Origin of the sequence: Streptomyces sp. NPDC014656, assembly GCF_043084305.1 — a bacterium.
Classification (GTDB): domain Bacteria; phylum Actinomycetota; class Actinomycetes; order Streptomycetales; family Streptomycetaceae; genus Streptomyces.
In genome coordinates, this window is the sequence record NZ_JBIBZN010000002.1 from 665,159 (window position 1) to 720,876 (window position 55,718).

A 55,718-nucleotide genomic window follows, 5' to 3' on the forward strand; every position below is an offset into this window, starting at 1 on the left:
GAGCAGGGCGAGGGCGGCGATGCGGCCGGGGTGGCGGACGGCGAACTCCAGGGCGACCTCGCCGCCGAAGGAGGAGCCGACGAGCACGGCCCGCTCGGCGCCGAGGTGGTCGAGGAGGTCGCGGACGTCGTCGGCGTGGACGTGCGGGGCGTCGACGGGGGTCTCGCCGAAGCCGCGGAGGTCGCAGCGGACGACCCGGTGTCCGGCGTCGGCGAGGGCCTGGAACTGGCCGTCCCACATCCGGCGGTCGCAGACCCCGGAGTGCAGCAGGACGACGGTCTGGGGGCCGGTTCCGGCCGTGTCATGAGAGAGCGTCACGCCCGTGACTCTAGACGCCCCCGACGGGACGGGCCACACCTTTCACCCCCGGACTTGAACACGTTCAAGAGGGGGTCTACAGTCATGTCCGCCAGCAATTGAACGCGTTCAAGGGAGCGTGGGGCATGGACCTCACAGTCATCGCGTACATCGTCTACCTGCTGATCAGCGTGGCCCTGACCATCTGGGTCGCCCGCACCCTCAGCCGCAACGGCAGGATCTTCCTCGCCGACGTGCTGCACGGGAACGAGAAGCTCGCGGACGCCGTCAACCACCTCCTGGTGGTCGGCTTCTACCTCGTCAACTTCGGCTTCGTCGCCCTCTACCTGCGCCAGGACGAGACCGTCCTCGACGCCCGGGAGCTCTTCGAGGCCCTCTCCGTCAAGCTCGGCGTCGTCCTGCTCGTCCTCGGCGTGATGCACCTCGGCAACGTCTACGTCCTCAACAAGATCCGCCGCCGCGGCGCCCTGGAGCACGAGCAGGTCCCGCCGGTCGCCCCGCAGGGCTGGACCGGCGGCCCCGGGAACGGCCCCTGGGCCCCGCCCGCCCCGCAGGCCTGACCCGGAGCCCGCCATGACGACCGCCACCGCCCGCCCGGGCGCCCCCGTCCGGCGCCTGACCGTGCTGTACGACGCGGACTGCCCGCTCTGCGCGCACCTGCGGAACTGGCTGCTGCGCCAGCGGCAGCTCGTCCCGCTCGACCTCGTGCCGGCCGGCTCGCCGCGGGCCCGGGAGCTCTTCCCCGACCTCGACCACGCCGCCACCCTGCGGGAGATCACCGCGGTCGGGGACCGGGGCCAGGTCTACACCGCCTCGGCCGCCTGGATCGTCTGCCTCTGGGCCCTGGCCGACCACCGGCCCCGGGCCCACTGGCTCGCCACCCCCGCGGGACGGCCCTTCGCCCGCGCCGCCGTCCTCGCCGCCGCGCGGTGGCGCGAGGCGCTCAAGGGTCCCGGCGGCGGGGAGGACGGCTGCGCGGACGGGCACTGCGGGGTGCCCGGTCCGCCCGGCTAGGCTCGGCTCCGTGAAGGACGCGAAGGAAGAGAAGAAGGCCCCGAAGGCCCCGAAGGCCACGGCCGCCAAGGCTCCGGACGCCACGGCCCCGGACGCCACGGCCCCGAAGGCCCCCAAGAGCGAGCAGACCCGGACGCTCATCCTGGAGACCGCCCTGCGGCTCTTCCGGGAGCGGGGCTACGACAAGACCACCATGCGGGCGATCGCCCAGGAGGCCGGGGTCTCGGTCGGGAACGCCTACTACTACTTCGCGTCCAAGGAGCACCTGGTCCAGGGCTTCTACGACCGGATCGCCGAGGAGCACCAGGCGGCCGTCGAGTCGGTCCTGGAGGGCGGCGAGAAGGAACTGGTCGCCCGCATCAGGGGCGTCCTGCTCGCCTGGCTCGACATCGCGGAGCCGTACCACGAGTTCGCGGCCCAGTTCTTCAAGAACGCGGCCGACCCCGACAGCCCGCTCTCGCCGTTCTCACCCGAGTCGGAGGGGCCGCGCGAGGCGGCGATCGAGGTGCACCGCCGGGTGATCTCCGGCGCCTCGGTGAAGATCGACCCCGAGCTGTCGGAGGCGCTGCCCCAGCTGCTGTGGCTCCAGCAGATGGGGCTCGTCCTCTTCTGGGTCTACGACCGCTCCGAGGGCGCCGCCAACAGCCGACGCCTGGTGGAGCGGCTGTCGCCGGTGACCGCGCGGGCGGTCTCGCTCTCCCGCTTCCGCGTGCTGCGCCCGCTGGTCAAGGAGACGCACGAGCTGCTCGCGGACTTCATGCCGACGGCGGCCGGCATGGCGGCGTCGGGGCGGCCCCGCAGGACCGCCCCGCAGAAGGGCTGACCGCTCCGGGCGGATCGGGCCCGGCGGCTCAGATCCAGGAGAGCTCCCACAGGCGCCAGATGCCGGTGCCGTCGGAGAGGTTCTGCGAGCCGCCGACGGCCTCGGTGGCGAGGACGTAGTCGTTCTTCTGCCAGAGCGGGACCAGCGGCACGTCCTGGGCGACCTCGTCCTGGATCGCCTTGAAGTCGCGGGTGGTCCGGGAGCGGTCGCTGTACTGCTGGGTGTCGGTGATCAGCTTGTCGACGGTCTTGCTGGAGTAGCCGCTGGAGAGGGCGTTGCCGGTGCCGACGAGCGGGGCGGTGAAGCTGTCCGAGTCGGGGAAGTCGGGGAGCCAGCCGACGGTGTACGCGTCGTAGGCGCCGCTCGTGTAGCCCTTCTGGAAGGTCTGCCAGTCGGCCTCCACGACCTTCACCGAGAAGAGGCCGGTCGCCTCCAGCTGCTTCTTGATCTCGGCGGTCTCCGCCTTGTACGTGGCGTCCTGGCGGTAGCCGAAGGTGAACTCGACCGGCGTCTGCACGCCGGCGTCCTTGAGCAGCTTCTTCGCCTTCGCCTGGTCCGGCGCCGGGTAGCGGTCGTAGAAGGCCGTGCTGTGGCCGACGAAGCCCTGCGGGATCAGCGAGTACAACGGCTCGACCGTGCCCTTGTAGGCGCCGGTGGTGATGGTCGGACGGTCGAGGACGGCCGCGACCGCCTGGCGCACCGCCTTGGTCCCCATCGGCGAGTCGGCCCGGGTGTTGAAGACGATGTTGCGGATCTCGGCGCTCTCCGCCTCGGTCAGACGCGTGCCGCCGTTGGTGTCCAGGTTCTCCACGAAGGACGGCGGGAGCTGCCGGTGCGTCACCTGGACCTCGCCGGACTTCCAGGCGTTCGCCAGGTCCTCGGACTGCTTGTAGTACTTCACCAGGACCGGCTTCCCGGTCTTGGGGAGCGCGCCGCGGTACTTCGGGTTGGGCTCCAGGAGGGCGCTCCGGCCCGGCTTGTACTCCTTGAGGACGTACGGGCCGGTGCCGTCGACCGCGTGGTCCTGGCGGAGGGTGTCGTCCTGGTAGCGCTCGCGGTCGACGATCGAGCCGGCGCCGGTGGCCAGCTTGAGCGGGAAGGTGGCGTCCCGGCCGCTGAGGTTGAAGGTGACGGTGAGGCCGTCGGCCGTCACGTTCTTCAGGGTGGGGAAGAGCGGCGCGGGGCCGACCTCGGCCTTGATCTTCAGCATCCGGTCGAAGGAGTACTTGACGTCCTCGGCCGTCACCTTGCGCCCGCTGGAGAAGGCGAGGTCGCCGCGGAGCGTGCACTGGTAGGTGGTGAGCTTGTCGCCCACGAACTTGCAGCTCTCGGCGGCGTCCGGGGTCGGGGTGGTGAAGCCCGGCTTGAAGGTGAGCAGCGACTGGTAGACGTTGCTGTACAGCGCCCAGGAGCCCGCGTCGTACGCGCCGGCCGGGTCGAGCGACGTGACCTCGTCGGTGGTGCCCACCGGGACGGGGTCGGTACGGCCCTCGTCGGAGGGCAGGAGTTGCCAGCCCCCCACCCCCGCGGCCACCAGTACTCCACAAGTGATGAGGATCCGGAGACGGACCGTCGACCGCATTGCCGTGCTTCCTTTTTTCGTGCAGAAACCCCAAAGGGCGACGACCCCCGAATCGTCGCGTTTGCGCCACCCAATCACACGGGTTTCACATCGGGAAGAGGAAACCTTCACACAGCATGCATATGTCCGGGAAATGCGAATTTAAGTCGATGAGCAGCACGTATCGACCCCGGCGCAGGGAGTGACCCTCTCCGATTAGGCCTGTTTCGAGGCGAGTTGGACGAGGGTGATGTCGGACGGGGCACCGACCCGGACCGGCGGCCCCCACGCGCCGGCGCCCCGGGAGACGTACAGCTGGGTGTCGCCGTACCGCTCCAGTCCGGCCACGGTCGGATTGGCGAGCCCGGCGAGGAGATTGCCCGGCCAGAGCTGGCCGCCGTGGGTGTGGCCGGAGAGCTGGAGGTCGACCCCGTGGGCGACGGCGTCGTCGATGACGACGGGCTGGTGGGCGAGGAGGACGGCCGCTCTGGACCGGTCGCGGTCGCCGAGCGCCCGGGCGAAGTCGGGGCCCCGCCCCTCGCTCTCGCCGGCCACGTCGTCCACGCCGGCGAGGTCGAAGCCGGCGGCGATCTCCAGCCGCTCGTTGCGCAGCGGGCGCAGGCCGAGCTCGCGGACGTGGTCGACCCAGGCGTCGGCGCCCGAGAAGTACTCGTGGTTGCCGGTGACGAAGAAGGAGCCGTGCCGGGCGCGCAGCCCCGCGAGGGGTTCGGCGGCGGGCCCGAGGTTCTCCACGGTGCCGTCGACGAGGTCGCCGACGACGGCGATCAGATCGGGCTGGGTGGCGTTGATCGCGTCGACGATCCGCCGCGAGTGGGCGCGGCCGAGGATCGGTCCGAGGTGGATGTCGGAGACGACCGCGATCCGGTACCCGTGCGCGGCCCGGGGCAGCTTGGCCAGCGGCACGGTCACCCGCTTCACCTTCGGCCCCCGGAGCACCCCGTACGCCCCGTTCGCCACCGTCCCGAGGGCGGCGGCCGCGGCGGCCCCGCCGACCACCCGCGAGACGAACAGCCGCCGCGACACGTCGGAGGCGGCGGGCGCCCCGACGACGGCGGGCGCCTCGGCGTCGGCCCCGGGCGCCGCGGCGGGCTTCGCGGCGGGCTCGGTGGCGGGCTCCGCGACGGGCTCGGCGCCGGACTCCGCCGTCCGCTCCGGTACGGGAACGGGCGCGGGTGCCGGCACGGATGCGGGCACGGGCGCGGACGCGGGCGGGGCCGGGGCGGCCGGTGCCGTGGCGGCCCGCCGCGCGAGCCACCGCGACAGCAGCGGCCGCACGGCCTCCCCCACGGCCAGCGCCAGCACCAGGTACAGCAGCACCGCGAGCCACAGGAAGCCGGGCCAGGCCACGACCTGCTGGAACAGGAAGGGCGCCCCCGCCCGCCCGGAGGCGAGCGCGGCGACCGAGAGCAGCGGCAGCACGATCACGGCGGCGGTCCCGGCGCGCCGCGCCGGCCCACCGGCCGCGGTGAGGTCCCGGACCAGCCGGCGCCACACGTACCAGTGGACCGCGCCGAGCAGCGCGAGAGCCACGACCAGGAAGGGCAGGAAGGCGAACACGCCCGGAACCTCACTTGTGTCGGTCGAACGGGACGGCGGCGAAGGGCTGCGGAACCCCCGCCGCCGGACCGGGGGGAACGCGTCGGATACTGGCAGAGCCGACCCGCTCACCCCCCGGAAGGGCACCCGTGAAACTCAACCGGCCCACGTCTTGGTTCCTGCTCGCGTTCGGCGTCTGGTCCTGGGTGATCTGGATCACCTTCGCGCGCAACCTCTTCAAGGACGCGAGCGGACTCGCCTTCGACGACGCGGGCGGTCCGACGGCCTATCTGTGGGTCCACCTCGCCCTGGCGGTCACGTCCTTCCTCCTGGGCACGGCGGTGGGGGTGATCGGCCTGCGCGGCGTGCGGGCGAACGCGCGCGGGGAGAGCTCCGCGGTCTGACGCCGCGGACCGCCCTCTGCCGGACCCCGACCGCCTCCGACCGCCCCGGCCACCCCCGGTCGGCCCGCCGCGAGACCCGCGTCCGGGTGGACGGCCGGGTGTGAAGGGGGGCGCGGGGTTCGGATCGGCGGGGCGGGCATGTACGTTCTCGATCGTGTCTGCTTCGAAGAGGATCGCTTGTGCGGTCATTGCCGCACTGTTGATGCCGCTCGCGCTGGGGGCCGGACCCGCCTTCGCGGACGAGCCCGTGAAGCCGGGGGCGACCGGGAAGGCGCCGGAGAAGAAGGAGGAGCAGCCGAAGCCGCCGGCGAACATGTCGTCGGTGGGCGGGGTGCTGCTCGGGCTGCCGGGCACCCAGGTGAAGCTGGGGGCCGGGGCGCCGGTGCTGCCGAAGGAGCTGTCGGCGCGGTCGTGGATCGTCGCGGACGCGGAGAGCGGCGCGGTGCTCGCCTCGCACAACGCGCACTGGCGGCTGGCGCCCGCCTCCACGCTGAAGATGCTGTTCGCGGACACCCTGCTGCCGAAGTTCCCGAACCGGAACCAGGTCCACCTGGTGACCGGCGAGGACCTGGCCGGGATCGGCGAGGGGTCGAGCCTCGTCGGGATAAAGGAGAAGCAGAGCTACACGGTCCGGGACCTGTGGCTGGGGGTCTTCCTGCGGTCCGGGAACGACGCGGTGCACGTCCTGACGCGGATGAACCAGGGGCTCGACAAGACCGTCGCCGAGATGAACGCGCACGCGGCCGAACTCCAGGCGCTGGACACGCGCGTGAAGACGCCGGACGGCTACGACGCCCCGGGGCAGGTCTCGTCGGCGTACGACCTGACACTGATCGCCCGCAACGGCATGCAGAAGCCGGAGTTCCGGGAGTACGCGGCGACCCCGCGCGCGGCCTTCCCCGGGGAGGCGAAGCCGGGCAAGAAGCGCGAGAGCTTCGAGATCCAGAACACCAACCGGCTGCTGACCGGCGACTTCGGCATCGCCCCGTACCAGGGCATCGCCGGGGTGAAGAACGGCAACACCACGCACGCGGGCGCCACCTTCACGGGGGTCGCCGAGCGGAACGGCCGGGTGCTGCTGGTGACGGTGATGAACCCCTCCTCGAAGGAGCAGCACGCGGTCTACAAGGAGGCCGCGCGGCTGCTCGACTGGGGTTTCGCGGCGTCCGGGAAGGTGACGCCGGTGGGTGAGCTGGTGGCGCCGAAGAACGCGGTTCCGGTGGCGCGGCCGTCGGGCGGCACGGAGTCGGGGGCCGCGCCGGCGCCCGGCAGGGAGCACCCGGAGTCGAGCGCTCCGGCCGTCGCGGCCTCCGCCGGGGGGAGCTCGGGCGGGGTCGGGATCGCGCTGGCCGTCGCGGGCGGGGTGCTGGTGCTGCTCGCGGCCGCGGTCTTCCTGGTCAACCGTCGCTGGCCGGCGGCGGAACGCTCCCGTTCCCGTTCCCGGGCCGCCGATCCGGATCCGGACGTGAATCCTTAGCGTCCACGGCCGTCCACGCGGAGCAGAACAGCAGGAGTTTCGCGGTGAAGTTGATCCAGAGGAGCAGGGCCACGGGCACGCCGAAGGCCCCGTACATCGACTTCGCCGCGACCTCGCGCATGTAGCCGCCGAGCAGCAGCTTGAGGAGTTCGAAGCCGGCCGCGCCGATCAGGGCGGCCACGACGAGGCGGCGGCGCGGCGGGTCGACGCCGGGCAGCGGCTTCAGGACGTAGAGCAGGATCAGGAAGTCGGCGGCCATCGCCACGACGACGGCGGCGCCCTGGAGCAGGACGCCGCCCGCCCCGCCGCCGGAGATGCCGAGCCGGTCGGCGCTCCAGCCGACGGCCGTGGAGCCGAGCCAGGAGGCGGCGAGCGAGCAGAGGGCGACGCCGCCGAGGCCGCAGAGGACGACGGCGTCCTTGCCCTTGCGCGTCACGGGGTTGCCCTCGTCGGCGTCGTCGAGGCGCCAGACCGCCCGCAGGCAGTCCCGCATCGAGCCGACCCAGCTGACGCCGGTGAAGAGCAGCAGGGCGCCGGCGACGAGCCCGACGGTGCCGGCGTTGTCGACGAGGCCGCCGATGTCGAGCTGGTCGGAGATGCCGGGGACCTGGTCGGAGAGCTTCTCCTCGATCCGGTCGAGCTGGTCGTCGGTGAGCAGCGCGGCGCCGATCGCGGCGGCGACCGTGATCAGCGGGAAGAGGGCGAGGAAGGAGAGGAAGGTGATGGCGGCCGCGAGCCGGCTCCAGTGGACCTCGTCGAGCCGCTCGTAGGAGCGCCAGGCGTGCGTCCTCATCAGCCGGGCGGCCCAGGGGCCGATGACGGGGAGCTTGGTCAGCCAGTCCATGGCACCGAGCATCCCCCGCCGGCGGGCGGGGCGCGGGGACCGACACCGCACGACAGGAACCCCAATACCGGCATAAGCGACATACGCGGCGATACCGTCACTCCATGGCTGTCGAACCCCTCGTCCTGGACGACGACTTCGTGCCTCTCACGGGCGCCGGGCGCACCGCGCCCTCGCTCGCGCTGCTCGCCCGGCCCCGCTCGGCCGCCGAGGCCGCCGGGGCGGTCCTCGGCCGGGGGCCGCGCGGCGCCGTCGCCCGCGGCCTCGGCCGGTCCTGCGGCGACGCCGCCCAGAACGCGGGCGGCACCGTCCTGGACCTGACCGCGCTCGACCGGATCCGCGGCCTCGACGCGGCGGCGGGCCTGGTGGTCTGCGAGGCGGGGACCGAACTGGGCGCCCTCGCCCGGGTCCTGCTGCCGTACGGCCTCCACCCCCGGACGGGCGCGGGCGGCTGGACGGCCGGCGGGGCGGTCGCCTCGGGGTACGGCGACGGCGTCGAGGCGATCGAACTCCTCGGCGCCGACGGGGAGTCCAGGGCGCTGCGGCGCGGCGCCCCGCTCTTCGGGGCGACCGTCGGCGGGCTCGGCCTCACCGGGGTGGTCCTCTCGGTGACGCTGGCCCTGCGGCCGGTCGAGACGGCTTTCCTGCGGGAGCGGACCGCCCGTTTCCGCGACGCCGACGCGCTGCTGGCCCACTGGACGGGGCCCGGCGCGCCCCGGGAGCCGTACGCGCGGGCCCGGGTCGAGCTGACCGGCCGGGGCCGCGCCGTCCTCACGACCGCCGCCCCCGTCCCGTACGCGGGTCTCCCCCGGGGCCACCGGGCGCGCCGCGCTCCGCTGGCCCCGCCGTCCTTCCTGGACGGCGTGCGGGCCCCGGGCGGGCTGCGGCCGCTGCCGGGGCTGGCACGCGCGCGCGTGGCGGGGCCGTACGGCTCCGCGGCGGGCCCGTACGGCTTCGTGGCCGGGGCCTTCGTGCGGTACCGGTGCGCGGTCCCCGAGGGGCGGGAGGAGGTGCTGCGCGGGCTGCTCGCACTGCTCGCCCACCGGCGCTCGCCCGCCCGGGCCGCCCGGCACGCGCGCGTGGAGCGGGTGCACGCCGACGGGGCCGGTCCGCTGGCGTTCCCGGTGCGCGGCTGGTCCCTCGCCTTCGACGCGCCGGCGGGGGCGCCCGGGCTCGGGCGGTTCCTCGACGGGCTCGACGAGCGGGTGGCGGCGGCCGGCGGGCGGGTCTGCCTCGCCGAGGACGCCCGGCTGCGGCCCGCCCTGCTGCCCGTGATGTATCCGCGGCTCGACGCCTTCCGGGGGCTGCTGGCCGCGCTCGACCCCCGGTCCGTGTTCCGCTCGGACCTCTCCCGCCGGCTCGGCCTGCAGAAGTGATCAGAAGTGATCAGGAGTGATGTCGTGAAGGACGCCTTCGGTGCCCCCCAGTCCCTGCTGCTGCTCGGCGGCACGTCCGCCATCGGGCTCGCCACCGCCCGCCGGCTGATCGCCCGCCGCACCCGGACGGTGTGGCTGGCCGGCCGCCCCTCCCCCGAGCTGACCGCCGCGGCGGAGTCGCTGCGCGCGCTGGGGGCGGAGGTGCGCGTGGTCCCCTTCGACGCGCTGGACACGGACGCGCACGCGGAGCGGCTCGGACGGGTCTTCGCCGAGGGCGACGTCGATCTGGTGCTGCTGGCCTTCGGGGTCCTCGGCGACCAGGCGCGGGACGAGTCCGATCCGGCCGCGGCGGTGCGGGTCGCGCAGACCAACTACACGGGCGCCGTGTCGGCGGCGCTGGTGTGCGCGGGCGCGCTCCAGGCCCAGGGGCACGGTTCGCTGGTGGTGCTGTCGTCGGTGGCGGGCGAGCGGGGGCGCCGCGCCGACTTCATCTACGGCTCGTCGAAGGCGGGGCTCGACGTCTTCGCGCAGGGGCTGGGGGACGCGCTGCACGGGACGGGCGTGCACGTGATGGTGGTGCGGCCGGGCGCCGTGCGCTCCGCGCGGACGGCCGGACGGCCGGAGGCGCCGCTGTCGACCACCCCGGAGGCGGTGGCGGGCGCGATCGAGCTGGGGCTGCGACGCCGCTCGGAGACGGTGTGGGTGCCGGGCCCGCTGCGGCTGGTGGCCTCGGCGCTGCGGCACGTGCCCCGGCCGCTGCACCGGCGGCTGCCGGTGTGAGCACCGCCGGGGCGGGCCGTACGGGCGCCGCGCCCGTCGCTCAGGAGGAGCGGACCGGGCTGCCGCCCTGGGAGGGGACGGCCGGGACCGGACGGCCGCTGCCGAACTCGTAGTCGTACAGCTTCCGCCAGACGCCGTCCGCGCCCTGCTCGTAGAGGGCGAAGGAGGAGCAGGTCCAGGCGGCCTCGTAGCCGGCCAGTTCCTCGTAGGCCCGGTCCATCGCCTCCTCGGTGATGCCGTGGGCGACGGTGACGTGCGGGTGGTACGGGAACTGCAGCTCGCGGACGAGCGGGCCGGCCTCCTCCCGGAGGCGGGCCTGGAGCCGGTCACAGCCGGTGACGCCCTCGGCGAGGGTGACGAAGACCACCGGGGAGAGCGGGCGGAAGGTGCCGGTGCCGCTGAGCCGGATCCCGAAGGGGAGCCAGTCGGCGGCGACGCCGGCGAGGTGCGCCTCGATCTCCGGCAGCCGGCCCCGGTCGACCTCGGTGGGCGGGACGAGGGTGACGTGGGTGGGGATGGCGTGCGCGGCGGGGTCGCCGAAGCCCGCGCGCCGCTCCTGGAGCAGGCTGCCGTGAGGCTCCGGGACCGCGATCGAAACGCCGAGCGTTACGGTCCCCACGTCGTTCTCCTCCGTCGTTCTGATCGGTTCGTCGTGCGGTGGTGCAGCCGCCAGTGTGCGGCCTGCACCACCCTCATGGCCAGGGTCCTCGGACCCTGCTCCGCGTCAGTGCTTCGCGGGCAGGAAGCCGATCCTGTCGTAGGTCTGCGCCAGGGTCTCGGCGGCGACCGCCCGGGCCTTCTCCGCGCCCTTGGCCAGGACCGAGTCCAGCGTCTCCGGGTCGTCCAGGTATTCCTGGGTGCGGGTCCGGAAGGGGGTGACGAATTCCACCATGACCTCGGCGAGGTCGGTCTTGAGGGCGCCGTACATCTTGCCCTCGTAGCTCTTCTCCAGGTCCGCGATGCTCGTGTCCGTGAGGGTGGCCATGATCGCGAGGAGGTTGGAGACGCCGGGCTTGTTCTCCGGGTCGAAGCGGATCACCGTGTCGGTGTCGGTGACGGCGCTCTTGACCTTCTTGGCGGTGACCTTCGGGTCGTCCAGGAGGTTGACGAGGCCCTTCGGCGTGGACGCCGACTTGCTCATCTTGATCGTCGGGTCCTGGAGGTCGTAGATCTTCCCGGTCTCCTTGACGATGTACGGCGCCGGGACCGTGAAGGTGTCGCCGAAGCGGCCGTTGAAGCGCTCCGCGAGGTCGCGGGTGAGCTCGATGTGCTGGCGCTGGTCCTCGCCGACCGGGACGTGGGTGGCCTGGTAGAGGAGGATGTCCGCGACCTGGAGGATCGGGTAGGTGAAGAGGCCGACCGTGGCGCGGTCGGCGCCCTGCTTGGCGGACTTGTCCTTGAACTGCGTCATGCGGGACGCCTCGCCGAAGCCGGTGAGGCAGTTCATGACCCAGCCGAGCTGCGCGTGCTCGGGGACGTGGCTCTGGACGAAGAGGGTGCAGCGCTCCGGGTCGAGGCCGGCGGCGAGGAGCTGGGCGGCGGCGAAGCGGGTGTTGGCGCGCAGCGCGGCCGGGTCCTGGGGGACCGTGATGGCGTGCAGGTCGACGACCATGTAGAAGGCGTCGTGGGACTCCTGCAGCGCGACGTACTGCCGGATCGCACCGAGGTAGTTGCCGAGGTGGAACGAGCCCGCGGTGGGCTGGATTCCGGAGAGCGCGCGGGGACGAGCATCAGAGGCCATGCACATCATTCTCTCAGGTGCGGGAACCGATCCCCGACTTCCGGTGTACCAGGATCGTGAGGACACGGGAGGGGGGCTCGGCCGTCGTCGACGAGAGCGCCGTGATCGCCCGGGTACGCGCCGGAGAGCCGGAGGCGTACGCGGAGCTGGTCCGCGCGCACACGCCGGTGGCGCTGCGGGCGGCGGTGGCGTGCGGGGCGGGTGCGGAGGCCGAGGACGTGGTGCAGGCGGCCTTCTTCAAGGCGTACCGCTCGCTGGGGAGTTTCCGGGAGGGGGCGTCCTTCCGGCCCTGGCTGCTGAGCATCGTGGCCAATGAGACGAGGAACACACTGCGGACGGCGGGCCGGCAGCGGGCCGTGGCCGGACGGGAGGCGGAGCTGCTCGCGGGCGAGCCGCTGATACCGGAGTCGGCGGACCCGCTGGTGGCGGCGGTGGACGGCGAGCGGCGCCGGCGGCTGCTCGCCGCGCTGGACGGGCTGGCGGAGGAGCACCGGAGCGTGGTGGTGCACCGCTATCTGCTGGAGCTGGACGAGGCGGAGACGGCCGAGGCGCTGGGGTGGCCGCGGGGGACGGTGAAGTCGCGGCTGAGCCGGGCGCTGAAGAAGCTGGGGTCGGCGATGGGGACGGCGGAGGGAGGTGAGGGGCGTGCGTGAGGACGGGGTTTCCGGTGGGCTGCCGGAGGAGCTGAGGGAGCTCGGGCGGTCGCTGCGGGTGCCGGACGTGGACGGGGAGTCGATGGCCGAGCGGGTGCTGGCCCAGCTCCTCGCCGAGCACGTGCCGGTGCCGGAGCCGGAGCCGGAGCCGGAGCGGTGGGGGTGGGCGCGGCGGCGGTGGCGGGCGCTGCTCGCGGCGCTGTCCGGGGTGCTGGTGGTGGCGGTGCTGACGCCGCCGGTGCGGGCGGCGGTGGTGGAGTGGCTGGGCGTCGGCGGGGTCGCGGTGGAGTACGCGCCGGGGGCGCCGCCGGCGGCTCCCGCGGCGGTTCCGGGGTGCCCGGATCCGGTGCCGGTGGCGGAGGCGGCCCGGCTGGCGGGCTTCGCGCCGCTGCTGCCGGAGGGGGCGGCCGGGGCGGTCACGGCGGTGACGGGGCGGGCGCCGAGGGCGGTGGTCGGCGTGTGCTGGCGGACGGCGGAAGGGGCGGTGGTCCGGCTGGACGAGTTCCCGGGCGCGCTGGACCCCGGCTTCGTGAAGGAGGTGCGGGTGGCCCCGGAGCCGGTGGCGCTCGCGGACGGGACGGCGGCGTACTGGTTCGCCGCGCCGCACCGGCTGGTCTTCCCGCTCTCCTCGGTCGACGGCCGGTGGCGGCAGGAGGTGCGGGCGGCGGGGCCGACGCTGCTGTGGGTGCGGCCGTCGGCGGGCCTGACGCTCCGTCTGGAGGGCATACCGGACCGGACGGAGGCGCTGCGGATCGCGGCCTCCGTCCGGTAGCCCGGCCGGTCGCGGGCGGGGTCAGGCGGGCAGGCCCGGGGCCGGGTGGCCGGCCATCCGGCCGGCGACCTCGGCGCGGATCCGGGCGAGGGCGTCCTCGTCCCCGGTCGCGGCGGCGGTGACCGCGCGGTCGATCCAGTCGGCGACCCGGTCCATGTGGGCGGGGGTGAGGCCGCGGGAGGTGAGGGAGGGGGTGCCGATGCGGAGGCCGGAGGGGTCGAAGGGCTTCCGGGGGTCGAAGGGGACGGTGTTGTAGTTGGTGACGATGCCGGCGCGGTCGAGGGCCTTGGCGGCGGTCTTGCCGGGGACCTTCCTGGACGTGAGGTCCATCAGGATCAGGTGGTTGTCGGTGCCGCCGGAGACCAGGTCGAAGCCTCGGGCGAGGAGGGCGTCGGCGAGGGCCTTGGCGTTGGCGACGACGGCGTGGGCGTAGTCGCGGAAGGAGGGCAGGGACGCCTCGCGCAGGGCGACGGCGATGGCGGCGGTGGTCTGGTTGTGCGGGCCGCCCTGGAGGCCGGGGAAGACGGCCTTGTCGAGGGCCTTGGCGTGCTCCTCGGTGGACATCAGCATGGCGCCGCGCGGGCCGCGGAGGGTCTTGTGGGTGGTCGTGGAGATCACGTCCACGTGGCCGGCCGGGGAGGGGTGGGCGCCGCCGGCGACGAGGCCGGCGATGTGGGCGATGTCGGCGACGAGGACGGCGCCGGCCTCGCGGGCGATCTCGCCGAAGGCGGCGAAGTCGATGGTCCGGGGCAGGGCGGTGCCGCCACAGAAGATGATCTTGGGGCGTTCGGCGAGGGCGAGGTCGCGGACCTGGTCGTAGTCGACGCGGCCGGTGTCGTGGCGGACCCCGTACTGGACGCCGCGGAACCAGGAGCCGGTGGCGGAGACGCCCCAGCCGTGGGTGAGGTGGCCGCCCATCGGGAGCGCCATGCCCATGACGGTGTCGCCGGGCTTCGCGAAGGCGAGGTAGACGGCGAGGTTGGCCGGGGAGCCGGAGTAGGGCTGGACGTTGGCGTGGCCCACCCCGAAGAGGGCCTTGGCGCGCTCGACCGCGAGGGTCTCGACCTGGTCGATGACCTGCTGGCCCTCGTAGTAGCGGCGGCCGGGGTAGCCCTCGCTGTACTTGTTCTGGAGGACGGTGCCGGAGGCTTCGAGGACGGCGGCGGAGACGTAGTTCTCGCTGGGGATCAGGCGGAGGGTGTCCGCCTGGAGCCGCTCCTCGGCGCCGACGAGGGCGGCGAGCTCGGGGTCGGCGGCGGCGAGCGCGGGGTGGCCTGTGGTCTGCGGGCGCGTGGTCACGTGTTCCTCCGGGCGTGCGTCGGAACGTCCCGGGGCGGGTGCCGCACGGGACGCGGGCGGTCCCGTGATGCCCAGGCGAGCGGCACCTCGTGTGGTGGGGCGCGCGCGGCTCCCCCGGGGTCGGTTCCCCGTACGCCAGTCGCCGCGCGTGTTCACAGACTAGCGGGCGCGCCGTCGCCGAGGTTTCTTCGTCCGGGATGCGAGCGACGATAAGAAGGGGCCACAACACACCCCGGCCGCAGGACGATCGGAGATCCCGTGTCGAGAACGCAAGACGAGATCGCTGCCTCGGAGGCGCACAGCGCCCACAACTACCACCCCCTGCCCGTCGTCGTCGCCTCCGCGGAGGGGGCCTGGATGACCGATGTCGAGGGGCGCCGTTTCCTGGACATGCTCGCCGGCTACTCGGCGCTGAACTTCGGGCACGGCAACCGCCGGCTGATCGAGGCGGCGAAGGCCCAGCTGGAGCGGGTGACGCTGACCTCGCGGGCCTTCCACCACGACCGGTTCGCCGAGTTCTGCACCAGGCTGGCCGAGCTGTGCGGCAAGGAGACCGTGCTGCCGATGAACACCGGCGCGGAGGCGGTCGAGACGGCCGTGAAGACCGCCAGGAAGTGGGGGTACGAGGTGAAGGGCGTGCCGGACGGGCACGCGAAGATCGTGGTGGCGGGGAACAACTTCCACGGGCGGACGACGACGATCGTGTCGTTCTCCACGGACCACGAGGCCCGGGACCACTACGGGCCGTACACGCCGGGATTCGAGATCGTGCCGTACGGCGATCTGACGGCGCTGGAGGCGGCGGTCACCGAGAACACGGTGGCGGTGCTGCTCGAACCGATCCAGGGCGAGGCGGGCGTGCTGGTGCCGCCGGCCGGCTATCTGCGCGGGGTGCGGGAGCTGACGTCCCGGCGGAACGTGCTGTTCATGGCGGACGAGATCCAGTCGGGCCTGGGCCGGACGGGCCGGACCTTCGCGTGCGAGCACGAGGGCGTCGTCCCGGACGTGTACATCCTGGGCAAGGCGCTCGGCGGCGGCGTGGTGCCGGTGTCGGCGGTGGTCGCGGACGCGGACGTGCTCGGGGTCTTCCGGCCGGGCGAGCACGGTTCGACCTTCGGCGGGAACCCGCTGGCCTGCGCGGTGGCGCTGGAGGTGATCGCGATGCTGCGGACCGGGGAGTACCAGCAGCGGGCGACGGAGCTGGGCGAGCACCTGCACGCGGAGCTGGGGCTGCTGGTGGGCGGAGGCGCGGTGGAGGCGGTGCGGGGCCGGGGCCTGTGGGCGGGCGTGGACATCGCGCCGGAGCGCGGCACGGGCCGGCAGGTGTCGGAGCGGCTCATGGAGCGGGGCGTCCTGGTGAAGGACACCCACGGCTCGACGATCCGCGTCGCGCCGCCGCTGGTGATCTCGAAGGAGGACCTGGACTGGGGCCTGGAGCAGCTGCGGGCGGTGCTCTCGGACTGACGGGGCACGCTTCCGGGGCGGCGGCGGACCCGCGAACGCCGCCCCGCGGGGGTCCGGCCCGAGTCCGCGCCCGTGGTCTCCCGGGTGGAGACCACGGACCCGGTCGTCTTCATCACCCTCGACGACGGCTGGTTCCACGACCCCGCCGCCGCGCGGCTGCTGCTCGGCCGCCGGGTGCCGGCCTCGCTGTTCCTGCTCCCGGGGGCGTACTCGTACGGCCCCGGCCCCTTCCACCGGCTGCTCGGCCAGGGGCGGGCGCGGATCGAGAACCACGCGGTCGGCCACCCGGACCTCACCACGCTGGACGCGGCCGGGCAGAGGGCCGAGGTGTGCGGGGCGCGGGACGCGCGCCCCGCGGAGTTCGGCGACGGGCCGCGGCTGCTGCGCCCGCCGTACGGCGCGTTCGGCGCGACCACCCGGACCGCCGCCCGCGCCTGCGGGGCGAAGGCCGTGGTGACGTGGACGCACGACCTGACCGCCTGGGGCCAGTGGACGCCGCCGGCCCCGGAGCTGAAGGCCGGCGACATCATCCTGCCGCACTTCGACGAGACGCTGGAGCGGGCCCTGGAGCGGGCCCCGGCCCCGGCCGGTGCGGCCGGGCCGGAGCCGGCGCCGCTGCGGGAGTACGTGCCGGAGCAGGCCCTACAGGATGACGTGCGGGAGGAAGCGGGCGTACTCGTCGGTGATCGCGCCCGCCGACTCCCGGATGCCGAGCCCGGCGGCCTCGTCCTCGACGACCCACGCCCCGAGCAGGGTGCGGTTGCCGTCGAAGTCGGGGAGCGGGGCGAGGCCCTGGTAGCAGCAGGGCTCGTCGCGGACGGCCGGCTCGCTGCCGGGTTCGTGCAGGGTGACGCCGGCGCCCTCCCGGCCGAGCAGCGGCTTGGCCGCCCAGCCGGTGGTCGCCGCCAGCTCGCGCGGCCCGTCGAGGTAGGCGGGCAGCAGGTTGGGGTGGCCGGGGTAGAGCTCCCAGAGGATCGCGAGGAGCGCCTTGTTGGAGAGCAGCATCTTCCAGGCGGGCTCGATCCAGCAGGTGGTGCCGGAGCCGCCGCCGTTGTCCAGGGTGGACAGGACGTGCTTGCCGAAGCGGTCGGTGACCAGCCATTCCCACGGGTAGAGCTTGAAGCAGCTGCGGATGAAGCGCAGCTTCTCGTCGACGAAGCGGCGGGAGAGCCGGTCCCAGCCGATCCGCTCGACGGAGAGCGCCTCGGTGGCGAGTCCGGCCTGCTCGGCGGTCTCGCGGAGGTACGCGACCGTCATCAGGTCCTCGCCGAGCTCGTCGGTCTCGGAGTGGGCGAAGTGGACGGGACCGGGCGGCAGCAGCGGCGCCTGCCGCTTCCAGGCGTCGACGAGCCGCTCGTGGAGCGAGTTCCACTGGTCGGCGCCGGGGAAGCGTTCCTCCATCCAGAACCACTGCGGGCTCGCGGCCTCCACCAGGGAGGTCGGGGTGTCGGCGTTGTACTCCAGCATCTTCGCCGGGCCCGTGCCGTCGTAGACGAGGTCGAAGCGGGCGTAGAGGGAGGGGAGTTCGGCGCGCCGGCGCCAGGACTCGGCGACCCGCCCGGCGACCCCGGGGTCGGTGATCCCGAGATCGGCGAAACGATTCCGCTCGACGATGTGCGCGGCTGCCGCGAGGCACATGGCGTGCAGCTCCTCGACGACCTCCTCCAGCGCCTCGACCTCGGGCAGCGTGAAGGAGTAGTACGCGCTCTCGTCCCAGTACGGGCGGAGCGAGCCGTCCGGGTAGCGGGTCAGCGGATAGACGAGCCCCTGCTCCTCGACGATCTCCTGCCAGCCCGGGCGGGGTTCGATGGTGTGCCGTTCCATGGTGCCGGTCCGTCCGTCCGTGGGTCCCGCGTCTCAGCCGCCGCTCGACCCGGAGGACGAGCAGCCGAAGCCGCCGGTCTCGACGGCCTTCCTGTCGAAGCTGCCGCCGGTCACGCGCGCGTCGCGGACGGAGCCGCCGTAGTAGTAGGCGCCGCGGGCGGTCGTGCCGTCGTCATCGTCGTCGTCGCCGGAGCCGCCGGTGTCGCACCGGTAGCCGGGCAGCTCCTCCAGCGTCACCGGGTCCGCGCACCGGCGGTCGGGTTCGGCGCCGCAGGCGGTGATCGTCGCCGCGAGCACGCCCATACCGCCGAGCACCACCGTGCTCGACCTGAGCCTCCGCATGTCCCTCGCCCTCCCCTTCGCGTGGCCGCGCACCTTCGTGTGCGCGTGGCACGTCCGCGCGGCCGTTCGCATGACCGCGGGCCTCGCGACCGCACAGTGTAGGCCGCCGCTTTCCGGCTCCGGCACCTAGAGTCGCTATGTGCTCTTCGGTATGGTTTGCGCGCTCGGCTCGTCCCTGTGCTTCGGCGCCGCGACCGTCTTCCAGGCCGCCGGCGCCCGCGAGGCCGAGCCCGGGACCGGCAGCGGGGTCGACCTCGGGCTGCTCTGGCGGGCGCTGCGGCGGTGGCGGTACCTCGTCGGGCTCGGCCTCGACGGCCTCGGCTTCGCCCTGGAGGTCGTGGCCCTGCGGACGCTCCCCCTGTACGCGGTCGGCGCGGCGCTCGCCGCGAGCCTCGCCGTCACGGCGGCGCTGGCCTCCCGGATGCTCCCGGTGCGCCTCAGCCGGACCGAGTGGGGCGCGGTGGGAGCGGTCTGCCTGGGGCTCGCCATGCTGGCGCTCGCCGCGGGCCGGGAGGGCCACCGGGACGGGCCCGAGGCGCTGCCGTGGGCGCTGCTCGGCGCCGCGGCCGGGGTGCTGCTGCTCGGCGCGGCGGCCGGCCGGCTCCCGGACCGCTCGCGGGCGCTGGTCCTGGGCCTCGGCGCCGGGATCGGCTTCGGGGTGGTCGAGGTGGCGGTGCGGCTCCTGGACGGGGTGGGCCCGGCCGACCCGGCGCTGTGGGCGCTGCTGCTCGGCGGCGCGGCCGCGTTCCTGCTGCTGACCTCGGCCTTCCAGCGGGGCTCGGTGACGACGGCGACGGCGGGCATGGTCCTCGGCGAGACGCTGGGCCCCGCGGCGGCCGGCGTCCTCTGGCTGGGCGACCGGACCCGCGAGGGCCTCGGCTGGCTGGCGGTCACCGGCTTCGCCGTGGCCGTGGCCGCCTCCCTGACCCTGGCCCGCTTCGGCGAGGCCCCGGCCGCGACCCCGGCTCCGGCCGGGGGGCCAGCGGAGCGGACGGCCGCCCCGGACTGACGGACCTCACGCCGGACGGACCGCCGGACACGAGCCGGACGGCCGCGCGGGCCGGGCGCACAGCGGCCTGCCGAGGGTGCCGGTGGCTCCCGTCACCAGGATCGTCTTCGTCGCCGTGGTCGTCTCCGGGCTCCTTCCGGTCGCGGGCGCTCCCCGTGGAGCGCCCCTCACCGGCTTGACCGGCGGGGCCGCGCGGATGTGACGGCCTCAGCCGCCGGATTCCGGGTACGCGGCGAACTGCCGGGACGCGTAGCCGAGCTTGTCCGGGTTCATCACCATCCGCACGTCGGTGACGAGGCTGTCCGCGCCGACCGCCACCGAGGCGACGCCGAGGACCCGCGCGCCGACGTGCAGCACGATCCCGGGCTCGCCGTTGACCTCCACGACGGTGAGCCGGGAGCCCTCCTCCTTGCGGTGGGCGACACCGGCGAGGAAGCGCAGGACGTGGTCGCGGCCCCGGACGGGACGGAGGGCGGACCTGACCTTGCCGCCGCCGTCGCTCCACCAGACGACGTCCGCCGCGAGGACCTTCTCCAGGCCCGCGAGGTCGCCCTCGCGGGAGGCGGCGACGAAGGACTCGACGAACTCCCGGTGCCGGCCGGGCTCGGGCGGGGCGAAGCGGGCGGCGGCCCCGTCGTCCCCGGGCTCGGCCACCCGCCGGGCGGCCCGGCCGTACAGCTGGCGGCAGTTGGCCTCGCCGAGGTCGAGGAGGCCGGCGATCTCCCGGTGCGGGTAGCCGAAGGCCTCGCGGAGCACGTACACGGCGCGCTCGGCCGGGGTGAGCCGCTCCAGGAGGAGCAGCAGGGCCGTGGAGACGTCGTCGCGCCGCTCGGCGGCCTCCAGCGGGCCGGTGCCGGGCACTCCGCTCAGGCCGCCGCCCGCCGTGAGCACCGGCTCCGGCAGCCAGGGCCCGGTGTACCGCTCGCGCGTGGCGCGGGCTGAGGTGAGCCGGCTCAGGCACAGGCGGGTGACGACCTTGGCGAGCCAGGCGCCGGGGTGGACGAGGTCGGTCCGGTCGGCTCCGCTCCAGCGCAGATAGGCGTCCTGGACGGTGTCCTCGGCCTCGGCGGCGGACCCGAGCATCCGGTAGGCGAGCCCGAACAGCCGGGGCCGGTGGGCGGTGAACTCCCGTGCGGCGGCCTCCGCGTCGGTGTCGGGGCGTTCGTCCGGGACGGGGTGCGGCGTCACGGGACCACCCTGCCAGAAGAGCCCTCGCCGGCCCCACCGACCCCCTCGCCGGCCTCACCGACCCCCTCGCCGGCCGTCCGGCCGCCTCCGTCGCCGGTCCCCTCGCCGCCGACCCCCTCCAGGACCCGGCAGAGGGCCTGGAGGGCGGAGGGCCAGGCGCTGTCGGACGGGGTGCCGTAGCCGACGACCAGGCCCTCCAGGGCGGGCGGCGCGGCGGGGTGGCGGAACTGGTCGAGGCCCTGGACGGCCAGGCCGTGCCAGGCGGCGGAGCGGAGGGCCGCGCGCTCGGTGCCGGGCGGCAGCGGCAGCACCGCGTGGAGGCCCGCCGCGATCCCTCCGGGCCGGATCCCGGGGGCGTGCGCGGCGAGCGCGGCGACGAGCTGGTCGCGGCGGCGCCGGTAGCGCAGCCGCATGGCGCGCACGTGCCGGTCGTGCGCCCCCGAGACGAGCCACTCCGCGAAGGCGAGCTGGTCGGGGGTCCCGCACATCCAGTCCACCACCGCCCCCTTGCCGGTGGCGACCTCGTCCACCAGCTCCTCCGGGAGCACCATCCAGGCGATCCGCAGCCCGGGGGCGAGGGACTTGCTCGCGGTGCCGAGGTAGATCACCCGCTCCGGGTCGAGGCCCTGGAGCGCGCCGACGGGCTGCCGGTCGTAGCGGAACTCCCCGTCATAGTCGTCCTCCAGGACGAAGCCGCCGGTCTCCCGCGCCCAGTCGACGGCCGCCGTCCGCCGGTCCGGGGGCAGCGCGCCGCCGAGCGGGAACTGGTGGGCGGCCGTCAGCAGCACCGCGTCCGGGGCGAGGGCGGCCAGCCCGTCGACGCGGGTGCCGCGCGCGTCGAAGGACAGCGGCGGGGTGGCGAGCCCGGCGTCGCGCAGCAGTCCGGCGTGGTGGCCGAGGCCGTACGGCTCCACGGCCGCGGACCGGGCGCCGCGCCGGCGCAGGGCCCGGGCGACCAGCGTCAGGCCGTGCGCGAACCCCGCGCAGATCACGATCCGTTCGGGCCGGGCGTACACGCCCCGGGCGCGGGCCAGGTACTCGGCGAGGACGGTCCGCAGCTCCTCCCGGCCGCGCGGATCGCCGTACCCGAAGGCCGCGTCGGGGGCCGTGGTCAGCGCCCGCCGGTACGCCTTGAGCCACGCGGCGCGCGGGAAGGAGGCGAGGTCCGGGGTGCCGCTCCGGAGGTCGTACGCGGGCGTCCCGGCCCGCCTCCGCGCGGCGCGCGCGCCCGCCCCGCCGGCCGGCCGCCACGGGGTCCCGCCCGGGGCCGGCCCGGCAGGGACGGCCCGGGGAGCCCCGGAGCCGCTCTCCGGTGCCCCGGCCGGCCGGGGACCGGCCCGGAGGGCGACCCGGGTGCCGGAACCCTGGCGCGCGGTGAGCCACCCCTCGGCCACCAGTTCGGCATACGCGTCGGCGACGGTGTTCCGGGCCACCCCGAGGTCCGCCGCCAGCTGCCGCGAGGACGGCAGCCGGGTGCCGGGCGCCAGCCGTCCACCTCGCACGGCCTCCCGCAGGGCGTCCATGAGACCGGCCCTGAGGCGGGAGCCGCGCAGGTCGAGGTGGAGGTCGGCGCCGAAAGTGGCCCAGTCGTTCCGCATGGGAATGGACCATAGCGGCAGGCCATCCGCTGCGTACGGTGGCCGCATGACCACCACCACAGCGCACTCCCCCGCCCAGGAACTCGCCCACGAGCACGCCCCCCGCATGCCCTTCGCCGAGCGCGTCCCCGACTTCTACCGGGCGATGCTCCGGCTGGATCAGGAGGCCGCCAAGGGCGTGGATCCGGTGCTGTACCACCTGATCAAGATCCGCGCCTCGCAGATCAACCACTGCGCCTTCTGCCTCGACATGCACACCAAGGACGCGCTCGCCGAGGGCGAGACCGTGGAGCGGGTCGTGCAGCTCGCCGCCTGGCAGGAGTCCCGCCACTTCTACACGGAGCGCGAGCTGGCCGCCCTCGCCCTCACCGAGGCGGTCACCGTCCTCACCGACGGCTTCGTCCCCGATGAGGTGTACGCGGCGGCGGCCTCGCACTTCGAGGAGGACGAGCTCGCCCGGGTGATCGCGGCGATCGTCGTCATCAACTCCTGGAACCGCATCGCCGTCACGACCCGCATGGTCCCGGGCCACTACACCCCGCGCGCCCACTGACGGGCGGAAAAGGGCGGAGCCCCCGGCCGTACCGAGGTACGGCCGGGGGCTCCGTCACACGCGGGAGCGAGCGGCTCGGACGAGGCCGGCCCGCGCACTGCGGGCGGGCTCGGACGAGGCCCGGCTCGCGGACCGCGTCGCGCACCGTTCCCCGACGCTCCCCTCGCACCGCTCGGCCCCGGGGGGCCTCCCGGGCCTCGGGAAGCTGCGACGGACTCCGTCCGCCGGACGGGTGGGCTCAGATGAGGCCCAGCTCGCGGACCGCGTCGCGCTCCTCGGACAGCTCCTTGACGGAGGCGTCGATGCGGGCGCGGGAGAACTCGTTGATGTCCAGGCCCTGGACGATCTCGTACTTGCCGTCCTTGCAGGTGACGGGGAAGGAGGAGATCAGGCCCTCCGGGACGCCGTAGGAGCCGTCCGACGGGATGCCCATGGAGGTCCAGTCGCCCTCGGCGGTGCCGTTGACCCACGTGTACACGTGGTCGATGGCGGCGTTCGCGGCGGAGGCGGCGGAGGAGGCGCCACGGGCGTCGATGATCGCGGCGCCGCGCTTGGCGACGGTCGGGATGAAGGTGTCGGCCAGCCACGCCTCGTCGTTGACGACGTCGGCGGCGTTCTTGCCGGCGATCTCCGCGTGGAAGATGTCCGGGTACTGGGTCGCGGAGTGGTTGCCCCAGATGGTGAGGCGCTTGATGTCCGTGACCGAGGAGCCGGTCTTCTGGGCCAGCTGCGTCAGCGCGCGGTTGTGGTCCAGGCGGGTCATCGCGGTGAAGCGCTCGGCCGGGACGCCCTTGGCGGCCGACTGGGCGATCAGGGCGTTGGTGTTGGCCGGGTTGCCGACGACGAGGACCTTGATGTCGTCCGCGGCGTGGGCGGCGATGGCCTCGCCCTGCGGCTTGAAGATGCCGCCGTTGGCCGCGAGCAGGTCGCCGCGCTCCATGCCCGGGCCGCGCGGGCGGGCGCCGACGAGGAGGCCGATGTTGGCGCCCTCGAAGCCCTTGTTCGGGTCGTCGAAGATGTCGATGCCCTTGAGCAGCGGGAACGCGCAGTCGTCGAGCTCCATGGCGGTGCCCTCGGCGGCCTTGACGCCCTGCGGGATCTCGAGGAGGCGCAGCTTGACCGGCACGTCCGCGCCGAGCAGGTGGCCGGAGGCGATGCGGAAGAGGAGCGCGTAGCCGATCTGGCCGGCCGCGCCGGTCACGGTGACATTCACGGGAGTGCGGGTCATGACGATCTCCGTAAGACAGCTGGCGGTGGGGTTTCCCTGCCCCTGAGGCTGGATATCGCTCCTTTGATCGATCGATGTCTCGACGTGAAGAGATACCCGGCGGTCAGGCTAACCCTTTTCCTTGGGGATCTGTAGTGACGCCCCCCTCGCCACCCCGCCCCGTCTCACTCTTCCGTGCACCCGTCCTCGCCGCCCGAGAGGGCCGCGCACGCGCGTACGGCATCCGGGGAGGCGACCGGGATCATCGAGGTGTACGCGCCGGAGTCGCCGCCCTCCCTGACGTTCGCGACCTGGATGGCGGTGCCCGCCTGGACGCTGACCTCGTCGCCGGGGGTGCCCCCGCTGATCCGGGCCCAGGCGGCGGCGCAGACCTCGCTGTGCCGGACCTCGACGAGGGCGGCGCCGATCCGGGCGCGGGCGACGGTGGTGGCGAGCGGCCCGCCGCAGCCCATGTCCTCCGGGTCCATCCCGCCGCAGTCGGCGCCGGTGCACCGCACGTCCTCCGGGAGGCTGGGCGTGGGCGCCGGGGCGGTGGTGGAGGGCGGCGGCGCCGGGAGGGCCTCGGGCCGCGCGTCGGGCCCGCCGAGGTCGACGAGGAGGACGGCGGCGGTGACGACGAGCGCGGCGCCCACGATCCCGGCGGCGTAGAGCAGCGGGGACCCCCGACGGCGCTTGCGCGGGACGACACCGGCCGCGGGCGCGGGTGTCGAGGAGGGCGCGGGCGCGGGTGTCGAGGAGGCCGCGGGCGCGGGCGCGGGTGCCGGAGCCGGGGTCGGGGCCGGCGGTACGGGCCGGATGCGCATGGTCCGCTCGGCGGGTACGCCCTCCGGGTCGCGTCCCCCGTCCCCTACGGACTCCGGGAGGCGGCCCTCGCCCCATACGGACTCCGGGAGGCGGGCACCGTCCCTTACCCCCTCAGGGGCGCGCCCCTCGCCCCATACGGACTCCGGGAGGCGGGCACCGTCCCTTACCCCCTCAGGGGCGCGCTCCCCGTCCCGTACGGGCTCCGGGAGGCGGCCCTCGACCGATGCGGACTCCGGAGCGCGCGCCCCGTCCCGTACGGCCGTCGGGGGCGCCGGCGGGCCGTCCGGCACCGCGCGCTCGCGCAGGAGGCGTTTCCAGGCGCGGTCGGCGTGTTCCCACTCGGCGGTGAGGGGGCCGAGGTCGGCGCCGGTGATGTCGGAGAGCGCGACGACGGCGCTCCTCGGCACGGGTCTGCGGGCGCTCAAGTACGCCTCCCAGTCGTCCCGTTCCGGTCCGGTGCGCTCGGCGACCGCGGCGACGCCGAGTCCGCTGCGGTCGATGACCAGCCGCAGCCGTTCCGTGAACGCCCGCACGTCCGGATCGAGTTCGCCGGGCAGCGCCTTCCACGCCGACATGTGCACCCCCTCGTCGAAGTTCCTCGAAGGATGGCAGCTCCGGCGGGTGAGCGGGACCCCGGTCCCGGCGGCCGGATGTACCGGAATGGTCACCTCCGTGCCACAGCGGGCGGCCCGAACTTGCCCTTCGTTGGCGCGTACATGACCCTTGATCACAGACGGCGCCCGCCCTCCCACGGGGGAGAGGGCGGGCGCCGTCGTCTCACGACCGGAAGACGGACCGGACAGACCGGCTCGGATCCGGCCAGGTCAGGTCAGGTCAGGTCACCGTCAGGTGGAGGACGTCCTCCAGGAACGGGATCTTGAGCCAGGGCCTCGGCTGCACCATGAGCGCGAGCAGCACGATCAGCGAGCCCATCACGCCGTACGTGATCATGTCGGTGAAGCGCGAGCGGACCGCGAGCATGCCCACCGAGGGCAGCGCCCGGCGGAGCACCGCGCCCAGCAGCAGCGCGGCCCCCACCAGCATCGTCCCGACCCGGAAGGACTGCGGGAACGAGTCCGTCCCCACCACGAGCAGTCCGAACGCCGCCGTCCCCAGCACGAGGAGCAGCGGCCACTGACGGGCCGGTGCCGGAGCGTCGCCGCCCGCCGCCCGGCCGCCGCCCTCGGGGCGGGCCGTGTCGGTGGTGACGGTCGGCGGCCGGCGCGAGCCCCGCACCCGGCGGAGCTTCGCCACCCGGCCGCGCGGCAGCTCCCGCGGCCCGCCCGGGGCCCCGGGGGAACCCGGGCTCCCCGGCGTCATCTCAGAGCGCCGCGGCCGCGCGCTCCGCGGCCTCGACGACGTTCACGAGCAGCAGCGCGCGGGTCATCGGGCCCACGCCACCGGGGTTCGGGGAGATCCAGGCGGCCACCTCGGCGACGCCGGGGTGGACGTCGCCCATGATCTTGCCCTCGGCGTTGCGCGAGACGCCGACGTCGAGGACGGCCGCGCCCGGCTTCACGTCCTCCGGCTTGATCAGGTGGGGCACGCCGGCGGCGGCCACGATGATGTCGGCGTTCCGCAGGTGCGCCGAGAGGTCGCGGGTGCCGGTGTGGCACTGGGTCACGGTGGCGTTCTCGGAGCGGCGGGTCAGGAGGAGCGGCATGGTGCGGCCGATGGTGACGCCACGGCCGACGACGACGACCTCGGCGCCCTTGATCTCCACGCCGTGGGCGCGCAGCAGGCTGATGACGCCGTTCGGCGTGCAGGGCAGCGGGGCGGGCTCGTTGAGGACGAGCCGGCCGAGGTTGGTCGGGTGCAGGCCGTCGGCGTCCTTCGCCGGGTCCATCAGCTCCAGGACGCGGTTCTCGTCGATGCCCTTCGGCAGCGGCAACTGGACGATGTAACCGGTGCAGGCCGGGTCCTCGTTGAGCTCGCGGACGACCGCCTCGATCTCCTCCTGCGTGGCGGTCGCGGGGAGTTCGCGCTGGATGGAGGCGATGCCGACCTGCGCGCAGTCGCGGTGCTTGCCCGCGACGTACTTCTGGCTGGCCGGGTCGTCGCCGACCAGGAGGGTACCGAGACCGGGCGTGACGCCCTTCTCCTTGAGGGCCGCCACGCGGACGGTCAGGTCGGACTTGATCGCGGCGGCGGTGGCCTTGCCATCGAGAATCTGGGCGCTCATGGGGACATCCTCCCGGATGACCCCCGGCTTCTCCCAATTCGGTCCCGCCCGGGCCCCCCAGGGGACGCCCCCGCGCGGAACGAAGGGTTGCACTTGCACAACTCCGGTGCGTATCGACTGGACAACACCTCGGAGCTACGACGACGATGACCAGCGCAGTGCCGCGGAAAGTGCCGGGGGGAGTCCGCTCACATGCCGTGAAAGTTCCTCCGCGCGGGCCGCGTCGTCCCCGCACGAGAACATTCACGGAGGAAACACCCGATGAGCTTCGGCGACCCGAACAACCCCTACGGCCAGCAGCCGCAGGGCCAGCAGCCGGGCTACGGCTACCCGCAGGCCCCCCAGGGCGTCCCGCAGCAGGGCGGCTACGGCTACCCGGCGGCTCCGGGCGCCTCGCCGTACGGCGCCTACCCGGGCGGCCCGAACAACATCCCGCAGTCGATGCCGGGCCTGCTGACGACGGCGCGGGTGTTCCTGTACCTGATCTCGGCCGTGCAGATCATCGGCGGGCTGTTCTGGCTGTACCTCGGGGCCGTCGCCAGCGACGCCTCGGAGCTGTCCTCCACGTACGGCGAGGACAACCCGTTCGAGTCGATGGCCTCGGCCGCCGCCGGCGTCCTGATCGTCATCGGCCTGGTCTTCCTGGGCCTCGCCACGCTGTCGATCATCCTCGGCGTGAAGTTCGGCAGCGGCGGCCAGGGCGTCCGGATCACGACCATCGTGTACGGCGCGCTCGGCACGCTCTTCGGCGCGTTCTACCTCTTCTTCGCGATCGACACCGGCCTCGCCTCGGCGATGATCTTCCCGCTGATCTGGGTGGTCTTCGGCGTCATCATCACGGTCGCCCCCGCGGTGTCCAGCGGCTCGGCCTGGTTCTCCCGCCCGCGCTACTGATCCGCGCGGCGATACGCCGAAGGGCCCGGCTCCTGTCGAGGAGCCGGGCCCTTCGGCGTACCCGTCACTTCCGCTTGAGCACCGCGAAGCCGTCCGAGCGGTGGACGACCTCGTACGCCGCCTCCGGGTGCAACTGCGAAGCCGTCACCGTCGGGTCCGAGGTCTGGCCGGACCAGCCCCGCAGGTCGAGCGCCAGGTAGTCGGGGGTGGCGCCCTTCGCGGTGCCCACCCAGTAGACCCGGTGGCCGGCGGTGAGGTGCGCCAGCAGCGGCACGTCGGCCTCGACGCTCGCCCCCTCCGGGACCGCCGCGACCGCCGCCCGGGCCTGCTCGGCGCGGACGTCGGCGGCGTACGTCTCGGGCTTCAGCAGCTCGCGCAGCGGGAGGTTCGCGGCGAGGGTGAGCGCCACGGCCGTGGAGGCGGCGACGGCGACCTTCCCGTACGCGGCGAGCCAGGCGCGCGGCGAGGTGCGCACCGCGCGGACCGCGTCGACCAGGGCCAGGAAGACGACCGGCATCAGGACGGCGCTGTAGTGCCAGTGCAGGCCCCAGTGGTTGGCGTCCTGGGAGACGAAGCGCCAGCCGAGGGTGGGCAGCACGAGCAGCACCAGCGGGGAGCGCAGCGCCAGGAAGCCGGTGACCGCGAGGACGTAGAGGACCATCTCCCAGCGCTCGCCGGAGGTGAGGGCGTCGGTGACGATCTGGACGAGCGAGGTCTCGGCGCCCGTGCCGGTCTTCTCGATCTTGGCCCAGTAGTCGTACTGGCCGAGCTTGCTGGCGGCCGGGATGAGCACGAGCACGGTGAGCGCGAAGGCGGCCACGCCGAAGCCCGCGAGGGCGGCGCCGAGCCTGCGCTGCCCCTTGAGGGCGAGGACGACGCCGACCATGGCGACGGTCAGCCCCATGTCCTCCTTGACCAGGACGAGCGGCGCCGACCAGGCGACGGCGGCGGTCCAGCGGCCGAGGAGCAGGGCGCGGCAGGTGAGGGCGAGCAGCGGGACGGCGAAGGCGATCTCGTGAAAGTCGGACTTCACGGCCTCCTGGAGGCCCCAGGAGAGTCCGTAGGCGACCGTGAGGGCGATGCCGGTGGCCCGGCTGCCGAGGACCTGCTGGGCGGTGCGGCCGACGATCACGGCGGAGCCGGCGAAGAGCGCGGCCTGCGCGAAGAGCAGCGAGACCGGCGAGGGCCAGATCCAGTAGAGCGGGGCGAGGAGCGCCGTCACCGGGCTGAAGTGGTCGCCGAGTATCGGGAAGCCGGGGCCCTTGATGTCGACGACGGGGACCTTGAACTCGGCGTAGGAGCGGACGGCCTGCCCGAAGATGCCGAGGTCCCAGGAGGGGGTGCGGAAGTGGTCGTACTGCACCCAGGAGTAGAGGAAGTACGCGGCGGTGAGGGCGACCGCGATCAGCACGTGGGGGAGGTACGGGGCGGGAGCGGTGGCGGTGTCCTCGGCGGGCCGCTCGTCGGCGGGGTCCGCCGGCGGTCTGTTCAGTACGTCCAACACCACGTCTCCACTACTGCCGGCCGGGCCAGGGCCCGTCCATTAGACCAGAGACGGGTACGGGGCCCTCCTGAAGAGGAAGGCCCCGTACCCGCGTCCGTCAGTGGAAGAAGTGGCGGGTGCCGGTGAAGTACATCGTCACGCCGGCCTTCTTCGCGGCTTCGACGACGAGCTCGTCGCGCACCGAGCCGCCGGGCTGGACGACCGCCTTCACGCCGGCCGCGGTGAGGATCTCCAGGCCGTCGGGGAAGGGGAAGAAGGCGTCGGAGGCCGCGTACGAACCCCGGGCGCGCTCCTCGCCGGCCCGCTCGACGGCGAGCTTGGCGGAGTCGACGCGGTTGACCTGGCCCATGCCGACGCCGACGGAGGCGCCGTCCTTGGCGAGGAGGATCGCGTTGGACTTGACCGCGCGGCAGGCCTTCCATGCGAAGGCGAGCTCGGCGAGCTCGGCCTCGGAGAGGGCCTCGCCGGTGGCGAGGGTCCAGTGCGCCGGGTCGTCGCCCTCGGCCTGGAGGCGGTCGGTGACCTGGAGGAGGGCGCCGCCGTCGACGGGCTTGACCTCGACCGGGTTGCTGGGGGCGCCCTCGGCGCGCAGCACGCGGATGTTCTTCTTCTTGGCGAGGACCTCGACGGCCCCGTCCTCGTACGCCGGGGCGACGATGACCTCGGTGAAGATCTCGGCGACCTGCTCGGCCAGCTCGACCGTCACCGGGCGGTTGACGGCGATGACGCCGCCGAAGGCGGACAGCGGGTCGCAGGCGTGGGCCTTGCGGTGGGCCTCGGCGACGTCGGCGCCGACCGCGATGCCGCACGGGTTGGCGTGCTTGATGATCGCGACGCAGGGCTCGGCGTGGTCGTACGCGGCGCGGCGCGCGGCGTCGGTGTCCGTGTAGTTGTTGTAGGACATCTCCTTGCCGTGCAGCTGCTCGGCCTCGGCGAGGCCGCCCGTGCCGTCGACGTACAGCGCGGCGCCCTGGTGCGGGTTCTCGCCGTAGCGCAGGACGTTCTTGCGCGCGTAGGTGGCGCCCAGGAAGTCGGGGAAGCCGCTGTCGTCGGCCGCCGCGTAGTCGTCGGCGAACCAGGAGGCCACGGCCACGTCGTACGCGGCGGTGTGCCGGAATGCCTCGCCGGCGAGCCGCTTGCGGGCGGGCAGGTCGAAGCCGCCCGCCTGGACGGCGGCGAGGACGTCGGCGTACCGCTCGGGGCTGGTGACGATCGCGACCGACGGGTGGTTCTTGGCGGCGGCGCGGACCATCGACGGGCCGCCGATGTCGATCTGCTCGACGCACTCGTCCGGGGTGGCGCCGGAGGCGACGGTCTCGCGGAACGGGTACAGGTTCACGACGACCAGGTCGAAGGGCTCCACGCCCAGCTCGGCGAGCTGCTCGCGGTGCGACTCCAGGCGCAGGTCGGCGAGGATGCCGGCGTGCACGCGCGGGTGCAGCGTCTTGACGCGGCCGTCCAGGCACTCGGGGAAGCCGGTGAGCTCCTCGACCTTGGTGACCGGGACGCCGGCGGCGGCGATCTTCCCGGCGGTGGAGCCGGTGGAGACGAGCTCGACACCGGCCTCGTGCAGACCGCGGGCCAGCTCCTCCAGACCGGTCTTGTCGTAGACGCTGACCAGCGCGCGGCGGATGGGCTTAACGGTGTCCGTGTTCACCGATCTGAACCTTTCGTCCCTCAATGCGGTAGCCGTGCCGGGCGAGACGCCCCACGACGTCGACGAGCAGCGAGCGCTCGACTTCCTTGATGCGCTCGTGCAGAGCGGCTTCATCGTCCGACTCCCGCACCTCGACCACGCCCTGGGCGATGATCGGGCCGGTGTCGACGCCGTCGTCGACGAAGTGGACGGTGCACCCGGTGACCTTCACGCCGTGGGCGAGCGCGTCACGCACCCCGTGGGCACCGGGAAAACTGGGGAGGAGCGCCGGGTGGGTGTTGACGACCCGGCCGCCGAAGCGGGCGAGGAACTCCTTGCCGAGGATCTTCATGAACCCGGCCGAGACGACGAGGTCCGGCTCGTGGGCGGCGGTGGCCTCGGCCAGGGCGCGGTCCCACTCCTCGCGGGTCGCGTGGTCCTTCACCCGGCAGACGAAGGTGGGCAGCCCCGCGCGCTCGGCCCGCTCCAGGCCGACGATGGAATCGCGGTCGGCACCGACGGCGACGATCTCCGCGCCGTAGCCCTCGGGGTCGGCGGCGATGCCGTCGAGCAGGGCTTGCAGGTTGGTACCGGACCCGGAGACCAGGACGACAAGACGGGCGGCAGCCACAGGGTCACTCTTTCCGTGGTGTTTGTGCGGTCCTACGAACGAATCGTGCCCGTCGATACGGGGAACCCTACGAATGGCCCGACCGTCAGCAACGATACCGGCACACCGGGCGGCCCCCACGGGACGGGGGCGGAGCTGGGGGGTAGCGTCAGGGTCCTACGCCGGTCACGCCGCCCGGTGCGACGCGGTCACGACGACAGAGGGAAGACGTCCAGCAGATGCCGGATCGCCAGTCCACGAACGACAACAACCCGTTCGCCCCGCCGCCCGAGGGCAGGCCCGACCAGCCGTGGCAGCCGCGTCGGCCGGACGGCGCGGAGGGCTCGGACGGCCCGGACGGCGAGGGCGCCGAACCGTCGTCGCCGGGGACGGGCTCGTCCGACGGTCGCTGGAGCCCCCGCCAGCCGGGCCGTTCCTCGGACGGTTTCGGGCGCGGACCCGAGCGCGGATCCGAGCGGCAGGGCGGTCAGGGCGGCTCCGGGCCGGAGCGGCCGGGACTGCGCTGGGACCCCACGGACCCGGCCCAGCGGCGCGCGCGGTACGCGGTCCTCGGCGGCATGTGGGCCTTCTTCTTCGCGATCTTCGACATCCCGGAGCTGGCCCTGCTGCTCGGCGCGCTGTCGCTGTACTGGGCGGTCAGCTCGCTGCGCGCCAAGCCGAAGGCACCGGCCGAGGTGTCGCCGGAATCACAGCCCGCGTCCCAGCCCTCGGGACGGCCCTCCGCCGCGCCGAGCGCCCCGAACCCGGCCCGCTCGATGCGGACGGCGGCGATCAGCGGTCTGGTGGCGTCGGCCGTGGCCCTGTCGATCGTCGCCTTCGGCTTCACGATGCAGCTGGCCTACAAGGACTTCTACGAGTGCCGGGACGACGCGCTCACCCACGCGGGCGCCGTGGCCTGCAACGACCTGCTGCCCAAGCCGCTGCGGGACGGGTTCGGAGTGCGCGACTAGCCCGCGCGCCCCTCTCTCCCCCGCGCGCCCCTCTCCCTCCTCGCGCTCCCGCACCCCTCCCGCGCCTCGCGCCCTTCACCCCGCCCCGGTCGTCTCGGACGGCCGGGGCGGCTCCGCGTCCGGGGGGCGGGGCGCGAGGGGCACCGGGGGCGTACCGGGGCTCTCCCAGGACGCGGGGAGGTAGTCGTACGGTACGTAGCCCTCGTCGTCGTCCAGGGAGAAGTCGAAGTCCAGGCCCAGGGGGTCCGGGGCGGCCGGCCCCGGGGCGGGCGCGGTGGCCGCCAGGGAGGGTTCCGGGGTCCTGGACCGCGCTTCCTTCGGCCGCTTCGGCCGCTTCGGGGGCTTCGGGGGCTTGGGCCGCTCGGGCCGCGGCGGGCGGGGCACCCGGCGGCCCCAGGCCCGTACCGCCAGCGCCGTCGGCAGTCCGACGGCCACGCCCCACAGCACCGCCGCCGCGCCCGCCTGCCACCACACCGGGCCGAAGGCGAGCAGCCGGCCCGAGCCCAGCGGGCCGCCCGCCGCGCCCGCCAGGACGGCGACGGCCGCCCCGGACGCCCAGGACGCCCCCAGGGCCGCGAGCGCCGTCTCCCGGCCCCGGCCGGTGCCGGTCGCCCGGCCCACCGAGCGGCCGAGGACCACCGCCGCGACCAGCGGCACGGCCGCGGCGGCCCACTGCGGCCAGCCGCCGCGCCCCTCCGGGGGCAGCGCCGCGAGGAGCGGGAAGGGCGGGACGGCGGGGTCGCCGGCGAACCCCAGCGGGGTCGCGAGGGCGCCCGTGCCGAGGGCGACGCCGGGGCCGAGCCCGTACGCGGCGGCCCACACCGCCGCGTTCGGCAGCAGCGCGAGGACGAGGAGCGCCAGCGCCACCCGACCGGACCATTCCCCCGCGATCGCCTCGTACGAGGCCCGCGCCGCGCCCGCGTGCCAGACCAGCGAGGTGCCGGCCAGGACCGCTCCGCCCGCGAGCAGGGTCACCAGACCGGACGCCGCTCCGCGCAGCGCGGCGGCGGCCTCCTCCCGGCCGGGCAGCGGCCGGCCCAGCGCGGTCCACACGCCGGCGCCGGCCGCGCCGAGCACCACGCCGGGCAGCCACAGGCCCGCGGTGACGAGGTCGGCGGGCAGCGGCCCGCTCTCGCTGTAGACCACGATCACGGCGGCGACCAGCAGGTATCCCCCGGAGACCGCGCCGAGCGCGCCCGCGGGCGAGGGCCGCGGACCGGTCTCGTCGGCCGGGTCGAGGGTGGAGCGGGCGGTCCGGAAGACCAGCCAGGCCGGCAGCACGGCCGGCAGCAGCGGGACGATCCCCAGCGGCGCGGGCAGCCCGCCGAGGGTGTCGGTGCGGACGAGTTCGACGCCGTGGGCGAGCAGCCACAGGCCGGCGGCGAGGTGGAGGGCGCCGCCGGCGCCGCTGTCGGGGAACGGCGAGCTGATCCAGGCGACGATCACCAGGACCGCGAGCGCGCCGGCGCCGAGCCCGGCGGCGACGCCGCCGCGGACGCAGGCGGTGGCGAACGCGGCGGAACGCCCGCCCTGGACCAGGGAGTGCTCGGTCAGGTGGGTCACGGGGCCATGCTGCCAACGACACGCGCTTTCGCGGCGTAACAGGCAAACATCCGTTGTGTCGCTCAATATACGTTTATGTACTTTTCCGCCCAGAGGTGCTCCGCGGGAGGTCGACACCGATGAGCCAGACGAGCCGGGGCGGCGACACCGCGTCCCACTCCACCGCCGCCGCGCTGCCGACTCCGAAGGAACGGCGCCGGCTGCGCGAGGCGCTCTCCCTGAGCGAGGAGCAGGTCGCCGAGGCGATGGGCGTCACGAAGGCCACGGTCAAGGCGTGGGAGACCGGCCGCTCGGCCCCCCGGGGCCGCAAGCGCGAGGCGTACGCCAAGCTGCTCGGCGGCCTGCCCGGGGAGGTCTCCGCGGAGGCCCCCGCGGAGACCGCCGCCGGACCGGCGCCGGCTCCCGGCGCCAACGTGCGGCCCCGGCCCGCCGCGAAACGGGCCGCCAAGCCCCCGAAGGCCCCCGCCCGTCCCGAGGAGCGCCTGAAACCGGCCCCGGACCCCGTCCCGGCCGCGGCCCCCGCCCCCGCTCCCGCTCCCGCTCCCATCCCGGAAGCGGAACCGGAGCCCGAGCCGGAGCAGGCGCCCGCGCCCGAGCCGTCCGGGCTGACGCCCGAGGAGGCGTTCGACGCGCTCTACGGACACGCGGCCCCCGGCCTCGTCCACCAGACGTATCTGCTGACCGGGCGCCGCCGGCTGTCCCGGGAGGCCGTCGAGCACGCCTTCCACCACGCCTGGGAGCACTGGCCCGAGGTGGCCACGGACGCCGACCCGGTCGGCTGGGTGCGGGCGGCGGCGTACGAGTACGCCCTCTCGCCCTGGCACCGGCTGCGCCGCGCCCACAAGCACCCCGACACCCCGCCGACCGAGGCCGGACGGCGGGCGCTGCTCGGGGCGCTGCTCGACCTGCCCGCGCCGTACCGCCGCACCGTCCTGCTCTACGACGGGCTCGGGCTCGACCTGCCCGAGACGGCCGCCGAGACGGAGGCGAGCACGCCGGCCGCCGCCAACCGGCTGCTGTACGCGCACGCGGAGATCGGCAGGAAGGTGCCGGAGCTGGCCGAGCCCGAGGCACTCCAGCGGCGGCTCGCCGCCCTGGTCGCGGAGGCTCCGACGGCGACGCTGCCGGGGGCCCGCGCGGTCCGCGGCGGCAGCGAGCGGCGGACCCGGCGGCTGACCCGGGCGGTGGTCGGGGCCACGGCGGTGCTGGCCTGCGTCACGGCCCTGACGGCGGCGACGGCGCCGACCCGCTACATCCCGGACATCGCGCCCGGCCAGACCGTGAACGGCGTCCCGGTGCGGGGCGGGCCGCAGAAGCTCGGCGAGGAGGACGTGGAGCTGCGCGACCGGCTGCGGTCCGAGCCGAACCCGGGACCCGAGCGACTGGTTCCCACCGCCGGGTAGCGGACGCGCGCGTGGGCCCCGCCCGTCCGGTCTCCTGGAGGGGCGGGGCCCACGCGCTTACGGCCCGTCGAGCTGCTGTGCGGGTCAGCCCGCGAGGATGGCGCGCGCCAGCTTGGCGGTCTCGGTGGGGGTCTTGCCGACCTTCACACCGGCGGCCTCCAGGGCCTCCTTCTTCGCCTGGGCGGTGCCGGAGGAGCCGGAGACGATGGCGCCGGCGTGGCCCATGGTCTTGCCCTCGGGCGCGGTGAAGCCCGCGACGTAGCCGACGACCGGCTTGGTGACGTTGGCCTTGATGAAGTCGGCCGCGCGCTCCTCGGCGTCGCCGCCGATCTCGCCGATCATGACGATCAGGTCGGTGTCCGGGTCGGCCTCGAAGGCCGCCAGGGCGTCGATGTGCGTGGTGCCGATGACCGGGTCGCCACCGATGCCGACGGCGGACGAGAAGCCGATGTCACGGAGCTCGTACATCATCTGGTACGTCAGCGTGCCGGACTTCGAGACCAGGCCGATGCGGCCCGGCTTCGTGATGTCGCCCGGGATGATGCCGGCGTTCGACTGGCCCGGGGTGATGAGACCGGGGCAGTTCGGGCCGATGATGCGGGTCTTGTTGCCCTTCGACTGCGCGTACGCCCAGAAGGCGGCGGAGTCGTGGACGGCGATGCCCTCGGTGATGACGACGGCGAGGGGGATCTCGGCGTCGATCGCCTCGACCACGGCGGCCTTGGCGAAGGCCGGCGGGACGAAGAGGACCGAGACGTTGGCGCCGGTCTCCTTCATCGCCTCGGCGACGGAGCCGAAGACCGGGACCTCGGTGCCGTCGAAGTCGACCTTGGTGCCGGCCTTGCGCGGGTTCACGCCGCCGACGATGTTGGTGCCGTCACCCAGCATGAGCTTGGTGTGCTTCATGCCCGTGGCACCGGTCATGCCCTGGACGATGACCTTGCTGTCCTTGTTGAGGAAGATAGCCATGGCTGTTCTGTCCCTCTTCCCTTACTTCGCAGCCGCGAGCTCGGCGGCCTTGTCGGCCGCGCCGTCCATGGTGTCCACGCGCTGCACGAGCGGGTGGTTGGCGTCCGACAGGATCTTGCGACCCAGCTCCGCGTTGTTGCCGTCGAGGCGCACGACGAGCGGCTTGGTGACTTCCTCGCCCTTCGAGGCGAGGAGCTCCAGGGCCTGCACGATGCCGTTGGCGACCTCGTCGCAGGCGGTGATGCCGCCGAAGACGTTGACGAAGACGGACTTGACGTCCGCGTCGCCGAGGATGATCTCCAGGCCGTTCGCCATGACCTCGGCGGAGGCGCCGCCGCCGATGTCGAGGAAGTTGGCCGGCTTCACGCCGCCGTGGTTCTCACCGGCGTACGCGACGACGTCCAGGGTCGACATGACCAGGCCGGCGCCGTTGCCGATGATGCCGACCTCGCCGTCCAGCTTGACGTAGTTGAGGCCCTTGGCCTTGGCGGCGGCCTCCAGCGGGTTGGCCGCGGCCTTGTCCTCCAGGGCCTCGTGCTCCGGCTGGCGGAAGTCGGCGTTCTCGTCGAGCGAGACCTTGCCGTCGAGGGCCAGGATGCGGCCGTCCTTGGTCTTGACCAGCGGGTTGACCTCGACGAGGAGGGCGTCCTCGGCGACGAAGGTGTCCCACAGGGTGACCAGGACCTCGGCGACGCCCTCGGCCACCTCGGCCGGGAACTTCGCCTGGGCGACGATCTCGCGGGCCTTCTCCAGGGTGACGCCGTCGTTGGCGTTGACCGGGACCTTGGCGAGGGCCTCGGGGGTCTTCTCCGCGACCTCCTCGATGTCCATGCCGCCCTGCACCGAGGCCATGGCCAGGAAGGTGCGGTTGGTGCGGTCGAGGAGGTACGAGACGTAGTACTCGGCCTCGATCTCCGGGGACAGCTCGGCGATCATCACCTTGTGGACCGTGTGGCCCTTGATGTCCATGCCCAGGATGTCCGTCGCGCGGGCGACGGCCTCGTCCGGGTCGGCGGCCAGCTTGACGCCGCCGGCCTTGCCGCGGCCGCCGACCTTCACCTGGGCCTTGACGACCGACTTGCCGCCAAGACGCTCGGTGGCCTCGCGCGCCGCCTCAGGCGTGTCGATGACTTCACCGGCCAGCACCGGTACACCGTGCTTGGCGAAGAGGTCCCTCGCCTGGTACTCGAACAGGTCCACGCGCGTCCCTTTTCTAGATGATCGCGGTTCGTTGTCTGCGTGGGCGTGCCGCGGAGGGCAACGTGACTGCGCTGTCACTAGGGAGGCGTACACGGTGTCCGTGGACGCGGCATGTCCGTCTCGCAGGTTATCCCCGTGGGCCGTGGGTCCCTAAATCGCAGATCACAACCGAGCGGTGATACGGGTCACAGAACGTAGGGGCGAAGGGGCTGTCCGTGGGCGCCCCCCGCCCCCCGCCCGGGGCCCACCGGGCAGGCGGGGGGCGGGGTTTGCGCCCCTCACGCCACGCCGGTGCGCGGGGTGAGGGACACCGCGCACCGAGTGTGATATGGACCTCATTGGGCCCGGGGGCGCCCGTCCGGGTGGCCGGGCGGCGACGGATTCCGCACGACGGGCCGGACGCGTGCCGTACGGGGTTCAGGCCGTGTCGGGCACCGGCAGCGGGCGCCGCTCCAGGGCGGCGGCCATGACCTCGGGGAAGAGGTCGGGGGTGCAGGCGAAGGCGGGGACGCCGAGGGCGGCGAGCGCGGCGGCGTGCTCGCGGTCGTGGGCGGGCTCGCCCTCGTCCGAGAGGGCGAGCAGGGCGACGAAGGTCACCCCGGACGCCTTCATCGCGGCGACCCGCCGGAGCAGCTCGCCGCGGATGCCGCCCTCGTACAGGTCGCTGACGAGGACGACGACGGTGTCGGCGGGACGGGTGATCCGTGACTGGCAGTGGGCGAGCGCCCGGTTGATGTCGGTGCCGCCGCCCAGCCGGGTGCCGAAGAGGACGTCGACGGGGTCGTCGAGCGCGTCCGTGAGGTCGACGACCGAGGTGTCGAAGACGACGAGCCGCGTGGCGACGGCCCTGAGGGAGGCGAGGACGGCGCCGAAGACGGAGGCGTACACGACCGAGGCGGCCATCGAGGCGGACTGGTCGACGCAGAGCACGATCTCCTTGCGCACCGCCCGGGATGCGCGGCCGTGGCCGATCAGCCGCTCGGGGACGACCGTGCGGTGCTCGGGCAGGTAGTGCTTCAGGTTGGCGCGCAGGGTGCGGTCCCAGTCGATGTCCCGGTGGCGGGGCCGGCTGATCCGGACGGTGCGGTCGAGGGCTCCGGTGACGGCCGTCCTGGTACGGCTCGCGAGCCGGGCCTCCAGGTCGGCGACGACCTTGCGGACGACGGCGCGGGCGGTCTCCCGGGTGGTCTCGGGCAGGGCCTCCCTCAGGGAGAGGAGGGTGCCGACGAGGTGCACGTCGGGCTCGACGGCCTCCAGGGTCTCGGGCTCCAGGAGGAGGGTGGCGAGACCGAGCCGGTCGATGGCGTCGCGCTGCATGACCCGCACGACGGGGCGGGGGAAGTAGCGGCGGATGTCGCCGAGCCAGCGGGCCACGGAGGGCGCGGAGCCGCCGAGCCCGCCCTTGCGCTCGCCGCCGCCCCGGTCGCCTCGGCCGTCGGGGCCGTCCGGGCCGTCGTAGAGGGCGGCGAGGGCGGCGTCCATGGCGGCGTCGGTGCCGGACAGGGCGCGGCCGGTGCCCTCGGCCGCCGCGCCGCCGAGGACGAGCCGCCAGCGGCGCAGCCGCTCGTCGGGGGTGCTGGTGCTCATGCGGCCGCCTTCGTGCCGAGGAGGAGGTCGAGGAGGGGCAGGACTCCGTCGGCCCGCTCCGCGTCGGGTGCCGCGGCGAAGCCGGGCACGGGGGCGCCGGCGGGGCGTCCCGCCGCACCGGGATCCCGGGCGACCAGCTCGCCGAGGGTGCGCCGCACCCCGGTCTCGTACGCCCCGAAGGTGCGCCGCAGCAGCGGCAGGACGTCGGCGAACGCCTCGGCCGGTACGCCGGCGAGCCAGCCGTCGAGGAGGGCGAGGAGGCGCTCGTCGTGGACGAGGAGCAGCCCGCCGCCGGTGCCGCCGACGAAGCCGTCGGTCCAGGCGGCGGCCGAGGCGGGCGGGGTGCCGGGCGAGAGGGCGAGGCCCATCAGCCGCGCGGCCTCCTCGTCGGTGAGCCGCCCCTCGTCGAACAGGATGCGCGCGGCCCGGCCGCGGATCGCGCCGGGCACCCGCTCGGCCCCGGCGAGCCGGCGCAGGACACCGGCCCATCGGGAGGCGAGCGCGGTGGGGTCGTCGGCGGGGTCCCCGGCGGAGTCGTCGGCGGGCGGGTCGGGGGCCGCGTCCTGGAGGAGGCCGATCGCGGGGTGGAGGGCGTCCAGGCGGTCGCGCATCGCGGCGGCGGCGTCCGGGTCGAGGCCGGTGCAGGCGGGCGGGAGGCCCACGCAGACGCGTGCGGCCAGGCCGGTGGCGACGCCGGCGAGGGCGCCCGTGTCGGTGCCGCGCACGTCGCCGTAGCGCAGGGAGCGGGCGAGGGCGGGGAGCGCGTCGGCGAGGTGGGCCACGTCGGTGTCGAGGGCGGCCCGGTCGGCGAGGGCGCCGAGGACGGTCGGCAGGGCGTCGGCGAGCCCGGCGAGCAGGCACCGCTCGGCGAGGTCGGTGATCTCGCCGAGGGAGCCGGCGGCGAGGGCGCGGGCCTCGGCCCGGGCGGTGGTGGCGGCCTCGACGGTGGTGCCCCAGACGCCGGCCTCGGCGACCTTCACGTGCAGCTCGGGCTGCCAGCGCAGCCGCCAGGACTCGCGGAAGGTGCCCGTGCCGGCGCGGCCGGGGGCGGGCGCGCCCCAGTCGACGCCGAGCAGCCGGAGCCGGTGCAGGAGCCGGCTGCGGGCGGCGTCGGTCTCGCCGCGCAGGTCGAGGTCGAGTGCGCGCTCGTCGGCCTCGGGCTTGAGGCGGAGGCTCCGCCGGAGGCGGTCGAGGTCGCGCTGGAGCGGGACGGCGGGCGCGGCGGCCGGGACCTCGCCGAGGGCGTCGCCGACGACGAGCCGGTCCCGGACCAGGGCGAGCGGCACGTCGGAGCCCTCGCAGAGGACGGCCCGGACGGCGTCGGTGGTCTCGGCGAGGCCGGGGCGGGGCCGGCCGCGCAGGGCGGCGAGGCCCTCGGCGAGCCGGACGGCCTCGATGACGTGGGCGGAGGAGACGGGGTGGTCGGCCTCCCGGAGGAGGCCCGCGACCTTGGTCATCCAGCGCTCGACGGGCCGGTCGGGAGCGGCGAAGAGGTGTCCGTACCAGCCGGGGGACTCGATCCCTGCGCCGTATCCGGAGCGGCGGGCGAGCCGGCGGTGGGTCCAGGGGACCCAGGTCAGTTCGGTCCTCACCTTGGGCAGGCCCTTGAGGAGGGCGCGGTCGGCGGTGACGGTGGTCCGCCGGGCGAGGGCGGGGACGTGCCAGGCGCCGCAGACGACGGCGACGGCGTCCCCGAACTCCTTGCGGGCGGCGCGCAGCCGCAGCCGCATGTGGGCCTCGCGGACGAGGTCGCGCGGCTGCCCGCCGTGGCCGTACCGCTCGCGCAGGGCGGTCATGGCCTCGGCGAGGGCGGCGAAGGGGGCGAGGGGGTCGGTGTCGCCGCGGAGCTCGACGGCGTCCTCCCACCACTGCTCGGGGTCCTCGTGGCCGGCGGCCGCGGCGAGTTCCGCGAGGGGGTCGATCCGGGGGGTGCCGTCGGCCTCGTCCTCGCCGTCGCCCCAGGTGGGGTCGGCGGCGAGGGTGTGGGCGGCGGGCAGGTCGACGAAGCGGACGGGCACGCCCCGGTCGAGGGCCCAGCGCAGCGCGGTCCATTCGGGCGAGAAGGCGGCGAAGGGCCAGAAGGCGGCGCGGCCGGGGTCGTCGACGGCGTGGGCGAGGAGGGCGACGGGCGGGACCGTCTCCGGGTCGGCGGCGAGGGCGGCGAGCGCGTCGGCCTCGGCCGGGCCCTCGATCAGGACCGCGGCGGGCCGGGCCGCGTCCAGGGCGGCGGCCACCCCGCGCGCGGAGCCGGGCCCGTGGTGCCGGACCCCGAGCAGCAGCGGCCAGGACGCCCGCTCCCTGAGGCCCGCCCCGGCGGGTGCCGTGGCGGGGGCCGTCATGCGCTCACCTCGCGGCAGGCGCGGTAGAAGTCCTTCCAGCCGTCGCGCTCCCTGACCACGGTCTCCAGGTACTCCTGCCAGACGACCCGGTCGGCCGCCGGGTCGCGGACGACGGCGCCGAGGATGCCGGCGGCCACGTCCGCGGGGCGGAGCACGCCGTCGCCGAAGTGGGCGGCGAGCGCGAGGCCGCCGGTGACGACGGAGATCGCCTCGGCGGTGGAGAGGGTCCCGGAGGGGGACTTGAGCCGGGTGCGTCCGTCTGCGGTGACGCCGTCGCGCAGTTCGCGGAAGACGGTGACGACCCGGCGGATCTCCGCCACGCCGTCGGGCGGGGCGGGCAGTTCGAGGGAGCGGCCGAGCTGCTCGACCCGGCGGGCGACGATGTCCACCTCCTCCTCGGGGGTGGCGGGCAGCGGCAGCACCACGGTGTTGAAGCGGCGCCGGAGCGCGCTGGAGAGGTCGTTGACCCCCCGGTCGCGGTCGTTGGCGGTGGCGATCAGGTTGAAGCCGGGGACGGCCTGGACCTCCTCGCCGAGCTCGGGGACGGGCAGGGTCTTCTCGGACAGGATCGTGATGAGCGTGTCCTGCACGTCGGCGGGGATGCGGGTCAGCTCCTCGACGCGGACGGTCGCCCCCCGGTCCATGGCCCGCATGACGGGGCCGGGCACGAGCGCGGCGCGGCTGGGGCCCTCGGCGAGCAGGCGCGCGTAGTTCCAGCCGTACCGGATGGCTTCCTCGGGGGTGCCGGCGGTGCCCTGGACGAGGAGGGTGGAGTCGCCGCTGACGGCGGCGGCCAGGTGCTCGGAGACCCAGGTCTTGGCGGTGCCGGGGACGCCGAGGAGGAGCAGGGCCCGGTCGGTGGCCAGGGTGGTGACGGCGACCTCGACGATGCGGCGGGGGCCGACGTACTTGGGCGTGATCACGGTGCCGTCGGGGAGCGTGCCGCCGAGGAGGTAGGTGGCGACGGCCCGGGGCGAGAGGCGCCAGCGGGCGGGCCGGGGGCGGTCGTCGGCGGCGGCGAGCGCGGCGAGCTCGTGGGCGAAGGCCTGCTCGGCGTGGGGCCGCAGGGCTCGGGCGGCGGGCCCCGGCCGGCCCGGGCCGGTGTCCGTCACGACACCGGCGCCGGGCTGGTCGATGGTTTCGGGCACGGTCATGGATCCCCCTCCAGATCGTTCGACCTGCTGTGCGATCCACGGTGCACCACGCCACTGACAATCGACTTCCGTCGCAGTTCAGGGGCGCAATCGGGGGGTGGGGACGGTCAGTTGAAGACCGGGGAGACGGCGACGCAGCCGCCGGACATCGCCTGCTCGCCCTTGGCCTCCTTGATGACCTTGCCCTGGTAGACGACCTTGCAGGTGAGGTCGGCGGGCTCGGTGGAGACGGGCATGACGGCGGGCGGCATGATGCCGTGCAGCTTCACGGTCCTGGTCCACGGCAGGGCGGGCTTCTTGTCGCTCTCGACCTGCGGCTGCATCGCGGTGCCGTCGCCGGCGTGGTACTCGATCGACTCCACGGCCGTGCCGGTGACTTCGTAGGTCACCTCGTAGCTCTCGGCGACGGCCTTGTCGACCTGGTCGGCGGCCTTGTCGGCCGCTTCGGAACAGGCTCCGAACCCGAACGCGAGGCCGGTGACGGCGAGGGCCGAGACGGCGGTGCGGACGGTGCGGTTCATGGTGGTACTCCCCCTGCACGGTAGTGCGGTTCCAGGGTCGCGCGCTGGTTCGCGCGAGCCCGCACAGCACCGTAAAGGATGGGTAAAGCAGTCGTGCCGCCGGGGCCGCCGCCGGAAGCGAACCCGCAGGTCAACTGCGCTGTCAGTGGCGGATAATACCGTCAGGTACATGAATGACACGGGGGTGCGCGGGACGGCCGAGCAGGTGCTGGCACTGGCTCCTGACGAGGCGTCGCGCAGAGCGGGGAGCGCGCTCGGGACGGCCGGGCCGTGGAGCGGCACGGGCGCCGCCGACGGGGTCGTCTGGGGGCGGTGCGAGGACGGCGGCCGCACGCCGTACCGCACGGTCGTGGACGTGCGCGGCCTCGCGTACGCGTGCACCTGTCCCAGCCGCAAGACCCCCTGCGAGCACGCGCTCGGACTGCTGCTGCTGCGGGCGGCCGACGAGGCGGCCGTACCGGACGGGGCGGAGCCGCCCGGCTGGGCCGCGCGCCCGGTGCGGGCGCAGGGGGGCGCGGTGGGGGCCCCGGCCGATCCGGAGGCCGCCCGGCGGCGGGCCGAGCGCCGGGCGGCCCGGGTGACGGCGGGCGCCGAGGAGCTGGAGCGGCGGCTCGCGGACCTGGTGCGCGGCGGACTGGCCGTGGCCGGCCGGCAGGGGTACGGCTCCTGGGAGGAGACCGCGGCCCGCATGGTCGACGCGCAGGCGCCCGGGCTCGCGGGCCGGGTCCGCGAGCTGGGCGCGATACCGGCCTCGGGGCCGGGCTGGCCGGTGCGGCTGCTGGAGGAGTGCGCGCTCACCCATCTCCTCGACCGCGCCTGGCTGGCCGCCGACCGGCTGCCCGCCCCGCTCGCGGCGACGGTGCGGACCCGGGTCGGGATCCCGTCCGCCGCGGCCGGCACGCCGGTGCGGGACCGGTGGCTGGTCCTCGCCCGGTACGACACGGGGGACGGCCGGCTGACGACCCGTCGCATCTGGCTGTACGGCGCGGACGGCGGCCGTACGGCCCTGCTGCTCTCCTTCGGCGCGGCGGGCCGGGCGCCCGCCCTGTCGCTGCCGGTCGGCGCCGTGGTGGACGGCGAGCTGACCCCGCACGCGGGCGCGGGGCAGCTGCGCGCGGACCCCGGCGAGCTGGTCCCGGTCCCCGGCCCGGCCGCGCCGCCGCCCGGCGGGCCGGTGGGGGCGGCGCTGGACGCCTACGGGCGGGCGCTGCGGGAGGACCCGTGGCTGGACTCCTGGCCGGTGACGCTCGCCCGGGTGGTGCCGGCGCGGGCGGAGTACGGCTGGCAGCTCGCCGACGCCGACGGCCGCGAGGCCCTGCCGCTGACCGGCGGCGACCGCTCCCGTCCCGGCCTGTGGCGGCTCCTCGCCCTGTCGGGCGGCGCCCCCGTCACGGTCTTCGGCGAGTGCGGCCACCGCGGCTTCACCCCGCTGGCCGCCTGGTCCCCGGACGCCCCGGCGGAAACGGTGCCGCTGCTGTGACCGCCCCCGCCGGAGGGGATCCGGGACCATGACCAAGGAGGAGACGTGACAGTGACCGAGGCGGCGTGGGAGGCACTGGTGAGCGCGGCGCTGCTGGGGACCGACCGGCGGCCGCCGGCGGGGACCCGGGGGGCCGCGGCCGCCGGAGAACTGCTGGACGCCGCCGCCCGGCTGACGCTGCGTCGGCGCGCGGGGCTGCGGCCCGGGCCCGCCGCCGTACCGCCCGGGCCGGCGCCGGAGGATCCCCGCCCCGAACTGCCGCCCGCGGCCCGGCGCCGGCTCGACGGCCTGCTGGCCGGACGGGCCGCGCCCGCCCCGGCGGGCGGCCGGCGGGGCACCGCGCCGGACCTCGTCGAACTGCTGCCGCAGTGGCTGGCGATGGCCGACGAGCGCGGCTACAAGGCGCCGGCCGCCTCGCTGCCCGCGCTGCTCGACGCGGCCAGGGCCCGCACCGATCTGCGGCCCCGGGCGCTGGCCCTGGCCGGGCCGCGCGGGCTGTGGCTGGCCCGGCTCAACCCGGACTGGCGGTTCGCCCTGCGGGGCGGCGGCGCGGGCGGCACCCTGCCGGATCCCGGGGACGCCCGCGGGGTGCGGGAGCTGTGGGAGGAGGGGCTGTTCGCCGAGCGGGTCGCGCTGCTCGGAGCCGTACGGGCGAAGGACCCGGCCGCCGGACGGGCGCTGCTCGCGGCCACCTGGGAAGGGGAGCGGGCCGAGGACCGGCTGATGTTCCTGGACTCGCTGCGCGCCGGACTGTCGGCGGCGGACGAGGAGTTCCTGGAGGCGGCCCTCGCCGACCGCAGCCGCAACGTCCGGGCGACGGCCGCCGAGCTGCTCTCCGCGCTGCCCGGCTCGGCCTTCGCGGGCCGCATGGCGGGCCGGGCGGTCACCTGCGTGGGCCTGGACCGGACGGCGGCCGTGCCGACGGTCGTCGTGGAGGCCCCGCACGAGTGCGACGAGGACATGCGGCGGGACGGCGTGGCCGCGGTGCCGCCGTCAGGGCGGGGCGAGCGGTCCTGGTGGCTGGGGCAGCTGGTGGAGGCGGCGCCGCTGTCCTGCTGGCCGGCCCGCTTCGGCGGGCGCTCGCCGGAGGAGATCGTGGCCCTCCCGGTGGCCGACGACTGGCAGCCCGAGCTGCACGCGGCCTGGTGCCGGGCGGCGGTGCGGCAGCGGGACGCGGTCTGGTCGCGGGCGCTGCTCGGCGCGCCGTCGGTGCCCCCGGCGTCGGGTCCCGGCACCTCGTCGCTGGCCGAGCGGGCGCAGCTGCTGTCGACGCTGGACCCGGCGGAGCGGGCCCGGTGGGTGGCGGACTTCGTGGCGGCGCACGGGCTGTCGGAGGCGTTCCAGCTGCTCGGGGTGTGCGCGGTGCCGTGGGCGGAGCCGCTGGGGGCGGCGGTGATCGACGCCCTGGACATCGCCCGGGACGCGGGCAGCTACCCGTGGAGCTTCAGCGGGGTGATGGGGCTCGCGGAGCGCTGCCTCTCCCCCGCGGCGGCCCGGCGGCTGGCCTCACCGGCGGCGGTGCCGGAGGCCGAGGACACCTCGCCGGGCGCGGGCGCCTACTGGTCCGAGGCCTTCCAGCGCCTGGCGGCCACGCTGGACCTGCGCGCCCGGATGCGCGCCGAACTGGACGGGGCCCCACCGGGGACGCCGACCTGACCCGCCTCTGTACGCGCGCGTGCTGGGTCCTTGATACGGGCGCGGCCCTCGGCCTGTACGCGCGCGTGCGGGCCTCGTACGCGCTCGTGCCGGCTGCCGTACGCCCGCACGCTCGGACCCGTAAGCCCGTAAGCCCGTAAGCCCGGCCCGTAAGCCCGCGCACTCGGCCCGCACGTACGCGCGCGTGCACGCCGCACCCGGCCACGCGCCGACGGCCGGGAGCCCGTCGGAGGGGGCTCCCGGCCGTCGGCGCGGGCGGGTCCGAGCGGCCGTCAGGCAGCCGCCACGCGGACGTTCGCGTTGACCCAGTCGACGATCGACGCGGTCGTCGCGCCCGGCGTGAAGATCTCCGCGACACCCTTCTCCTTCAGCGGCGGGATGTCCGCGTCGGGGATGATGCCGCCGCCGAAGACCTTGATGTCCTCCGCGTCGCGCTCCTTGAGGAGCTCGATGACCTTGACGAAGAGCGTGTTGTGCGCGCCCGAGAGGATCGAGAGGCCGATCGCGTCGGCATCCTCCTGGATCGCGGTGTCGACGATCTGCTCGGGCGTCTGGTGCAGCCCGGTGTAGATCACCTCCATGCCGGCGTCGCGCAGGGCCCGCGCGATGACCTTGGCCCCACGATCGTGGCCGTCGAGACCCGGCTTGGCGACGACCACGCGGATCGGACCGGTCACACCCATCACTGCCTCCACATGCGACCCCCGCGCGTCTGTGCCGGGGAGGTGAACGAACGTTATCGACAGCATCCCGCAACGGGCCGTTTCGCGGTGCCCGGCGAGGGGGAAATCACACGTGGGACACGTTCGTTCCGCGGCCTACCCCGCTCCGGGCCCCCCTCCTGGGCCCTCCAGCCGCCCGCGGGGCCGGTCGCGAAAGGAGCCGCGACGCCGGTCGCCGGAGTTCCGTGCCGCCGTCCGTGCGGCGCGGAGCCCCGGCGTCCCGGCGTACCGCCCGGCCCCACGCGCTGGGGGAGGGAGGTCGGCGATGGAGCTGACCAAGGTCACCGCCCTGCTGAGGGCCACCACTCTCGAGGCCGCGATCCTCACCGGCCGCCTCGTCCTCTATCCCTCCGGGATCGTCTCCGAGCGGCTCGCCCCCGCGGACGGCGGCGGCGCCCCCGTGCCGCTCACCGGCGGGGCCGGGCGCCCGGTCGTGCTCCTGCACGGCTTCGTCGACAACCGCTCCGTCTTCCTCCTGCTGCGCCGCACGCTCGCCCGGCACGGCCGTGACCGGGTCTCCTCCCTGAACTACTCGCCGCTCACCTGCGACCTGCGGACCGCCGCCGGCGCGCTGGGCCGGCGGATCGAGGCGGTCCTGGAGCGCACGGGCCGGACCGAGGTGGACCTGGTGGGCCACAGCCTGGGCGGCCTGATCGCCCGTTACTACGTGCAGCGACTGGGCGGTGACGAACGGGTGCGGACGCTGGTCACCCTCGGCACCCCGCACGCGGGCACGGCCGTGGCGCGGCTGGCCGACGCACACCCGCTGGTCCGGCAGATGCGGCCGGGCTCGGAGGTGCTGCGGGAGCTGGCCGCTCCGGCTCCGGGCTGCCGGACCCGGTTCGTGAGCTTCTGGAGCGACCTGGACCAGATCATGGTGCCGGCGGAGACGGCCCGCCTCGACCACCCCGACCTCCTGGTGCACAACGTGCGGGTGAGCGGCATCGGCCACCTCGCCCTGCCGGTGCACCCGACGGTCGCGGCGGGGATCGTGGCGGCCCTCGACGCCGAGGGGGCCGGGGAGACGGCGGCCGGGGGCACGGCGGACGAGGGGACGGAGGGCGAGGGAACGGCCTCGGTGGCCTGAACTCGCCGCGTCGCGGCGACACCCCCGACACCGCTCTTCGAACACCGATCGAACACAAGGCCAAAGGTCTGTGCACGAGCTGGCGAAACACAGCCGATTGCCCGTTTCCTGCGCCCTCGAACCCCCTGGAAGATTGTCGGCCCCGCGTACCGCCGGGTACAGTCGCGCCACTGCTTCCCCCCGGGACACCCCTGTCGGGCCCGCCCCGGACTGGTCCTGCTGCCGAGGCGAGAGAGACGTTGGTGAACGACCAGCACCCCCACGCCGGGTACGCCGGAGACGGCGCCCACACCTCCGGCGGTTTCGCGACCGACCCGCTCTTCGGGACCTGGTCCGACCCCGGCCAGGCCGGTCACAGCGGCCAGTGGGACCTCGGCCAGTACGCCGCCACCGGTACGTACGACACGACCGGCGCGTACGAGACGGGCGCCTGGAGCACCACGGCGGGCGGCACGGAGAGCCACGGGACGACGGGCCAGTGGGACACCACCGGCCAGTGGACCGCCGCCACGGACGCCACCGCCACCGACGCCTACGCGACGAGCACGCCGTACGGGCAGGCCGAGGCGTACGACACGACCGGCCAGTGGGACGCCTCCGCCTGGACCGAGGCCCAGCACACCGGCCAGTACGAGACCCTGCACTCCGGCGCCTACGCGGCGCAGGGCGCGTACGGCCACGAGGCGTACGACGCGACCGGCCAGTGGGCCGCCCCCGCCTTCGCGACCGACACCGGCACCTACGACGCCACCGCCTGGAACCAGGCGGCCGACCCGGCCGAGCCGGTCGTCCCCCAGCAGTACGCCCCCCAGGCCGAACACGCCGACCAGACCGCCGAGTTCGCCTTCGCCTACGACCCGGCCAAGGAACCCGAAGCGGCGTACGACCCCGAGACGTACGACCCGGCCGCGTACGACGCTCCCGGGCACGAGGGTCATGAGGGCCACGAGGGCCACGCCGACCCCGCCGACGAGGGCGGCGCGTCCGATGCCCCCGCCCCCGTCGCCGAGGTCCGTACCGACGCCGCCGCCGGCGCCCGTCCCGTACGCCGCTCCTCCGGCGGCAGCCGCTCCCGGCGGCGCACCCCCGCCAAGCGCTCCGCCCTGCTGACCGTCGCCGTCCCCTCCGCCTGCGTCATGGGCGTCGCCGGCATCGCGGCCGCCTCCGTCAGCGGCCTCACCGGCACCGGCGGCGAGGCTCCGAAGCAGAAGGAGACCACCGCGCTCGCCGCCGCCGACCCGGCCGCCGTACAGCAGATCGCGGCCAACAGCGCGCTCGACACCCAGCTCAGCGCCCTGGACGCCGACGTCCGCGACTTCGGCGACCGCGCCAGCCGCACCCAGGAACGCATCGACCTCAAGGCCCGCCAGGCCGCCGACAAGAAGAAGCGCGAGGAGGAGGCCGCCCGCAAGGAGGCGATGCGCCCCAAGTTCATGCTTCCGGTGAAGCTGCACCAGCTCAGCGCCCGCTTCGGCCAGTCCGGCGTCAACTGGATGTCGGTGCACACCGGCATCGACTTCCCCGTGCAGTACGGCACCCCCGTCATGGCCGCGACCGACGGCACCGTCCGCACCCAGTGGAACCCCGCCTACGGCAACATGGCGATCGTGACCGCCGCCGACGGCACCGAGACCTGGTACTGCCACCTCAGCAGCACCAAGATCCGCTGGGGTCAGGTCAAGGCCGGCGACGTCATCGCCTACTCCGGCAACTCCGGCAACTCCACCGGCCCGCACCTCCACTTCGAGGTCCGGCCCGGCGGCGGCTCCGCGATCGACCCGCTGACCTGGCTGCGCAGCAAGGGCCTCGACCCCACCAGCTGACGCCCCCCGATGTGCCGAGAGGGCCCGGTCCGTCGGACCGGGCCCTCTCGGCACACCCGTCTACAGCTTCTCGACCGGCGCGTACCGCAGCAGCAGCCGCTTGGGCTTCTCGTCGCCGAAGTCGATCGTGGCCTGGGCGTCGGAGCCCGCGCCCGTCACCGCCACGACCGTGCCCAGACCGAACTGGTCGTGGGTGACCCGGTCGCCGACCGTCAGCGCGACCACCGGCTTCTCCGTGCCCGCGCGGCCGGTCGCGAAACCGGACGGGCCGGAGCGGCCCCGGGACGAGGACAGCGAGGCGGCGATCCCCGAGGTCGGCCCGGCGGGCTTCGCCACCGGCCCCGTCCGCTTCCACTCCAGGTACGCCGACGGGATCTCCTCCAGGAAGCGGGAGGCCGGGTTGTACGAGGGCTGGCCCCAGGCGCTGCGCATCGACGAGCGCGTGAGGTAGAGCCGCTCGCGGGCGCGGGTGATGCCCACGTACGCCAGGCGCCGCTCCTCCTCCAGCTCCTTGGTCTGGCCGAGGGCGCGCATGTGCGGGAAGACGCCGTCCTCCATGCCGGTGAGGAAGACCACCGGGAACTCCAGGCCCTTCGCGGTGTGCAGGGTCATCAGCGTGATGACGCCGGAACCCTCCTCGTCCTCGTCCGGGATCTGGTCCGAGTCGGCGACGAGCGCGACCTTCTCCAGGAACTCGGAGAGGGTCCCCGCCCCTTCCTCCTCCCCGCGCTCCTGCTCGAACTCCAGGGCCACGGCGGCGAGTTCCTGGAGGTTCTCGATCCGGGTCTCGTCCTGCGGGTCGGTGGACGCCTGGAGCTCGGCCAGATAGCCGGTGCGCTCCAGGACGGCCTCCAGGACGACGGCGGGGCCCGCGCCGGACTCGGCGACGGTGCGCAGCTCGTCCATGAGGGTGTTGAACCGCTTCACGGCGTTGGCCGAGCGGGCGGCCATGCCGTAGGCCTCGTCGACCCGCTTGAGGGCCTGCGGGAAGGTGATCTTCTCGCGGAGAGAGAGGGCGTCGATCATCGCCTCGGCGCGCTCGCCGATGCCGCGCTTGGGCACGTTGAGGATCCGGCGCAGCGGCACGTTGTCCTCGGGGTTGGCGAGGACGCGCAGGTAGGCGAGTACGTCCCGGACCTCCTTGCGCTCGTAGAAGCGCACGCCGCCGACGACCTTGTAGGGCAGTCCGACGCGGATGAAGATCTCCTCGAAGACGCGGGACTGCGCGTTGGTCCGGTAGAAGACGGCGACGTCTCCGGCCTTCGCGTCGCCCTTGTCGGTGAGCCGGTCGATCTCGTCGGCGACGAACTGCGCCTCGTCGTGCTCGGTGTCCGCGACGTAGCCGGTGATCTGGGCGCCGGCGCCGGCGTTGGTCCACAGGTTCTTGGGGCGGCGCGACTCGTTGCGCTCGATGACCGCGTTGGCGGCGGAGAGGATCGTCTGGGTGGAGCGGTAGTTCTGCTCCAGGAGGATCGTCGTCGCGTCCGGGTAGTCCTCCTCGAACTGGAGGATGTTGCGGATGGTCGCGCCGCGGAAGGCGTAGATCGACTGGTCGGCGTCGCCGACGACGCACAGCTCGGCCGGGCCGAGGTCCTCGTAACCGGTGCCGACCAGCTCGCGCACCAGGGTGTACTGGGCGTGGTTGGTGTCCTGGTACTCGTCGACGAGGACGTGCCGGAAGCGGCGGCGGTAGTGCTCGGCGACGTCCGGGAAGGCCTGGAGCAGGTGGACCGTCGTCATGATGATGTCGTCGAAGTCCAGCGCGTTCGCCTCGCGCAGGCGCGCCTGGTACATCCGGTAGGCCTCGGCGAGGGTCTTCTCGAAGCCGTCGGCGGCCTGGTCGGCGAAGGACTCCTCGTCGATCAGCTCGTTCTTCAGGTTGGAGATCTTGGCGCTGAAGGACTTCGGCGGGAACTTCTTCGGGTCGAGGTCCAGGTCGCGGCAGACCAGCGCCATCAGGCGCTTGGAGTCGGCGGCGTCGTAGATCGAGAAGGACGAGGTGAAGCCGAGCCGCTTCGACTCGCGGCGCAGGATGCGGACGCAGGCGCTGTGGAAGGTCATGACCCACATCGCGTTCGCCCGCGGGCCGACGAGCTGCTCGACGCGCTCCTTCATCTCGCCGGCGGCCTTGTTGGTGAAGGTGATCGCCAGTATCTGGCCGGGGTGCACGTGCCGCGTGCCCAGCAGGTGGGCGATGCGGTGGGTGAGGACCCGGGTCTTGCCGGAACCGGCGCCGGCCACGATGAGCAGCGGGGTGCCGGTGTGGACGACGGCGGCGCGCTGCTGCTCGTTCAGCCCGTCCAGCAGGGCGGCCGGGTCCACGGCGGGGCGGTGGGCACCGTCGCGGTAGTACGGGTCCCGGGGCGGGGGCGCGTCGAAGTGCTCCCCGAACAGGTCGTGCGGGACGTCCTCCGCGGCCGGGGCGCCGTGCTCGTCGTCCTCGGGCGGGGGCGGGGCCTCCTCCGGGGCGTGGGACTGGAGGCCGGCCAGGAAACTGTCGTCAAAGAGGCTGCTCATCGCCTCACGAGTCTAGGACGCCGCACCGACATCCGGCCCCGCCTTCGTCAGGTCGCCGGCGTGACGGCCCCCACCCCGGGCCCCACCCCGGCCCCCGCGGCGGTGCCGGGCCCGGGGCCGCGCCTCACACCCAGAGGGTCGCGATGAAGATGTTCGCCGTGGTCAGGCCGCCGACGGCGCCGAAGAGGCCCTTGTCGACGGTCTCCTCGTCGCGCTTGACGTAGACGATGCCCAGGATCACCACGAGGATCAGCAGCTTGATGCCGATCTTGATGTTGTTGACCGTCTGGTCGTCGGCCTGGTTGAGGCCGACGAGCGCGACGCCGGTGACCAGCATGGTCAGCGCGCCGTGCAGCATGGCGGGGTTGAAGCGGGCCGTGCCGGCCCCGATCGCCTTCATCTGGGTGAGGAAACCGCCCAGGAGGGAGGCGATGCCGATGATGTGCAGGGCGACGAAGACATTGATGAGGACGTCCATGGGGCGGAGCCTAACCGGGCCCCTAGCACCGCTCCCCGGCCGGGTCCACCCACTCCCCCGCTTCGGTCGTCCGCTCCACGGAATCCTTCGCCGACCGCCCCGGGCGGCGAAAGGGAACGGTCCCGGAGGGTCATCCGGCGTCAATAGCGGTCAAACCGCCGCCGGGGCGTGACCCCCGGGTCTAGCGTCCTGCCCCAGGTGGCCGGCTCCCCACCCCGCCGGACCACCCGGCGGTGCCGGCCGCCCCCGCCGGAGAACCCCGGCGGCGGCCCGTCTCCCCTGTGCGGTCCGCCGTCGGCCCCGGCCGGCACCGTCCCCCACAGGGAGAGGATGTGACCCGCCCTCGTGGCAGCTCACCGAAAACCCCGGCCGTCGTCGCTCGGCCGCCCCGCGGCCCGCACGGCCGCCACGCTCGCCCTGGTCTCCGCGGCCGGCACGACCCTCTTCGAGGGCTCGGGGCACGCGGACCCGGCCCCGCCCGGCCGCACCGCCGCCCAGGTCAGGCCCGAGGTCGACCGGCTCTACCAGGAGGCCGAGGCGGCAACCGAGCGGTACAACGGCGCGAAGGAACAGGCCGACGCCGCCCGCGCCTCCTACGACCGGCTGCGCGACGAGGCCGCCCGCCGCACCGAGCGGCTGAACACCGCCCGCCGGAGCCTCGGCGCCGTCGCCGCGGCCCAGTACCGCTCCGGCGGACTCGACCCGGCCGTCCAGCTGGCCCTCACCTCGAACCCGGACGAGTACCTGGAGCGGGCCGCCCTCGCCGAGAAGGCCGGCGACCGGCAGGCCACCGCCATCACCGCCGTGCGCCGGGAGCTCGCGGGCCTCGCCCAGCTGCGCGCCGAGTCCGCCGGCCGGCTCACCGCCCTGCGCGGCCACGAGGCCGAGCTGCGGCGCCAGAAGGCCGCCGTCCTCGGCAAGCTCGCCGCCGCCCGCGAACTCCTGGCCCGGCTCACCGCCGAGGAGCGGGCCCGGTACGAGGCGGCCGTCGCCGCCCGCACGGCGCCCGCGCCCGGCTCCACGGCCCGCCCCGGCACCACCGGGCCCACCGCGGCCGATGCCACCGCCGCGGGCGGCACCCCGGCCCGGGCCGACCGCTCCTCCGGCGACCGGGTCCCGGTGTCCGCCCCCACCGGCCGGGCCTCGGCCGCCGTCTCCTTCGCCCGCGCCCAGCTCGGCAAGCCGTACGTCTGGGGCGCCACCGGCCCCTCCGCCTACGACTGCTCCGGGCTCACCCAGGCCGCCTGGCGCGCCGCCGGGGTGTCCCTGCCGCGCACCACGTACACCCAGATCAACGCCGGGCGCCGGGTTTCCCGCTCCGAACTGGCCCCGGGCGACCTGGTCTTCTTCTACTCGGGCATCAGCCACGTGGGCCTCTACATCGGCGGCGGCCAGATGATCCACGCGCCCCGGCCGGGCGCCCCCATCCGGATCGCGCCGATCGACGAGATGCCCTTCGCGGGCGCGACCCGGGTCGCCTGAGGCCCTGCGGCCCCGAGCGGCCCGGGGCGGCCCGTGGCGGCCCGGGGCTCAGACCAGGCGGCGGGCGGTCGCCCAGCGCGTCAGCTCGTGCCGGTTGGAGAGCTGGAGCTTGCGGAGCACCGCGGAGACGTGCGACTCGACGGTCTTCACCGAGATGTAGAGCTGCTTGGCGACCTCCTTGTACGCGTAGCCGCGGGCGATCAGCCGGAGCACCTCCCGCTCCCGCTGGGTCAGCCGGTCCAGGTCCTCGTCCACCGGGGGCGCGTCGGTGGAGGCGAAGGCGTCCAGGACGAAGCCCGCGAGGCGCGGGGAGAAGACGGCGTCGCCCTCCTGGACCCGGAAGACCGAGTCCACCAGGTCGGTGCCGGTGATCGTCTTGGTGACGTAGCCGCGGGCGCCGCCCCGGATCACGCCGATCACGTCCTCCGCCGCGTCCGAGACGGAGAGCGCGAGGAAGCGGACCGGATCCTCGGCGGCGGACATCAGCCCGGCACAGCGGCGCAGCACCTCGACCCCGCCGCCGCCGGGCAGGTGGACGTCGAGGAGGACGACCTCCGGTCTGGTGGCGGTGATCACGGTGACGGCCTGGTCGACGTCGGCGGCCTCGCCGACGACCTCGACCCCGGTGATGTCGGTCCGCCCGATCTCCGCCTGCACTCCGGTGCGGAACATGCGGTGGTCGTCGACGAGGACGACCCGCACCCGCCGCCCGGCGCCGCCCGCCGCACCCGGCCCGGTCTCCCCGTCGGCTCCGGTCGTCGCCCCGGTCTCGTCGCTCATCCGTCCGCCCTCTCCATCTCCAGCTCGACTTCCGTGCCCCCGCCCGGCACCGCCCGCAGGCGGGCCGTACCGCCGTTGCGCTGCATCCGGCCGATGATCGATTCTCGTACGCCCATTCTGTCCTCGGGGACCTCGTCCAGGTCGAATCCGGGACCGCGGTCGCGCACCGACACGAACACCGTGCGCCCCTCCACCTCGGCGTACACCTGCACCGCGCCGCCCTCGCCACCGTACTTCGCGGCGTTGACCATCGCCTCGCGCGCGGCCTGCATCTGCGCGGTCAGCTTCTCGTCGAGCGGGCAGTCGCCGACGACGACGACCTCCAGCGGCACACCGTGCTTGTCCTCGACCTCGGCGGCGGACCGCTTCACCGCCTCGGCGAGGGTCTCCGGTTCCTCGTCCCTGCCGGTGCCCTCCGGCTTGTAGAGCCAGTTCCGCAGCTCCCGCTCCTGGGCGCGGGCGAGGCGGCGGACCTCGCCGGGGTCGTCGGCGTTGCGCTGGATCAGGGTGAGGGTGTGCAGCACGGAGTCG

General features: G+C 74.7%; 50 protein-coding genes, 1 pseudogene and 1 riboswitch (2 of these 52 running past the window's edge). Of the genes and pseudogenes, 21 read left to right on the top strand and 30 right to left on the bottom strand.

Features of this window, described 5'->3' with window-relative positions:
- Positions 1–318, bottom strand: partial view of an alpha/beta fold hydrolase gene (locus ACF1ED_RS06905; RefSeq protein ID WP_391757325.1) — the beginning only. Its footprint begins 471 nt before the window's first position; 318 of the gene's 789 nt are visible here — the first part of the coding sequence; it begins with the start codon at positions 316–318; its stop codon lies beyond the left edge, outside the window.
- A 125-nt stretch (positions 319–443) separates the two neighbouring features.
- On the opposite strand from ACF1ED_RS06905, the gene ACF1ED_RS06910 reads away from it, so the two are divergent.
- Genes ACF1ED_RS06910 through ACF1ED_RS06920 form a run of 3 tightly spaced genes read left to right on the top strand, consistent with a single transcriptional unit; the run spans position 444 to position 2,155 of the window.
- Entirely contained in the window at positions 444–878 is a 435-nt protein-coding gene (locus ACF1ED_RS06910) for a hypothetical protein (protein WP_391757326.1), read from the top strand.
- Between the two features lie 13 nt (positions 879–891).
- Positions 892–1,332, top strand: coding sequence for a thiol-disulfide oxidoreductase DCC family protein (locus ACF1ED_RS06915; RefSeq protein WP_391757327.1), 441 nt, complete (start codon positions 892–894; stop codon positions 1,330–1,332).
- Between the two features lie 10 nt (positions 1,333–1,342).
- Positions 1,343–2,155: a TetR/AcrR family transcriptional regulator gene (locus ACF1ED_RS06920; protein WP_391757328.1), complete on the top strand. Its 813-nt coding sequence runs from the start codon at positions 1,343–1,345 to the stop codon at positions 2,153–2,155.
- 28 nt (positions 2,156–2,183) lie between these two features.
- Here ACF1ED_RS06920 and ACF1ED_RS06925 read toward each other — a convergent pair whose 3' ends face one another.
- Both ACF1ED_RS06925 and ACF1ED_RS06930 read right to left on the bottom strand, forming a co-directional pair.
- Entirely contained in the window at positions 2,184–3,737 is a 1,554-nt protein-coding gene (locus tag ACF1ED_RS06925; protein ID WP_391757329.1) for an ABC transporter substrate-binding protein, read from the bottom strand.
- Positions 3,738–3,932: 195 nt separating this feature from the next.
- Complete coding sequence (locus ACF1ED_RS06930) at positions 3,933–5,294, bottom strand: metallophosphoesterase (protein ID WP_391757330.1); 1,362 nt, start codon at positions 5,292–5,294, stop codon at positions 3,933–3,935.
- A 128-nt stretch (positions 5,295–5,422) separates the two neighbouring features.
- Between ACF1ED_RS06930 and ACF1ED_RS06935 the strand changes: the two genes are divergently transcribed.
- Together ACF1ED_RS06935 and ACF1ED_RS06940 are read left to right on the top strand one after the other, a co-directional pair.
- Positions 5,423–5,677 carry an SCO4848 family membrane protein gene (locus tag ACF1ED_RS06935; RefSeq protein WP_391757331.1) on the top strand — a complete coding sequence of 85 codons (255 nt, stop codon included), beginning with the start codon at positions 5,423–5,425 and terminating at the stop codon, positions 5,675–5,677.
- 154 nt (positions 5,678–5,831) lie between these two features.
- Positions 5,832–7,154, top strand: coding sequence for a D-alanyl-D-alanine carboxypeptidase family protein (locus ACF1ED_RS06940; protein WP_391757332.1), 1,323 nt, complete (start codon positions 5,832–5,834; stop codon positions 7,152–7,154).
- Here ACF1ED_RS06940 and ACF1ED_RS06945 read toward each other — a convergent pair.
- Positions 7,075–7,998 carry a YihY/virulence factor BrkB family protein gene (locus ACF1ED_RS06945; RefSeq protein WP_391757333.1) on the bottom strand — a complete coding sequence of 308 codons (924 nt, stop codon included), beginning with the start codon at positions 7,996–7,998 and terminating at the stop codon, positions 7,075–7,077. The genes ACF1ED_RS06940 and ACF1ED_RS06945 overlap by 80 nt on opposite strands.
- Positions 7,999–8,102: 104 nt before the next feature.
- Between ACF1ED_RS06945 and ACF1ED_RS06950 the strand changes: the two genes are divergently transcribed.
- On the top strand, positions 8,103–9,374 hold the full coding sequence (locus ACF1ED_RS06950) for an FAD-binding protein (protein WP_391757334.1): 1,272 nt from the start codon (positions 8,103–8,105) through the stop codon (positions 9,372–9,374).
- A gap of 24 nt (positions 9,375–9,398) precedes the next feature.
- Complete coding sequence (locus tag ACF1ED_RS06955; protein WP_391757335.1) at positions 9,399–10,154, top strand: decaprenylphospho-beta-D-erythro-pentofuranosid-2-ulose 2-reductase; 756 nt, start codon at positions 9,399–9,401, stop codon at positions 10,152–10,154.
- A gap of 40 nt (positions 10,155–10,194) precedes the next feature.
- On the opposite strand, the gene ACF1ED_RS06960 is transcribed toward ACF1ED_RS06955, so the two are convergent.
- Both ACF1ED_RS06960 and trpS read right to left on the bottom strand, forming a co-directional pair.
- Complete coding sequence (locus ACF1ED_RS06960) at positions 10,195–10,773, bottom strand: 2'-5' RNA ligase family protein (RefSeq protein ID WP_391757336.1); 579 nt, start codon at positions 10,771–10,773, stop codon at positions 10,195–10,197.
- A gap of 105 nt (positions 10,774–10,878) precedes the next feature.
- Positions 10,879–11,895 (bottom strand): tryptophan--tRNA ligase, encoded by a 1,017-nt coding sequence (gene trpS / locus ACF1ED_RS06965; protein ID WP_391757337.1) that lies wholly within the window; start codon positions 11,893–11,895, stop codon positions 10,879–10,881.
- Positions 11,896–11,951: 56 nt separating this feature from the next.
- Between trpS and ACF1ED_RS06970 the strand changes: the two genes are divergently transcribed.
- The gene (locus ACF1ED_RS06970; RefSeq protein WP_391757338.1) at positions 11,952–12,548 is read left to right on the top strand and encodes an RNA polymerase sigma factor; all 597 of its coding nucleotides are present in this window, start codon (positions 11,952–11,954) and stop codon (positions 12,546–12,548) included.
- The gene (locus ACF1ED_RS06975; protein WP_391757339.1) at positions 12,541–13,320 is read left to right on the top strand and encodes a hypothetical protein; all 780 of its coding nucleotides are present in this window, start codon (positions 12,541–12,543) and stop codon (positions 13,318–13,320) included. Before ACF1ED_RS06970 ends, ACF1ED_RS06975 begins: the two co-directional genes overlap by 8 nt.
- Before the next feature lie 21 nt (positions 13,321–13,341).
- On the opposite strand, the gene glyA is transcribed toward ACF1ED_RS06975, so the two are convergent.
- Positions 13,342–14,619: a serine hydroxymethyltransferase gene (glyA, locus tag ACF1ED_RS06980; protein ID WP_391757340.1), complete on the bottom strand. Its 1,278-nt coding sequence runs from the start codon at positions 14,617–14,619 to the stop codon at positions 13,342–13,344.
- A 62-nt stretch (positions 14,620–14,681) separates the two neighbouring features.
- Positions 14,682–14,772, bottom strand: a riboswitch (ZMP/ZTP riboswitch).
- A 105-nt stretch (positions 14,773–14,877) separates the two neighbouring features.
- On the opposite strand from glyA, the gene rocD reads away from it, so the two are divergent.
- Complete coding sequence (gene rocD, locus ACF1ED_RS06985; protein WP_391757341.1) at positions 14,878–16,083, top strand: ornithine--oxo-acid transaminase; 1,206 nt, start codon at positions 14,878–14,880, stop codon at positions 16,081–16,083.
- Positions 16,084–16,167: 84 nt separating this feature from the next.
- Positions 16,168–16,476: pseudogene (locus tag ACF1ED_RS06990) on the top strand (polysaccharide deacetylase family protein); the annotation flags it as partial.
- 249 nt (positions 16,477–16,725) lie between these two features.
- On the opposite strand, the gene ACF1ED_RS06995 reads toward ACF1ED_RS06990, so the two are convergent.
- Both ACF1ED_RS06995 and ACF1ED_RS07000 read right to left on the bottom strand, forming a co-directional pair.
- Positions 16,726–17,907: a glutathionylspermidine synthase family protein gene (locus ACF1ED_RS06995; RefSeq protein WP_391757342.1), complete on the bottom strand. Its 1,182-nt coding sequence runs from the start codon at positions 17,905–17,907 to the stop codon at positions 16,726–16,728.
- A gap of 33 nt (positions 17,908–17,940) precedes the next feature.
- Positions 17,941–18,249 carry a hypothetical protein gene (locus ACF1ED_RS07000; RefSeq protein ID WP_391757343.1) on the bottom strand — a complete coding sequence of 103 codons (309 nt, stop codon included), beginning with the start codon at positions 18,247–18,249 and terminating at the stop codon, positions 17,941–17,943.
- 151 nt (positions 18,250–18,400) lie between these two features.
- Between ACF1ED_RS07000 and ACF1ED_RS07005 the strand changes: the two genes are divergently transcribed.
- Positions 18,401–19,258, top strand: a complete 858-nt coding sequence (locus ACF1ED_RS07005; protein ID WP_391757344.1) for a hypothetical protein — start codon at positions 18,401–18,403, stop codon at positions 19,256–19,258.
- Between the two features lie 207 nt (positions 19,259–19,465).
- On the opposite strand, the gene sigJ is transcribed toward ACF1ED_RS07005, so the two are convergent.
- Together sigJ and ACF1ED_RS07015 are read right to left on the bottom strand one after the other, a co-directional pair.
- Complete coding sequence (sigJ, locus tag ACF1ED_RS07010) at positions 19,466–20,446, bottom strand: RNA polymerase sigma factor SigJ (protein ID WP_391757345.1); 981 nt, start codon at positions 20,444–20,446, stop codon at positions 19,466–19,468.
- The gene (locus ACF1ED_RS07015) at positions 20,443–22,044 is read right to left on the bottom strand and encodes a PLP-dependent aminotransferase family protein (RefSeq protein WP_391757346.1); all 1,602 of its coding nucleotides are present in this window, start codon (positions 22,042–22,044) and stop codon (positions 20,443–20,445) included. The genes sigJ and ACF1ED_RS07015 overlap by 4 nt, the downstream gene beginning before the upstream one ends.
- A 46-nt stretch (positions 22,045–22,090) precedes the next feature.
- On the opposite strand from ACF1ED_RS07015, the gene ACF1ED_RS07020 reads away from it, so the two are divergent.
- On the top strand, positions 22,091–22,597 hold the full coding sequence (locus tag ACF1ED_RS07020) for a carboxymuconolactone decarboxylase family protein (protein WP_391757347.1): 507 nt from the start codon (positions 22,091–22,093) through the stop codon (positions 22,595–22,597).
- A 238-nt stretch (positions 22,598–22,835) separates the two neighbouring features.
- On the opposite strand, the gene ACF1ED_RS07025 is transcribed toward ACF1ED_RS07020, so the two are convergent.
- The 4 genes from ACF1ED_RS07025 to ACF1ED_RS07040 form a co-directional block, all read right to left on the bottom strand.
- Positions 22,836–23,825, bottom strand: a complete 990-nt coding sequence (locus ACF1ED_RS07025) for a malate dehydrogenase (RefSeq protein WP_391757348.1) — start codon at positions 23,823–23,825, stop codon at positions 22,836–22,838.
- A gap of 164 nt (positions 23,826–23,989) precedes the next feature.
- Positions 23,990–25,204, bottom strand: coding sequence for a DUF2690 domain-containing protein (locus ACF1ED_RS07030; RefSeq protein WP_391757349.1), 1,215 nt, complete (start codon positions 25,202–25,204; stop codon positions 23,990–23,992).
- A gap of 259 nt (positions 25,205–25,463) precedes the next feature.
- Positions 25,464–25,883, bottom strand: a complete 420-nt coding sequence (locus ACF1ED_RS07035; RefSeq protein ID WP_391757350.1) for a DUF3017 domain-containing protein — start codon at positions 25,881–25,883, stop codon at positions 25,464–25,466.
- A gap of 67 nt (positions 25,884–25,950) precedes the next feature.
- Positions 25,951–26,811: a bifunctional methylenetetrahydrofolate dehydrogenase/methenyltetrahydrofolate cyclohydrolase gene (locus tag ACF1ED_RS07040; RefSeq protein ID WP_351849782.1), complete on the bottom strand. Its 861-nt coding sequence runs from the start codon at positions 26,809–26,811 to the stop codon at positions 25,951–25,953.
- A 261-nt stretch (positions 26,812–27,072) separates the two neighbouring features.
- Here ACF1ED_RS07040 and ACF1ED_RS07045 point away from each other — a divergent pair, with 261 nt between their 5' ends.
- Positions 27,073–27,705, top strand: a complete 633-nt coding sequence (locus ACF1ED_RS07045; protein WP_391757351.1) for a hypothetical protein — start codon at positions 27,073–27,075, stop codon at positions 27,703–27,705.
- Between the two features lie 64 nt (positions 27,706–27,769).
- On the opposite strand, the gene ACF1ED_RS07050 is transcribed toward ACF1ED_RS07045, so the two are convergent.
- The 3 genes from ACF1ED_RS07050 to purN form a co-directional block, all read right to left on the bottom strand.
- The gene (locus ACF1ED_RS07050) at positions 27,770–29,209 is read right to left on the bottom strand and encodes a DUF2079 domain-containing protein (protein WP_391757352.1); all 1,440 of its coding nucleotides are present in this window, start codon (positions 29,207–29,209) and stop codon (positions 27,770–27,772) included.
- Between the two features lie 97 nt (positions 29,210–29,306).
- Complete coding sequence (purH, locus tag ACF1ED_RS07055; RefSeq protein ID WP_391757353.1) at positions 29,307–30,866, bottom strand: bifunctional phosphoribosylaminoimidazolecarboxamide formyltransferase/IMP cyclohydrolase; 1,560 nt, start codon at positions 30,864–30,866, stop codon at positions 29,307–29,309.
- Entirely contained in the window at positions 30,847–31,476 is a 630-nt protein-coding gene (purN, locus tag ACF1ED_RS07060; protein ID WP_391757354.1) for a phosphoribosylglycinamide formyltransferase, read from the bottom strand. Before purN ends, purH begins: the two co-directional genes overlap by 20 nt.
- Positions 31,477–31,694: 218 nt before the next feature.
- Here purN and ACF1ED_RS07065 point away from each other — a divergent pair, with 218 nt between their 5' ends.
- Positions 31,695–32,426: a hypothetical protein gene (locus tag ACF1ED_RS07065; RefSeq protein ID WP_391757355.1), complete on the top strand. Its 732-nt coding sequence runs from the start codon at positions 31,695–31,697 to the stop codon at positions 32,424–32,426.
- 75 nt (positions 32,427–32,501) lie between these two features.
- Here the strand turns inward: ACF1ED_RS07065 and ACF1ED_RS07070 are convergent, their stop codons facing one another.
- Positions 32,502–33,989, bottom strand: coding sequence for a DUF6350 family protein (locus ACF1ED_RS07070; protein WP_391757356.1), 1,488 nt, complete (start codon positions 33,987–33,989; stop codon positions 32,502–32,504).
- A 119-nt stretch (positions 33,990–34,108) separates the two neighbouring features.
- On the opposite strand from ACF1ED_RS07070, the gene ACF1ED_RS07075 reads away from it, so the two are divergent.
- Positions 34,109–35,392 carry a helix-turn-helix domain-containing protein gene (locus tag ACF1ED_RS07075; protein WP_391757358.1) on the top strand — a complete coding sequence of 428 codons (1,284 nt, stop codon included), beginning with the start codon at positions 34,109–34,111 and terminating at the stop codon, positions 35,390–35,392.
- 84 nt (positions 35,393–35,476) lie between these two features.
- Here ACF1ED_RS07075 and sucD read toward each other — a convergent pair whose 3' ends face one another.
- From sucD to ACF1ED_RS07105, 6 genes are all read right to left on the bottom strand, one after another.
- Positions 35,477–36,361 (bottom strand): succinate--CoA ligase subunit alpha, encoded by an 885-nt coding sequence (gene sucD, locus ACF1ED_RS07080; protein ID WP_391757360.1) that lies wholly within the window; start codon positions 36,359–36,361, stop codon positions 35,477–35,479.
- A gap of 21 nt (positions 36,362–36,382) precedes the next feature.
- A complete protein-coding gene (gene sucC, locus ACF1ED_RS07085) occupies positions 36,383–37,561 on the bottom strand; it encodes an ADP-forming succinate--CoA ligase subunit beta (RefSeq protein ID WP_391757362.1) in 1,179 nt (392 codons plus the stop codon).
- 417 nt (positions 37,562–37,978) lie between these two features.
- Complete coding sequence (locus ACF1ED_RS07090; RefSeq protein WP_391757364.1) at positions 37,979–39,148, bottom strand: VWA domain-containing protein; 1,170 nt, start codon at positions 39,146–39,148, stop codon at positions 37,979–37,981.
- Entirely contained in the window at positions 39,145–41,487 is a 2,343-nt protein-coding gene (locus tag ACF1ED_RS07095) for a DUF5682 family protein (protein WP_391757366.1), read from the bottom strand. Before ACF1ED_RS07095 ends, ACF1ED_RS07090 begins: the two co-directional genes overlap by 4 nt.
- Entirely contained in the window at positions 41,484–42,641 is a 1,158-nt protein-coding gene (locus ACF1ED_RS07100; protein ID WP_391757368.1) for an AAA family ATPase, read from the bottom strand. Before ACF1ED_RS07100 ends, ACF1ED_RS07095 begins: the two co-directional genes overlap by 4 nt.
- Positions 42,642–42,748: 107 nt before the next feature.
- Entirely contained in the window at positions 42,749–43,162 is a 414-nt protein-coding gene (locus ACF1ED_RS07105) for an MmpS family transport accessory protein (RefSeq protein ID WP_391757370.1), read from the bottom strand.
- 169 nt (positions 43,163–43,331) lie between these two features.
- Between ACF1ED_RS07105 and ACF1ED_RS07110 the strand changes: the two genes are divergently transcribed.
- A complete protein-coding gene (locus ACF1ED_RS07110; RefSeq protein WP_391757372.1) occupies positions 43,332–44,642 on the top strand; it encodes an SWIM zinc finger family protein in 1,311 nt (436 codons plus the stop codon).
- 45 nt (positions 44,643–44,687) lie between these two features.
- Positions 44,688–46,298 carry a DUF5691 domain-containing protein gene (locus tag ACF1ED_RS07115; protein ID WP_391757374.1) on the top strand — a complete coding sequence of 537 codons (1,611 nt, stop codon included), beginning with the start codon at positions 44,688–44,690 and terminating at the stop codon, positions 46,296–46,298.
- 272 nt (positions 46,299–46,570) lie between these two features.
- Here the strand turns inward: ACF1ED_RS07115 and ACF1ED_RS07120 are convergent, their stop codons facing one another.
- On the bottom strand, positions 46,571–46,981 hold the full coding sequence (locus ACF1ED_RS07120) for a cobalamin B12-binding domain-containing protein (RefSeq protein ID WP_383465321.1): 411 nt from the start codon (positions 46,979–46,981) through the stop codon (positions 46,571–46,573).
- Between the two features lie 304 nt (positions 46,982–47,285).
- On the opposite strand from ACF1ED_RS07120, the gene ACF1ED_RS07125 reads away from it, so the two are divergent.
- Positions 47,286–48,107, top strand: coding sequence for an alpha/beta fold hydrolase (locus tag ACF1ED_RS07125; RefSeq protein ID WP_391757376.1), 822 nt, complete (start codon positions 47,286–47,288; stop codon positions 48,105–48,107).
- 242 nt (positions 48,108–48,349) lie between these two features.
- Positions 48,350–49,930 (top strand): peptidoglycan DD-metalloendopeptidase family protein, encoded by a 1,581-nt coding sequence (locus ACF1ED_RS07130; RefSeq protein WP_391757378.1) that lies wholly within the window; start codon positions 48,350–48,352, stop codon positions 49,928–49,930.
- A 60-nt stretch (positions 49,931–49,990) separates the two neighbouring features.
- Here ACF1ED_RS07130 and pcrA read toward each other — a convergent pair whose 3' ends face one another.
- Positions 49,991–52,447 carry a DNA helicase PcrA gene (gene pcrA, locus ACF1ED_RS07135; protein WP_391757380.1) on the bottom strand — a complete coding sequence of 819 codons (2,457 nt, stop codon included), beginning with the start codon at positions 52,445–52,447 and terminating at the stop codon, positions 49,991–49,993.
- Positions 52,448–52,571: 124 nt separating this feature from the next.
- A complete protein-coding gene (locus ACF1ED_RS07140; protein WP_391757382.1) occupies positions 52,572–52,925 on the bottom strand; it encodes a hypothetical protein in 354 nt (117 codons plus the stop codon).
- A gap of 345 nt (positions 52,926–53,270) precedes the next feature.
- Between ACF1ED_RS07140 and ACF1ED_RS07145 the strand changes: the two genes are divergently transcribed.
- Positions 53,271–54,407, top strand: a complete 1,137-nt coding sequence (locus tag ACF1ED_RS07145; protein WP_391757384.1) for an NlpC/P60 family protein — start codon at positions 53,271–53,273, stop codon at positions 54,405–54,407.
- A 48-nt stretch (positions 54,408–54,455) separates the two neighbouring features.
- Here the strand turns inward: ACF1ED_RS07145 and ACF1ED_RS07150 are convergent, their stop codons facing one another.
- Complete coding sequence (locus tag ACF1ED_RS07150; protein WP_391757386.1) at positions 54,456–55,187, bottom strand: LuxR C-terminal-related transcriptional regulator; 732 nt, start codon at positions 55,185–55,187, stop codon at positions 54,456–54,458.
- A protein-coding gene (locus ACF1ED_RS07155) for a PspC domain-containing protein (protein ID WP_391757388.1) crosses the window boundary here: on the bottom strand, positions 55,184–55,718 show its 3' end. 731 nt of this gene lie beyond the right edge of the window; the window shows 535 of its 1,266 coding nt (coding positions 732–1,266); its start codon lies beyond the right edge, outside the window; the stop codon is at positions 55,184–55,186. Before ACF1ED_RS07155 ends, ACF1ED_RS07150 begins: the two co-directional genes overlap by 4 nt.

Bases quoted from the DNA above. Each gene is read 5' to 3' on its own strand.
- ACF1ED_RS06910 (WP_391757326.1), top strand. From the start codon at position 444: ATGGACCTCACAGTCATCGCGTACATCGTCTACCTGCTGATCAGCGTG.
- ACF1ED_RS06915 (WP_391757327.1), top strand. From the start codon at position 892: ATGACGACCGCCACCGCCCGCCCGGGCGCCCCCGTCCGGCGCCTGACC.
- ACF1ED_RS06925 (WP_391757329.1), bottom strand. From the start codon at position 3,737: ATGCGGTCGACGGTCCGTCTCCGGATCCTCATCACTTGTGGAGTACTG.
- ACF1ED_RS06945 (WP_391757333.1), bottom strand. From the start codon at position 7,998: ATGGACTGGCTGACCAAGCTCCCCGTCATCGGCCCCTGGGCCGCCCGG.
- ACF1ED_RS06950 (WP_391757334.1), top strand. From the start codon at position 8,103: ATGGCTGTCGAACCCCTCGTCCTGGACGACGACTTCGTGCCTCTCACG.
- trpS (WP_391757337.1), bottom strand. From the start codon at position 11,895: ATGGCCTCTGATGCTCGTCCCCGCGCGCTCTCCGGAATCCAGCCCACC.
- ACF1ED_RS06995 (WP_391757342.1), bottom strand. From the start codon at position 17,907: ATGGAACGGCACACCATCGAACCCCGCCCGGGCTGGCAGGAGATCGTC.
- ACF1ED_RS07000 (WP_391757343.1), bottom strand. From the start codon at position 18,249: ATGCGGAGGCTCAGGTCGAGCACGGTGGTGCTCGGCGGTATGGGCGTG.
- ACF1ED_RS07005 (WP_391757344.1), top strand. From the start codon at position 18,401: ATGGTTTGCGCGCTCGGCTCGTCCCTGTGCTTCGGCGCCGCGACCGTC.
- ACF1ED_RS07015 (WP_391757346.1), bottom strand. From the start codon at position 22,044: ATGCGGAACGACTGGGCCACTTTCGGCGCCGACCTCCACCTCGACCTG.
- ACF1ED_RS07020 (WP_391757347.1), top strand. From the start codon at position 22,091: ATGACCACCACCACAGCGCACTCCCCCGCCCAGGAACTCGCCCACGAG.
- ACF1ED_RS07025 (WP_391757348.1), bottom strand. From the start codon at position 23,825: ATGACCCGCACTCCCGTGAATGTCACCGTGACCGGCGCGGCCGGCCAG.
- ACF1ED_RS07030 (WP_391757349.1), bottom strand. From the start codon at position 25,204: ATGTCGGCGTGGAAGGCGCTGCCCGGCGAACTCGATCCGGACGTGCGG.
- ACF1ED_RS07040 (WP_351849782.1), bottom strand. From the start codon at position 26,811: ATGAGCGCCCAGATTCTCGATGGCAAGGCCACCGCCGCCGCGATCAAG.
- ACF1ED_RS07045 (WP_391757351.1), top strand. From the start codon at position 27,073: ATGAGCTTCGGCGACCCGAACAACCCCTACGGCCAGCAGCCGCAGGGC.
- ACF1ED_RS07065 (WP_391757355.1), top strand. From the start codon at position 31,695: ATGCCGGATCGCCAGTCCACGAACGACAACAACCCGTTCGCCCCGCCG.
- ACF1ED_RS07075 (WP_391757358.1), top strand. From the start codon at position 34,109: ATGAGCCAGACGAGCCGGGGCGGCGACACCGCGTCCCACTCCACCGCC.
- sucD (WP_391757360.1), bottom strand. From the start codon at position 36,361: ATGGCTATCTTCCTCAACAAGGACAGCAAGGTCATCGTCCAGGGCATG.
- ACF1ED_RS07090 (WP_391757364.1), bottom strand. From the start codon at position 39,148: ATGAGCACCAGCACCCCCGACGAGCGGCTGCGCCGCTGGCGGCTCGTC.
- ACF1ED_RS07095 (WP_391757366.1), bottom strand. From the start codon at position 41,487: ATGACGGCCCCCGCCACGGCACCCGCCGGGGCGGGCCTCAGGGAGCGG.
- ACF1ED_RS07100 (WP_391757368.1), bottom strand. From the start codon at position 42,641: ATGACCGTGCCCGAAACCATCGACCAGCCCGGCGCCGGTGTCGTGACG.
- ACF1ED_RS07105 (WP_391757370.1), bottom strand. From the start codon at position 43,162: ATGAACCGCACCGTCCGCACCGCCGTCTCGGCCCTCGCCGTCACCGGC.
- ACF1ED_RS07110 (WP_391757372.1), top strand. From the start codon at position 43,332: ATGAATGACACGGGGGTGCGCGGGACGGCCGAGCAGGTGCTGGCACTG.
- ACF1ED_RS07120 (WP_383465321.1), bottom strand. From the start codon at position 46,981: ATGGGTGTGACCGGTCCGATCCGCGTGGTCGTCGCCAAGCCGGGTCTC.
- ACF1ED_RS07125 (WP_391757376.1), top strand. From the start codon at position 47,286: ATGGAGCTGACCAAGGTCACCGCCCTGCTGAGGGCCACCACTCTCGAG.
- pcrA (WP_391757380.1), bottom strand. From the start codon at position 52,447: ATGAGCAGCCTCTTTGACGACAGTTTCCTGGCCGGCCTCCAGTCCCAC.
- ACF1ED_RS07140 (WP_391757382.1), bottom strand. From the start codon at position 52,925: ATGGACGTCCTCATCAATGTCTTCGTCGCCCTGCACATCATCGGCATC.
- ACF1ED_RS07150 (WP_391757386.1), bottom strand. From the start codon at position 55,187: ATGAGCGACGAGACCGGGGCGACGACCGGAGCCGACGGGGAGACCGGG.